A 54,024-nucleotide genomic window follows, 5' to 3' on the forward strand; every position below is an offset into this window, starting at 1 on the left:
GACAGCGCCCGGTCCTGGAGGCGTTGAGCGACCAGATCGACGCGCTGGCCCGGCTGAGCTACTACCACCGCGGGCTGACCGCCGCCTTCACCGCGGCGGTACTCGAGTACACGATCCGCACCGAACATACCCCGGACGCGGCCGACGACCTGGACCCCCGGAACGTCGTGCCGATGATCGCCCCGCTGTTGCGCCTGGTCAGCTACGGCCAGGAGTCCGGGCAGCTGCGCGAGGACCCGTCGGCGTTGGAGATCAGCAGTGCCGTGGTCAACCTGCTGCTCGTCCGCAGCCTCAACCACAAGGACGAGCCGGCGGAGGCGACGGCCGAGCTGCTGCGGACGCTGCTGTTCCGGACGATGGCGCCCCCTGCCTAATGGTGGTCCCGCTCACGCACCGACCGGCTCTCGAGGGCAGGCCCGCTCCCGCCCGTGCGCTGATCGGACACGATCCCGCGTGATGCGCACACAACCTCGTCGTCCGGCGAGCTTCACTCGAAGAGGAACACCCACGCCTTTCGTCTCCGGAGTCGCTCGTGCCCCCGTACCCCCGCTGCCCTGAGCCCGCCGAGCACGCCGCACACCTGATCGTCACCGCACGTCAGCTCTGGCCCGGCGTTCCGCTGCTGCAGGCCCAGGGGGATCTGATGCCGACGACGGCCGCCACTCTGCTCGGTCGGCTCGAATCCGAGTTCGCCGAGGATCCCTGGGCGCTCGATCTGTTCGAGCTGGATTCCGATCTCGATGGTGTCGTCTCCGGCGTTCCCCTCGACGGCCTGCTCGCCGGCGCCCCCCGCGGAGCGCTCTGATCCTCCGCCTCTCGACGGTCCGCTCCCCGCGACCCGACGCGCCAGGGGCAACGATGCCCCCGGCGCGTCGCAGCCGTCCTCGGCGGCCCGCGCGGTGGGGGTGAGGTCCACCCCTACGCGGCCAGCGACCGGATCCGGGAGTGCCGAAGGGTTTCCGAGGGCGGGATGCCGTAGTTCGCCCGGTAGGCGAGGGAGAACCGGCCGGGGTGGGCGAAGCCGCAGCGCAGCGCGACCTGCGAGACGGTGACCGCGGTCGGATCCGCGCGGACGAGCGCGTCGTGGGCGCAAGCCAGCCGCAGCTCCTGTAGATAGCTCATCGGGGTGGTGCCCAGATGCCGGCGGAACGCCTCCTGCAACGACCGGACGCTGACCAGGGCAATGCGGGCGAGCTCGGCGACGGTGAACGGGTGGTCGGGTGTCGCCTCCATCGCCTCGACGGCCCGCTTGACCGGACCGGGACCCCAGGAGCGGACCGGGGCGGCGAGGGCGTCGCGGTAGGGATGCTCCACCGAGAACAGCAGACCGCGCAGCAGCGCCTCCTGCATCGGCGCGGCCGTGACGTCGTGGCTCAACAGTCCGCCCGGGGAGGTGGTCTCCGCGGCGATGAGCCGGACCAGGCGGGCCCAGCTCCGGCCGGCACCGTCCCCGATCTCCAGGTTCGGGGCCAGCTCCAGCGGCCGCCGTACCGAGCGCCCGAGCTGGTGCTCCAAGGCGTCCTCCAGCGCCCCGCTCTCGATCCTGACCGCGAAGGACCGGTAGTCGTCGCTGGTCCGCATGGCAATGCCGCCGATCGGTCGGAACACCGCCGCTCGCGTCGGGCCCACCGCGAACGAGGCGCCCCGGTGCTCGACGTCCATGTGTCCCGCGGCGGGGAAGTTGACGTAGTAGCAGGTCCCGAGGTCCGACATGTCGATCTGCATGCCGGCGGTGTAGAAGCAGTCGCCCACGCTGAGCGATCGGCGCGCCATACCGGAGAAACGGAACTCGTACGGGCGTCCTCGTCCGACCAGGTCCAGCGAGGTGTCGAAGTAGTTCGACCTGATGGCGTCCCGCGCGCCGTCCAGGTCCGACTCGTGGAACGAGAAGATCTCCGTACCGGTCATATCGACGACCTCGTATCCGGGTGGAACCTCGGCATCCCGTCAGCGCTCAGCTCTCCTGTTCGCGCTGGCGGCGCAGCTGGGCAGCGGCTCGGTCGCCGTCGGGCTCCTGGCGCAGCGCGGCGAGCATCTGCTCGACCTTCTCCTTGGGCTGCAGCGGCGCCAGCAGCGGGGTGTCGCGGTCGACGATCGCTTCGACGAGGAAGGGTCGGTCCGCGGCCAGGGCCTGCTGCCAGGCTTCGCCGATCCGGCCGGGCTCGTCGATGCGGGCTGCTCCCAGGCCGAGCAGCTCGGCGTAGCGGGCGTAGGGGAAGGGCGGGACCTCCTGCGAGACGGGGTAGCGGGGGTCGCCCTCCATCTCGCGTTGCTCCCAGGAGACCTCGGCCAGGTCGCCGTTGTGCAGCACGAGGACCACGAAGCGGGGGTCGGGCCAGTCGCGCCAGCGGTGGGCGACCGTGATCAGCTCGTTGAGGCCGTTCATCTGCATCGCGCCGTCGCCCGCCAGGACGATCGCCGGGCGGTCGGGATGGCCGAGCTTGCCGGCGATCGCGAAGGGCATGGCGCAGCCCATGGAGGCCAGGGTGCCGGAGATGTGGCCGCGCACGCCGGGTGGGAGCTGCAGGAAGCGGGCGTACCAGTAGGTGCACGACCCGACGTCGACGCTGACCAGCGCGTCGGCCGGGAGCAGACCCGAGAGGGCGTGCACCACCTGCTGGGGGTTGAGCAGCCCCTCCTTCCCGTCCGGCTGCTCCGAGGCGCGCTGATCGCGGATGTCACGCCAACGCCGGACGGCCGTCTCGACCTGCCTCCGCCACTGCGGGTCCGCGCGCGGCACGTCGCGCGTGTCCAGCCGGTCGCGCAGCGCCGCGAGGGTGTCCTTGGCGTCCCCCGTCAGGCCGACCTCGACCTCGGTCTTCGTACCGATGTTGCGGGCGGCGATGTCGATCTGGACGGCGCGGGCCTGCCCCGGGGCGGGGTAGAACTCCGTCCAGGGGTCGTTGCTACCGACGATGAGCAGGGTGTCGCAGGTGTTCATGAGCTCGGCCGAGGCCGTGGTGCCCAGGTGGCCCATCACACCGCAGTGGAAGGGCAGCGTCTCGTCCAGCACCGACTTGCCGAGCAGGGAGGCCGTCACCCCGGCGCCGAGCCGCTCGACGACGTCGACGACCTCGGCCTCCGCGCCGTAGGCACCCTGCCCGACCAGGACGGCCGGACGGGAGCCGAGGGCCAGCAGCTCCACGGCCCGGTCGAGGTCGGCCGGCACGGGCAGCACCTGCGGGCGCGACAGCGCCGTGCTGGTCGGCGCGACCCCGTGGGTGTGCGGGATCGACTCGGGCAGGGGCAGCTTCTGCATGTCGTGCGGGACGATGATGCAGGTGGGGGTGGAGGTGTCGAGCGCGGTGCGGAAGGCGTTGTCGACCACGAGCGGGAACTGCTCGGGGGACACCACCGTCTGCAGGTACTGGCCGCAGACGTCCTTGAACAGCGTGTGCAGGTCGACCTCCTGCAGGTAGCCGCTGCCCAGCGCCGTGGTCACGACCTGCCCGACGATCGCGACGACGGGTTTGCGGTCGAGCTTGGCGTCGTAGAGCCCGGTGAGCAGGTGGATGGCGCCGGGGCCCTGGGTCGCCAGGCAGACCCCGACCTCGCCGGTGGTCTTGGCGTGGCCGCTGGCCATGAACGCGGCCATCTCCTCGTGCCGGGCGGTGACGAGCTCGGGGTCGCCGCCGGCCCGGCGGAACGCCGCCAGGAGCGGGTCGATGCCGTCGCCGGCGTAGCCGAAGACGCGGCGCACGCCCCAGTCCCGCAGCCGGCCGACGATGCCGTCACTGAGCAGGAGCGACGTGTCCGGCGCGTTCATGCGCCGGGTCCGGCCGTGCCGGGCGGGTGGTGCAGGTGGGTCATGTGGGCCTCCCGAAGGGGAGCGTCCGGACGGGCGACCGGCCGCGTCGGTGGTAGGCCGGCGGGTACCCCTGACCGCGCCCGTCAAGCACCGCTCCTCGACGGCTCCCGTCCTGGCGGAGGCACGGACCGATCCGGCCACCCGCCCCGGGGATGACCATGCGGGGCCCGGGTACCTGGACGGGACGATCGGTGAGGCCGAGGAGGACCCAGGTGAGCGCTAGGTCGGTGTACGACGCGAGGGAGCACGGCCTGGTGGGGGACGGCGTCACCAACGACCAGCCCGCCCTCGCCGCGCTGGTGGACCGGCTCGGCCACGCGTACGCCGAGGACGGCCGGCCACGGATGATCGTGGTGCCGCCGGGGGACTACTGCATCCAGGACGTCGCGACGGTGTGGCGCTCGGGGGTCTCGCTGGTCGGCGCCGGTATGCAGGCGACCCGCTTCCTGCTCGCCAACCCCGGTGCCCCCGGGATGCCGACCCCGCTGATGTGGTTCACCGCCCTCCAGCACGGCGCCGGGCGGGACAACCACCTGGCCGACTGCACCTTCGCCTCCTTCGAGGTCGACGGCTCGGGGATGCAGTTGGACGAGTACGACCCGCTGGCCAAGGGCCTGGGCCTGCAATATGTGCTGCGCGGACGCTTCCGCGACATCTACGTCCACGACACCCCGGCGACCGGGTTCGGCTGCGACTTCCTGCAGGACACCGTGGTCGACGCCGTCCTGGCCGAGCGGTGCGGACGGCTCGACACCGGTGAGGAGCCGGGCGGGGCGGGGATCGGCATCGGCATCGGCGGCTGGGGGGCCACCGAACGGCTGACCGTCACCGCGTGCACGGCCCGGGGCAACGGCACCAACGGGATCTTCGTCGAGCTGCAGCGGGAGGAGTGGGCGCCACCGAGGGGCATCCGGATCACCGCCTGCCACGTGGAGGACAACCGCTTCGGGATCTCCGACTGGGGCGCCGACGGGCTCGTCGTGACCGGCTGCACGATGATCGGCAACCACGAGGCCGGGTTCGACATCTCGGCCCAGGGCACCACCTCGATCGCAGGCCGGGGCGGCATGGTGGTCAACTGCGTCATCGACGGCAATCTCGGCGACGGCGTCGGCATCGGCAACACGCCGGGCCCGTACACGATCAGCGGCAGCCGGATCAGCTCCAACGGGCGGTACGGCTACTGGGAACACCACTACGGCGGGGGCTACTCCGGCCCGGTGACCGACCTGGTCCTGGACGGGAACTCCATCCACGACAACGGCCTGGACGGCATCCGGGTCGATGCCGGGATCGACCACTCGGCCTTCACCCGCAACCGGATCCGCAACAACGGCCGGAGGGCCGCGCCGGCGACGTCGGGGGGCGGGTCCGGTGTCTCCTACGGTGACCTCAGGCTGACCGACGAGACCGCCGAGTGGCGCCCGGACGGCCACCGCGGCAAGCACGTCACCGTGGGGGAGGAGGACGCGGTGGTCCTGTTCAACACGGAGACCCAGCTCGCGCTGGCGCCGCACCGGCCGGGGGCCGGCAGGGCCTGGCGGTTGGGCCGGCCGCCGGACGGCGCGCCCTACGAGCTGCCGGGCGTGCCGCGGCGGCGGGCGGGGATCACCCTCGACGCCCCGGTCGGCGTGCTGGACCTCGACGGCAACCGGATCTGGGACGACCAGGAGGAGCCTACCCAGACCCATGTGACATGGGCCACCGAGCGGGCCTTCGGCGGGGCCGCCCGGTGACAGGGCGAAGGAGAGCGCGAGGACGACCGAGGGCTTCCTCGAGCGGTCGCGCGGGCGTGCCGCGGTCGACCACACCGAGCCCGCACGGGTTCAGAGCGTTCGCGCCGCGCAGCGCGCGTAGGTGTGCCGCCACGGCCGCAACTGCTCGAGGGCCGCCGCCGCGGCGATCACGCCGGGGTCGTCGTAGCGCCTGCCGATGATCTGCAGTCCCACGGGCAGATCGCCCTCGGCCATGCCGGCCGGCACGGACACCGCGGGATGGCCGCTGTAGTTGATCGGATACGTCATGCACCACCCGATCAGCGGGTTCACCTCGACGCCGTTGATGTGGGTGGGGCCGGCGGTGTTGCCGTCGTCCGCGTTGGGCACCGGCAGGCAGGCGAGGGTGGGCGTCAGGAGGAGGTCGTAGTTCCCGAAGACACCCTGGATCGCGTCGTAGACGCCGGTACGCATCTGCTGGTCCCGCAGGACCTCGACCGCGCTCGCCCGGTAGTTCGCCTCGACGTAGGAGCGGTACTCCGCGGGCAGGTCGTCGGCGTGGTCGGTCAGGAGATCGATCCCCTGGGCCTTGAAGAGCTCGATGACCTCGACCCCGGCCATCATCCGGCACCAGAGCTCCGCCAACTCCTGCTGCCCGTAGGGCATCGTCATGGCGATCTCGTCCACGACGGCGCCGGCGTCGCGGAACGCGGCCGCGGCCTGCGCGGTGACCGCGGCGACCTTCGGGTCGACCGGGTACATGCCGAAGTCGGGGCTGTAGGCGATGCGCTTGCCGGCCAGCGACCTCTCCGGCGTCGCGCAGGCCCCGACGTAGTCCACGGTCTCGTCGAGGGCGAACGGATCGCGCGGGTCGTATCCGGTGAGCACCGAGGCGCCGAGGGCGACGTCGGCGACGCTGCGCCCGAGCACACCTTCGAACAGGAAGGGGCTGACCCCGGTGAAGGCGTTGGGCCGCGACACGAACGGCACGCGCCCGAACGACGCCTTGTAGCCGACGACGCCGCACCAGGAGGCGGGGATCCGGATCGACCCGCCGCCGTCGGTGCCCTCCGCCAGGGGCAGCAGGCCGTCCGCCACGGCGGCCGCGGAACCGCCGGAGGATCCTCCCGAGTTCCGGTCCGTGTCGAACGGGTTGCGCGTGGGTCCGAACAGCGGGTTGTCACACGTGCCGCGGAAACCCATGACCGGCGAGTTGGTCTTGCCGAGCACGATCGCTCCCGCGGCCTTCATCCGTTCGGCGTAGGTGCAGTGGTGCTCGGCGATGTTCCCGCGCAGGGCGGGGATGCCGCCGAACGTCGACGGCCAGCCGGGGTGGAAGTCGAAGAGGTCCTTCAGCGCGGTGGGGACACCGTGCAGCGGCCCCAGCGCCTCCCCGTCCGTCACCGCTTTCTCCGCGCGCGTGGCCGCCTCCCTGGCCTCGTCGGCCGCGAGGAAGACGAACGCGTTGAGGCTGGGGTTGCGCTGCTCGATGCGGTCCAGGAAGTGGTCGACGATCTCCACGGGGGACACCTCGCGGCCGCGGACCGCCGCCGCCAGGTTCGTCGCGGACTCGTACGCCATGTCGTCGTCGAGAGGCATGAGACTCCTTCGGTGGGATGGGAAGCGGGGGTGCGGATCAGAGCGCGCGCCACCCGCTCACGCGGCGCAGGTCCATCTCGAACTCGACCTCGACCACCGGGGGCCTGGTCAGCCAGCGCACGAATCCGTGACGGCCGACCGCCGGCAACCGGTCGAGCAGCATCTCCTCCAGGCCGGGGATCTCGTGAGCGGTGTAGACGTCCACGAGCGTGGGTGACTCCGCGTCCTTGCCCAGCCCGGCCAGCCGGGCCCGCATCTCGTCGACGACGTGATCGGCCTTCTTCGTCAGGCCGGCTTCGGAGACGTCGCCGCGGGCGACGATCGCGTCGGGATCGAGGCCGTCGATCTCTCCGCCTCCCGCGACCACGAAATCGACGCCCCCGGCGCCGGCCGACCTCCGGACGAGAAACGCGGACAGCAGCACGGGCTCCCCCGGCGCCGACCGGACGGGGACGACATTCGTCCGCGCGATCGGGTTCACCCCGTCCTCGAGCAGATCGCGCTCGGCGAGGAGCTGCTGGTACGTCTCGTTGAACTCGTCGAACGCCCCGAACGCGAACGGTGCCGGTGACCTCAGTTCGACACCGACCAGCGCGCTCGGCGGCAGACCTCGCTCGGCGCACTCCTCGTCGAGACGAGCGAAGCCGTCGACGACCGGGGGCGGAGAATCGAACCGCACTCCGATGATCTCGTGACCCGGTTCGGCGGCCACCCCGGACGAATACGGGGCGATGGCGGGCAGGTACCGGTAGGTCCCGGTGCTGTGCTGCGACGCGGCGTACGGCATGGGCAGGTACTCCAGGAGGATCAGGCCGGCGCGGCGGCGGAGAGGAGGATCAGGCCGGCGCGGCGGCGGAGCGGCTCAGTCGAAGTACTTGGCCTGGGCCTGCAGCTCCTCGAGCACGGTCGCGTCGTGGCCGTAGACCATCGTGGCGTCGTAGCGCTTCTGGATCTGCTGGGTCCAGCGGAAGCTCTCCCACCAGGCGTGCGAGTTGCGGCCGAGCCAGCCCTGGGGCAGGCCCTGCTCGAACAGGTCGCGCACGTGGAACAGGTCGCTGGTCAGCATGAAGTGCCCGGAGTTGCGGGTCTCGACCTGCATGGTCATCAGGCCGGGGGTGTGGCCGGGCATGTGCCGCAGGGTGATGCCCTCGAACAGCTCGGTCTCGTCGCGGTGGATGGGCTGCCAGTTCAGCTCCCAGTGGAGGTCGCCGGGCACGTAGGCGCCGATGTCCTCCTTGGTCGCGACCGCGTAGGAGTGCTCCTTGATCTCCTTCGCGTGGGCGTAGATCGGGATGTTCTTGCCCTTGAAATGCTCCAACCCGCCGGCGTGGTCGAGGTGCAGGTGCCCCATGACGACGGCCTGGATGTCGTCGATGCCGTACCCGGCGGCCTCGAGGGCCTTGTCGAGGTGGTGCTCCTCCTCGTAGACGTTGACGGGGAAGGCTTCCCAGGCGGGCGCGGGCCAGTCCTCCTCGGCGTTCTGCGCGCAGCCGGTCTCGAACAGGATCGGGCCTGCCTGGGGGTGCTCGATCACGGCGGCGATGACGGCGACCCGGCGACGCTCGTAGTGCGGGTGCGGCTCGGACTGCACCGCCGCGTTGCATCCGCGGATGAAGAAGCCGTCGTCGGTGTCGATCCGGCCGAGGTCGAGCAGGGACAACTTCGTTCCAGCCATGGGGTGCCTCTTCCGTCCGACGCGGTGGTGATCCCACGGCCTCGACGTTCGCACCCACCGGAGGAGTTCCGTACACGAGATCCGAGGGCCCACATCGTCGACCGTGACGACACAAGAGTGTCTAAACTATAATTTCTAACCCGTCAATGGCGTCCACAGAGGAGACATCTGTCGGATCCGGTTGAGGAAAGGTGTATCCCGGGTGAGAACGGACGACGTGCGGCCGGTGTCGGCAGGGCTCGGCCGGGATCTGGTCGGGCTGATCCGCTCCCTCATCCTGACCGGCGCCATCGCCCCGGGCGAGAAGATCCTGCCCAAGGAGATCCAGGAACGGTTCGGCGTCTCCCACATCCCGGTCCGGGAGGCACTGCGCGCGCTGGAGGCCGAGGGACTGGTCGTCACGGTCCCGCGTCGGGGCACCACCGCCGCGGAGGTCTCGCTCGGCGAGCTCCGCGAGGTCTACGCCATGCGACGGCTGCTCGAACCACCGCTCATGGCCGGGGCGGCGCGGCTGCGCAGCGCGGAAGCGGTGGCCGCGGCACAGACGGCGCGGCGGCGTCTCGCCGGCGAGTCCGCCGCCGACCTCGACGCGTTCCTGGCCCGGCACCGGGAGTTCCACTGGTTGCTCGTCCGACCGGCGGTCCAGGCGGTCGGGCGTCGGGTCCTCGAACAGCTGTGGGTGATCTCCGAGCGCTACGTGCGGATGAGCGTGGCCGCCCACCAGGCCGACGTGAAGGCGGCCCACGACCACGACACCCTGCTCCAGGCGTTCGTCTCCGGAGACGCCGATCTCGCGGCGCGCGAGACCGTGCGCCACCTCGACCTCGTCGAATCCACGATCGTCGAGGCGCTGACGCCCGACCTCACGTGACCGCCTCGTCGCCCGCGTGGTCGACGACGGTGGACGGCAGGCGTCGTGGCGGGGGAGCGAGCAGACCGCCGCTAGAACGCGGTGTTGTCGAGGTCGATCCCCGCCGCCTGCAGCTTCCGGTAGAGCGTGGAGCGGGAGATGCCCAGGAGGACGGCGGCGTCCCTCTTGTTTCCGCCGGTCTCGGCCAGCGCCTCGAGAATGGCGTGCACCTCGGCGCGCTCGAAGCGGGTCAGGTTGCTACGGTGCGCCGCGCGGCGGATCTCCGGCGGCAGGTCGGCCAGCCCGGCGGCGGTCCCGGTCGCGGTGTCGAGCATGCGGGTGACGGCCGAACGGAGCTCGCCGACGTTGCCCGGCCAGGCCAGGCGCATGAGGAGCTGGATCACCTCGGGGGCCACCCGCCGCGGGGCGGCGAAGGCCGCGACGAGGGCGGGCACGTCGCGGAGCCGGTTGCGCAGTGGCGGCAGCCGAACCTGGTCGGTGTCGATCCCGGGCAGCACCGCGTCCTCGCAGGATGCGGAGCTGGTGAACGTCGCGGTGCACCGCCAGCCACGGATGGTGGCGGCGTCGAGGAGCGCGGCGAGCCGGCGCCGGGCGGAGGGATCGAGCAGGTCGAGGTGCTGGAGGAGGAGCCCGGCCGGTGGACCGTCCAGGGCGGCCCGAAGGTCGTCGAACCATGCGTGCAGGCCCTGCACCTCGACGGTGGCGGCGTCGCGGACGATCGTCTCCTCCCCGCGCTCGCGCAGCAGCGCCCGGGCCACGGCCGCTTTCCCGACGCCGGGCTCGCCGCAGAGCACGAGACTCCGCTCGGCGAGCGCGGTCCGGGCCGCGCGGCAGGCCCAGAGGAACGCCCGGTCCGCGCCGGACAGCCCCGCCGGGGCGGTCACGGGCGCGGCGGCACGGGAGGCGCCGGGCTGTTCCGTCGCCGGCCGGACCTCGACGAGCGCGCCGATCACCTGGTCGCCGTCGTGCAGCCGCATCGTGCGGGTCCGGGCGGTCCGCCCGTCGGGCAGTGGCAGCTCGTTCTCCACGATCCCGTCGCCGCAGCAACCTTCGAGAACCCGGGCCACGTGGTCCCACAACAACGGTTGCTCGACGCCGTCGAGGAGTCGCGCGGCCTGCGGGTTGGTCATCTGGATGCGGTCGTTGAGCACCAGGATCCCGGCGTGCGAGCGCCTGTCCCCGGAGACGAAGTGGCTGAGCAACGCGCGCTCCTGCACGGAGTGCTGCTCGAACAACCGCTGCTCGATGCACCGTGCCGTCTGCTCGGCCAGCACGGTGACCAGGGCATTGTCCCGGTCGGCCGCGCAGGTGATGTCGAGGATGCCCATCGGCCGCCGGATCACCGGGTCCATGATCGGTACGCCGACGCACGTGAACTGGACGAGCTGTTCGGCGTAGTGCTCGTGGCCGTCGATCCGGACGGTGCGCCCGAGCTCGACCGCGGTGCCCACGCCGTTCGTCCCCACCGCGTCCTCGGCGAAGACGAATCCCGGGGTGATGTTGTGGATGTCCAGCGCGTGCAGCAGCCGTTGTTCGTGCACCCGGCGGTCGAGGATCCGGGCGTCGGTGTCGGTGACGAGGAAGCTGACGCCCAGCTCGCCGAGCCGGGCGTTGAGGGTGTCGAGGACCGGGCCGGCGGCACGCAGCAGCCGTGACTCGGGATTGACGTCCGGCCGGTAGGGCGGGGCGAGCGTCTCGGTGGCGACCGCCCAACTCGAGCATCGCTTCCAGGACGAGGAGATCTCGTCGCGGACGCGCGCCGGGGCCGACCCGGAGGACAGGAAGCGTTCGCGTTCGCGGGCCAGCACGTCGTCGACCATGTTCCTCCTCCCGGGACAGCGTCGGCCCGATCAGGCACTGCGATGGTGCGGATCCACGGTAATCCGCTGCTCGAGGACGCCGTGTCCCAGATCGGGACACGGCCGGGGTCGACCGCCCCCCCCGCGAGGGCTCCGCCCGGCGGTCGGAACCGTGCTTCAGATTGAGACACGTGTCACAGCCGGGTTGAAGGTCGAATCACGGGACCAACGTCGTCCTGAGGAGCGAACCGGTGAAATTCCAGCTTTTCACGTTGCCGACCATCCCGGCGACCTTGGAGGAACGCGCGGCGAAGCGCCCGATCGGCCGGGACAACGACGCCTTCCAGGCCATGATCGCCGAGGTGCGGGAGCTGGCGATCATGGCCGACGAGGTCGGCTTCGACGTCTTCTCCACCACCGAACACCACTTCCACTCGGAGGGGTTCGAGGCGTCGGTCCAGCCGATGATGCTCTACGCCGACCTGGCCGCGCGGACCAAGAACATCAGCTTCGCACCGTTGTCACTGGTGCTGCCCGCGAACGATCCGCTGCGCGTCGCCGAGCAGGTGGCCTACCTCGACCACCTCACGGGCGGGCGGGTCTACGGCGGTTACGCGCGCGGCTACCAGGACCGCTGGGTCAACGTGCTGGGTCAGCACATCCCGGTGAAGGGGACGCCGATGGACGGAGGGGAGGACGACAAGCACAACCGGGCGGTGCACGAGGAGTACCTGGAGCTGATCTACAAGGCGTGGACCGACGACCTGCTGACTTTCGAGGGGCAGTTCTACCAGGTGCCGCCGAAGGGCGGGATCACACGCTGGCCGGCGGCGGACTGGACGAGGCGGTACGGGCACCCGGACGAGCTGGACGAGAACGGCCACATCCGCGGCATCTCGGTGATCCCCAAGCCGCTGCAGCAGCCGTACCCGAAGGCGTTCCAGCCGTTCTCGGTGTCGGAGTCGACGATGGTGCACACGGCCAAGAACGGGGTGATGCCGATCATCCTGACGGCCGAGCCGGGGCAGTTCACCCATCTCGCCGAGCTCTACCGGGACTCGGCGGCGGAGGCGGGTCGAGACCTCAAGCTGGGCGAGAGCATCGGCGCCTTCCGAGCCGTGGCCTTCGGTGAGAACCGTCAGCAGGCGTTGGAGCTGATGGAACGCACGAACTACTACGGGTTCCAGATCTACTTCTCCGGTTTCGGCTTCTGGGAAGCGTTGCGGCTACCCGGCGACGAGCAGCAGTGGCCGAAGGGCACGTTGCTGCCGCCGGAGGAGTGGACGATGGACCGCTTCACGAAGACCAAGTACGGGCTCGCCGGAACGGTCGACGACATCAAACGCGACATCGAGGACCTGGCCACGATCCACGGCAACGGCGGGGAGCTGGAGTGGTTCTCGTGGTTCTTCGACCAGGGACTCATGCCGATCGACGAGGCCAAGCGGCAGCTGGAGATCTTCGCCGAGCACATCATCCCCGAGTTCCGCTGACACCGGACGGCCCGACGGCACGGTGCCGGCCGGCCGTCCCGCACACCTTGACGGAGGAGTCGATGAGCGTCACCCTGCGCGGCCTCAATCTCGGATACATGGGCCTGGACAAGTCCCTGCTGGCCAACCGGCCGGAGAACGTGGGCACGGTCTACGAATGCCCGGCGCTCGCCTACATCATCGAGACCCCGGACGGGCGGATCCTCTGGGAGACCGGCCTGTCGGCACGCTGCTCGGACGAGTGGATGGCGGAGTGGCAGGAGGTCGTCGACCTCGACGCCGTGACGCCGGAGGCGTGTCTGGAGGCGAGGCTGAAGGAGATGGGCCTGGGCCCGGACGACTTCCGCTACGTGGTGCAGGGGCATCTGCACACCGACCACGCGGGCGGGCTGAGGCTGTTCGAGGACGCCGGCGTCGAGATCGTCGTGCACGAGGACGAGTACGCCCACGTGATGTCCATGGAGTCCGACGGCGACTTCTTCGCCCACGTCGACTGGGCGTTCCTCGGCGACAAGAAGCCGACGGTGGTCTCGGACGGCGGGACCGAGCTCGCCCGGGACGTACAGCTGATCCACCTGCCGGGACATACGCCCGGGCAGATGGCGATGCAGCTGAAGTTGGAGAACACGGGCACCGTGCTGCTGACCTCCGATGCGCTCTACCACCACGAGAACTACGTCGAACCGGGCGGGGAGCCGCAGATCTACTGGGACATCGAGAAGTGGCGGAGCTCGCTCGGCACGCTCGGGAAGGTGGCGCGGGACAACGACGCGTGGCTGTTCCCCGGGCACGACGAGACGGGCATCCAGCACTTCGACGGTCGCAAGGAGCTGAAGGCCATCCGGTTCGAGCAGGGCCACGCCTACGCATGAGAACCCGTTCGCAGCGGGCGCTCGGTGGCGACGTCGAGGACGACGCGGGGGCGAGATGAGCACCGGTCGCATCGACTGCGACGTGCACCCTGCCGTCCCCGAGATCTCGGCGCTGTTCCCGTTCCTCTCGCAGCGGTGGGTGGACTACTGCGTCGAGAGCGGGGTCGAGGGGTTCGAGCCGGCGTCCTACCCGCCAGGGATGCCGCTCTCGGCCCGGCCGGACACCCGACGCGCGGGGGTGCCGCCGGGGTCGGACCCTGCTGTGGTGCGCGCGCAGGTTCTCGACCACGGTGGCGCCGGCCGTGCGATCCTCAACTGCCTCTACGCGGTGCAGGCGCTGCACAACCCGGACTGGGCCGCAGCCATGGCCCGCGCGGTCAACGACTGGCAGGCGGCGCGCTGGCTGAGCGCCGACCCGCGGTTCGTGGCCTCCATCGTGGTGTCGCCGCACGACTCCCGCGGTGCCGCCGACGAGATCGCCAGGGTCGCGGTGGACCGGCGCTTCGTCCAGGTCATGCTTCTCGCGTCGTCGCAGACGCCGCTGGGGCAGCGGGCGCACTGGCCGATCTTCGCCGCGGCGGAGGCCGCAGGCCTGCCGGTGGCGATCCACCCGGGGGTCTCCGGGGCCAACCCGCTCTCGGCCGTCGGCTGGCCCTCCCACTACATCGAGGACTACGCGGGCACGGCTCTGGCGTTGCAGTCCCAACTGATCAGCCTGGTGTCCGAGGGCGTGTTCCGGGTCCACCCCGGACTGCGGGTCGTGCTGCTGGAGAGCGGGGTCACCTGGCTGCCGTCGCTGATGTGGCGCTTCGACAAGAACTGGAAGGGGCTGCGCCGGGAGGTCCCCTGGGTGGATCGGCCGCCGTCGCGCATCATCCGGGACCACGTGCTGCTCAGCGTGGCACCGTTCGACGGTCCTCCCGACCCGCCGCCGGGCTGGGTCGACCGTTTCCTCACGCAGCTGGGGTCGACGGACATGCTGGTGTTCGCCAGCGACTACCCGCACTGGCACCACGGCGACGTCGAGCGTGCCCTGCTCCGCCATCTGTCTCCCGCCGAGCGGGAGCAGGTGCTGCACGGCAACGCCGCCCGCCTCTACCGTCTGGAGAGCGACGAGAGGGAGGCCGCGCGATGACCCGCACCGTCCAACGCCTGATCGACTGCGACGTGCACAACGCGGTCCCCTCGGACACGGCCCTGTCGCCGTACCTGTCCGCCCGCTGGCGGCGCCACCTGGAACTGGTGGGCTCGCGGACCTACTCGCCGTTCACCAAGGGCTACGCGTACCCCAAGGCGGCGAAGTTCGCCAGCAGGCACGATGCCTGGCCGCTGTCGGGGGCGCTGCCCGGCTCCGACCTCGAGTTCATGCGCGAGCAGCTGCTCGACGCGTACCCGATCGACTACGCGGTGCTCAACTGCCTGTACCGGGCCGCCGAGCAACGCAACGACCTCTACGGCGCGGCCCTGGCGCGGGCGGTCAACGAGTGGCAGGTCGAGCACTGGCTGGAGCGGGATCCCCGGCTGCGGGCCTCGATCACGGTGCCGTTCGAGTCCCCGGCGCTGGCCGCGGCGGAGATCGATCGCGCCGCCGCCCATCCCGGCTTCGTCCAGGTCCTGCTGTTCCCCCGGACCCGGCAGCCGTTGGGCCGTCGTCACTACTGGCCGATCTACGAGGCGGCGGGCCGGGCCGGGCTGCCGGTGGGGATCCACGCGGCCTCGACGACGCCGGGGCCGATCACGCCGGCGGGTTGGCCCTCCTACTACATCGAGGACCACACGGCCCTGTCCGTCGCGTTCCAGGCCCAGGTGATCAGCTTGATCATGGAAGGCGTGTTCGACCGCTTCCCGGAGCTGCGGGTCGTGCTGCTGGAGGGCGGGTTCGCCTGGATCCCGTCGATGAGGTGGCGCCTCGACGCCCTGTACGCGCGCCTGCACGAGGAGGTGCCCGACCTCGAGCACCCGCCCTCGTACTACCTGCGGCACCGGATCCGCAGCACCACCCAGCCGATGGAGGAGCCCGAGCACCCGGCCGACCTGGTGCCGCTGCTCCAGGAGATCGGCGAGGACGTGTTGATGTTCTCCACCGACTATCCGCACTGGGATTTCGACAACCCGCACCGGGCGTTCCAGACCGCGGTCCCGCCGGATCTGCGGACGCGGATCATGAACGACAACGCGCGCGAGTACTACCGGTTCACGCCATGACCTGTGGGAGGGCGTGGGACACCGTGAGCGGGTGGGCGGGACCGGCGCACGAGCCGGCCGCGGAGCCGCCGCCCCCGAGCCCGGGATCGCACCTGACGGATCGCCCGCCGGTCAGCGGACGAAGCCGGGGCCCTCGATCACCGGGTGCGCGGCGAGGAAGTCCTCGTCCACCTCGACCCCGAGACCCGGCCCCTCCGGCGGGAGCACCGTCCCGTCGGGACGCACGGTGATCGACGACGACACCAACTCGTCGCGGAACAGGTTGTCGTGGCTGACGTCGGCCTCGAAGTACCCGGCGTTCTCGGTCGCGGCGAGGAGGTGCACCGTGGCGGCCATGTTCAGCCCGGTCGAGGCGGTGTGCGGGTTCAGCGGCAGTTTCCAGGCCGAGGCCAGCGCGGCGATCCGCTGCACCTCCGTCAGCCCGCCGGACTTGGAGAGGTCGGGCTGGAGCACCGAGACGGCGCCGTCCTCGATCAGCCGGTGGAACTCGAAGCGCGTGTAGTGGTTCTCTCCCGCCGCGAGCGGCACTCCGGCGAACCGGGCCGCCGCCGCGTAGCTGCGGTGGTCGTGCGGCGGGAACGGCTCCTCCAACCAGCCGACCTGCTGATCGCGGAGCCCCGGCGCGATCCGCCGCACGTCCTCGAGGTCGTAGGCGGTGTTGGCGTCGGCGAGGATCTGCAGTGCCGGGAACGCCGAGCGGACCGCGGAGATCCGCGCGAGGTCGTCCACGGGGTTGTCGCCGATCCGGAGCTTGACCGCCCGATAGCCGCGCTCGACCAGCGGCCACACCTCGTCGACCAGGAAGCCCGGCTCGCTCCAGCCCAGCGCGACCCCGCCGGCATAGGCCTCGACCGGCCGCGACGCCCCGCCGAGCAGCCGGTACACCGGCCACCCCACCGCCTTCCCGCGGATGTCCCACAACGCCATGTCGATGCCGCTCATCGCGATCGCCGCGGCGGCACCGAGCCCGTGGCTCGCGAGCTGCGCGGTGTAGATCGTCGTCCAGACGCCGACCGTGTCGGCGGCGTCGAGCCCGACCACCAGGTCCCTCAGCGTGCGGTTGACGAGGTGCCCCACGGTCCCGGGAGAGCGGGCATGGTGCGACTCTCCCCAGCCGACGAGGCCGTCCGTCGTCCGCACCCGGACCACGACGGCGTCACGCTTGACCACCTTGCCGATCCCCAGCCGCTCACCGGCCCGCGCCGACACCGGGAACGAGGTGGGAAAGGCGGTGACGTCCGCGATCTGCATGTTCTGGGTCCTTCCGGGAAGGGGCCGGCCGGTCGGGCGCCGGAACCGTCGCCGCCGTGAATAGCGGGAATCTCCCCGGTTCGCCACCGGACGGAGCACGTGTCCCGCGATCGGACACTCGTCGACGTCACAGCTGGTTACCGTCGGGGCATTCCCTATTCCGCTTGCCGGAGGTCTCCGTGAAGATTTCATGCGCGTTCGCCACGTCGTTGGACAGTCACGAGCACGCCCGAATCGCCGAGACACTGGGTTATGAGCGCGCCTTCTTCTACGACTCGCCCGCTCTCTACCCCGACGTCTGGGTTCAGCTCTGCCGCGCCGCAGAGCGCACCGAGCGGATCGTCCTGGGCCCCGGCGTGCTGATCCCGAGCCTGCGCCACCCGATGGTCACCGCCTCGGCCATCGGGACGTTGGCCTCGATCGCGGGCGCCGAACGCACGATGGTCGGCGTCGGCTCCGGCTTCACCGGGCGACTTTCCATGGGCAAGCGGCCCGTCCCGTGGGCCAAGGTCAAGGAGTACGTGCTCGTCGTGGCGGCCCTGCTCCGGGGCGAGGAGGTCGAGTGGGACGGCGGGATCATGCAGATGCTGGCCCCGAACGACCGGTACGCCCCGGCCCGGCCGATCGACGTCCCGTGGGTGGTCGCGGCCAACGGGCCGAAGGGCTACGGGGTGACCCGTGAGCTCGGCGCCGAGGTGCTGACCATCCTGGTGCCGAACCCGGACTTCGCCTCGAGCGTCATCCTGGACTTCGGGACCGTGCTCGAGGACGGCGAGGACCCCGGCTCGGACCGTGTGGTCGACGCGGCCGGGCACGGGCTGAGCGTCGTCCTGCACTGGGCCGTCGAGCACAATGTCATCGACGAGCTGCTGCCGGAGCGGGGACACGAGTGGGCCGCCGCCTACGACGACGTGCCGAAGGAGAAGCGGCACCTGGCCCTGCACGACCGGCACCTGGTGGCCGTGAACGAGCGCGACCGTCCCTTCGTCACCGGCGAGCTGATGGTCAAGGGCGGGCTGGCGCTCACGGCGTCGGAGTGGCGGGACAAGCTCGCCAAGCTGGAAGCGGCCGGGAGCACCGAGATCGCCTATCAGCCCGCAGGCCCGGACATCCCGCGCGAGCTCGAGGCCTTCGCGGCCGCCGCCCGGGCATAGGCGAACGGGAGCGACGACGTGACTGCGACGCAGTCCGACCAGGTGGCAGGCGGCGACGCCGTGCGGGAGATGGACATCCTCGTCGTGGGCGCGGGGTTCGCGGGCCTGTACCAACTCGACCGGCTGCGCAAGCTCGGGTTCTCGGTCCAGATCTGGGAGGCGGGCTCCGATCTCGGGGGCATCTGGTACTGGAACTGCTATCCCGGGGCCCGGGTGGACACCGCCGCCCCGATCTACCAGTACTCCCGGGAGGATCTGTGGCGGGACTGGAACTTCAGCGAGCTCTACCCGAGGTGGGACGAGGTCCGCCGGTACTTCCACTACGTCGACGAGAAGCTCGACCTGAGCCGCGACATCCGCTTCGAGACCCGGGTCACCGGCGCGGAGTTCGACGAGGATGCGCACCGCTGGCTGGTCCGGGCCGACGACGGTTCGACGGCGCGGCCCCGCTACCTCGTGATGTGTACCGGGTTCGGTGCCAAACCCTACGTGCCGGATCTCGAGGGGCTCGAGAGCTTCGGCGGCACCTGGCACCACACCGCCCTGTGGCCGCAGGAGGGCCTCGACCTCGCAGGCAAGCGCGTCGGGGTCGTCGGAACGGGGGCCAGCGGCGTGCAGGTGATCCAGGAGGCCGCCGCCGACGCTGCTCACGTGACGGTCTTCCAGCGCACCCCCAACCTGGCCCTGCCCATGCGGCAGGAGTCCCTCGACGAGGACACCCAGGGTCGGATGAAGGAGGAGTACCCGGATCGGTTCGCGATGCGGGCCAGGTCGTTCGCCGGTTTCGACATGGACTTCATCCCCCGGGCGGCGGCGGACCTCTCGCCCGAGGAACGGCGGGCAGGTTATGAGCGCCTGTGGCAGGAGGGAGGTTTCCACTTCTGGCTCGCGACGTTCCAGGACATCCTCTTCGACAAGGAGTCGAACGACACCGCCTACGAGTTCTGGCGGGAGAAGGTCCGGGCCCGGATCGATGATCCGGCGCTGGCCGAGAAGCTCGCGCCGACCGATCCGATCCACCCCTTCGGGGTGAAGCGCCCTTCGCTGGAACAGAACTACTACGAGGTCTACAACCAGGACAACGTCGCACTCGTCGACCTGCGCGAGAACCCGATCCGGCGGGTCACCGGGGAGGGCGTCGAGACGGCCGACGGCGTGCACGAGCTCGACGTGCTGGTGCTGGCCACCGGATTCGACTCCGTCACCGGCGGGCTGACCCAGATCGACATCCGCGGCACGGGTGGAACGACGCTGAAGGACAAATGGGCCGGCGGTGTCGGGGCCCACCTCGGCGTGGCCACCGCGGAGTTCCCGAACCTGTTGTTCATCTACGGCCCGCAGAGCCCGTCGGGGTTCTGCAACGGCCCGTCCTGTGCCGAGCTCCAGGGCGACGAGATCGTCGACCTCCTGGTGCACCTGCGCGACCAGGGCCTGACCCGGATCGAGACCGAGCCGGACGCCGACCAGGCGTGGCGCCGGCACGTCGCCGACGTGGTCGCCACGAGCCTGTTCGTCAAGGCCGATTCCTGGTACATGGGCGCCAACATCCCCGGCAAGACGCGAGAGATCCTCAACTACCCGGCCGGGCTGCCGGCCTACCTGGACAAGTGGAGGGAGAGCAAAGACGCGGGCTATTCCGGATTCGTCATGAAATAGAAGACCGGGTCGGCGATCCGCGCAATTCGTCAGCTCGGCCCTGGCTCCGGCCTGGGTCAGGTTCACCACAACGGTGACCCGTGCCCTCCACCGGGGCCAGGGAGGACGGCGTCATGTCGAGTGCCCGAGACGGCCGTCGGACCGGAGCCCGGATCCGCAGGGGACTCGCGGCGGGCGCGACGGTCGGGGTGCTCGCCCTCGCGGCCTGCAGCGCGCCCACCATCTCCTCGGCCGCGCCGGCGCCGGCGGCCTCCTACGCCGCGGCGCCCTGCCCGAACCCGATCTACCCGGGCGTCGCGCAGCTCGACCTCGGCGCGGGCGTGGAGTGCGGGTACCCGACCGTGCCCGAGAACCGCTCCGCGCCGAACGGGCGCACACTCCGGCTCGCCGTGGCGCGGGCCGAGGCCACCGCACCGAACCCGAAGCCCGATCCGCTCGTCTACCTTTCCGGCGGGCCCGGCGGCAGCGGGCTGCCCAGTGCGGCGCAGCGGATCGCGGCGGCTGGAACGGCGACCGCGACGTCCTCTTCCTGGACCAACGCGGCACCTGGAAGTCCGATCCCCTGCTGTCCTGCCCGGAGATCGACGCCTTCCTCTCCGACTGGGTCGGCCTGAACAGCCTCGACCCGGCGACGGCGGCCCGGAGCGCGACGGCGACCGGGGCGTGCCACGACCGGCTGGCCGCCACCGGTGCGGACCTGGCGGCCTACGACACCACCGAGAACGCGGCCGACGTCGCCGACCTCCGGACAGCATTGGGCATCGACGAATGGAACCTCTACGGCGTCTCCTACGGCACCGATCTCTGCGCCGAGTCCGCCGACGGGACGAGCAGCGACGCCATGCTCGCGGAGGGGAGGAAGGTGCTCCCCGAACTGCCCGACGCCGTTCTCGCCCTGGCCCCGCAGGCCCCGTACATCTTCGGCGACTGCGCCCGGTGGAACGTGCCGGCCGCGCCCCCGTCCGTACACGCCCCCACCGCGAGTGACGGGCCGGTCCTGATCCTCGACGGGGGCCTGGACGCGGTCACCGCCCCCGCCAACGGCGAGCTCGTCGCGCGACTGCGGCCCGCGGCCACCCGGGTGGTCTTCCCGGACTCGGCCCACGACGTCCTGCTCTCGTCCACGCCCTGCGCGCTCACGGTGATGCGCAGCTTCCTGGACCAGCCGACGGCCCCGGACGTCCGGTGCGCCGTCGGGCTCACCCCCGCGCCGTTCGCGACGGGGTGAGGCGGACCTCCGGTCGCCGTGGAGTTCCCGACCCGGGTGCTCCCGCTGCGCGACGTTCGAATTCTCCCTGCCGGTCGGACGTGCGGCTATAGTCCGTACTCCGGTGGCGCGAGTGGCCGGACTCGGAGGCGGACATGAGGTTCGGCGGGGTACTCGTCGTCGTCTGGCTGATCATCGGCGCCGTGGCGTCCTACCAGCGCGGGTATTTCTCGGGGGACACCAATGTCAATTGCGCCGAGTTCGGCACCGTGCTGCTCACCGTCGTCGCCGGCCCGTTGAACTATCTGGGCGTGAATCCTCAGATCGACTGCACGCTTCCCCAGCCCTCACAATGAGACGTGAGAACGGTCGCGGCCGCGAGAGCGGCTCGAACGCGGTGCCGGCGATCTGCTGACCCGAGCCCTCTCGCTGGGTAGCGTCGGCGCGTCCGCATCCGCCGGACGCCGCGACCCACCTCCGAGCCCGGGAGATCCTGTGTCCGCATCCCCGCACAGCGCGCCGCCGCGCCGCTCGATCGTCAAGATCGTCGCCGCGAGCATGCTCGGCACGACCGTGGAGTGGTACGACTTCTTCCTCTACGGCGTCGCCGCGGCGATCGTCCTGCCCGCGGTCTTCTTCCCGGCGGCCGATCCGGTCGCGGGGACCCTGCTGTCGTTCGGCACCTTCGCGATCGGGTTCGTGGCCCGTCCGGTGGGCGGGCTCGTGTTCGGCCACTACGGCGACAAGATCGGCCGTAAGAAACTCCTCGTCCTGAGCCTGCTCATGATGGGCATCGCTACGTTCGCCATCGGACTGCTGCCGGGATACAACACCATCGGCGTCGCGGCCCCGGTGCTCCTCGTGGTGCTCCGGCTCGTCCAGGGCTTCGCCCTCGGCGGCGAATGGGGCGGCGCGGTGCTGATCGTCTCCGAGCACGGTGAGGCGTCGCGGCGCGGGTTCTGGGCGAGCTGGCCCCAGGCCGGGGCCCCGGCCGGGCAGCTGCTGGCGAACGGTTTGCTGGCGTTGCTGGCCGTCTTCCAGAGCGAGGAGACCTTCCAGGCGTGGGGCTGGCGGATCCCCTTCCTGCTCTCCGCCGTTCTGGTCCTCATCGGTCTCTACGTCCGGCTCTCCGTCGAGGAGTCCCCGGTGTTCCGGGCCGCCCAGGCCCGCGCCGCCGAGCGCGAGGCCGCGGACACCGCCGCCGGGATCAAGACCACGATGCCGATCGTCGACGTGTTCCGCCGCTACCCGCGGGAGGTGTTCACCGCGATGGGCGCCCGCTTCGCCGAGAACGTCTCCTACTACATCTTCACCATCGTCATCTCCACCTACATGAAGGAACGGTTCGGGCTGCCGTCCTCGTTCGTGCTCGGCGCGGTGCTGATCGGCGCCGCGTTCCACGTCGTCACCATCCCGATGTGGGGCGCGGTGTCGGACCGGATCGGGCGCAAGCCCGTCTACCTCTTCGGCGCGGTCGGTGTCGGCGCGTGGGCCTTCGTGTTCTTCGCCCTGCTGGACACCCGCAACTTCGCGCTCGCCGCCGTCGCCGTCGTCGTCGGGCTGTTCTTCCACGGGGCGATGTACGGGCCGCAGGCGGCGTTCCTGTCCGAGCTGTTCGGCACCCGCGTCCGCTACTCCGGGGTGTCCATCGGTTATCAGCTCGCGTCGGTCGCGGCGGGCGGACTCGCGCCGATCATCTCGGTCGCACTCCTGGCCGCCTTCGGGACCGGCTACGCGATCGCCTGCTACGTCGCGGCGAGCTCGCTGCTGACGATCCTGGCGGTGGCGACGTACCGCGAGACCCGCGGTCGCGACCTGGCCGCCGACGACGGGGAGACGGCCGATCCGTCGTCGGCCGCGTCGACCGAGGCCTGACGACCGCAACGCCCCGGCGGGCGCTCAGTCGGGCAGCATCGCCTCCGCCGCCTCGGAGATGATCTCCGTCATCGCGCGGTGCGCCGCTGCGGCATCCCCGGACTGGACCGCCTGCGCGACGTCGGCGTGCAACCGGATCGCAGCCTGTTCCGGTCGGGCCGGCATCAGTCCGTGCAGGGTGCGGCCGGTCAGGACCTCGGCGACGACGTCGGCGTGCGCGGCGAGCATCTCGTTCCCCGAGGCCTCCAGCAGCGTCCGGTGGAACAGGATGTCCGCGTCCAGATAGGCCTGTAGGTCGCCGGCGCGGCCGTGCACGGCCATGTCCATGACGGCCCCGGTGAGCCTCCCGCACTGTTCGGGCGTCGCCCGGCCGGCGGCGTACCGCGCCGCCACCGGCTCGATTCCCGTCCGCAGCTCCGACAACGAACGCAGCTGCGCCTCGCGGTCGACGCCGGCGAGCCGCCACCGGATGATCATCGGGTCGTAGACGTTCCAGCGGGATCTCGGCTCGACGGTCACCCCGACGCGACGGCGGCTGGTCACCATGCCCATCGACTCGAGCACGCGCACCGCCTCCCTGGCCACGGTCCGGGACACGGCGAAGTGCGACTCCAGCTCCTCGAGCCGCAGCACCTGCCCCTCGACGAGGTCGCCGTCGGCGATCCGGCGCCCCAGCTTCTCGAGGAGGTCGGCGTGCAGCCCTGTAGCAGTGCCGGTACGCGTCACCGTCGAATCATCGCACCTTTGGCAGCACTGCCTCCTGCTGTCAGCGTAAAGTAGTATCTAAAACGATTCAGTCTTGCATTGATACTACTTAAGACTCATAGTCCTCTCATCGCTCCATCGCAGGGGCAGCCGAGAGGATCGCAACGATGCCCATCCACCCCTCGCACGACCACCCGCCGATCGTGACGGTCATGGGCGTGTCCGGCTCGGGCAAGACCACGGTCGGGGCGGCCCTCGCACAGCGACTACGGGTGCCCTTCGCCGACGCCGACGACTTCCACCCGCCGGAGAACGTCGCCAAGATGTCGGCCGGCACCCCGCTCGACGACCTCGACCGCCTGCCGTGGCTGCACACCATCGGTTCCTGGCAGGCCGAGCACGCCGCCGTCGGCGCGGTCGTCAGCTGCTCCGCCCTCAAACGGTGGTACCGCGACGTCCTGCGGGAGGCGGCGCCCCGGCAGACCTTCGTCCACCTCGACGGGCACCCGGACGTCGTCGCCCGCCGCGTGGCCGGCAGGCCCGGCCACTTCATGCCCGCCAGCCTCGTCGAGTCCCAGTTCGCCACGCTCGAACCGCTCGGCGACGGCGAGCACGGGCTCACGCTCGACCTCGACCTGCCCGTCGACGAGCTCGTCTCGCGCTACGTCGCCGCCATCACCCCGCACATCGGCCAGGGAGCCTGACCATGACCACCCTCGTCCTCGCCCAAGCCGCGGCGACCACCGGCTCCGGGACCCGGCTGATCCTGGCGGCGCTGATCGGCATCGCCGTGATCGTCGTCCTCATCACCCGCTTCAAGGTCCACCCGTTCCTGGGCCTGACCCTCGGCTCCCTCGTCGTCGCCGGCATCGCCGGACTCCCCGCCTCCGCAGCGGTGGAGAGCTTCGTGAAGGGCTTCGGCAGCACCGCGGGCAGCGTCGGCACGCTGATCGCGCTGGGTGCCATGTTCGGCAAGCTGCTCGCCGACTCCGGCGGCGCGGACCAGATCGTCGACACGATCATCGGCCGGTCCAGCGCCCGCACCCTGCCCTGGGCCATGGCCGGGGTCGGCGCGCTCATCGGACTGCCGATGTTCTTCGAGATCGGCCTCGTCCTGCTGATGCCGGTGATCTTCCTCGTCGCCCGTCGGTCCGGACTCTCGCTCGTCAAGGTCGGCATCCCGGCGCTGGCCGGCCTCTCGGCGATGCACGGCCTCGTCCCGCCCCACCCCGGCCCGCTCGTCGCCATCGACGCCCTCAAGGCCAACCTCGGCATCACGCTGGCCCTCGGCGTCCTGGTCGCCGTCCCGACCGTCGCCATCGCCGGGCCGCTGTTCGCCCGCTACGCCGCCCGCTGGGTGAACGTCCCGGCCCCGGACCTGTTCACCGGAACCGACGGCGACGGCCCCGGTGACGGCACCACCCGCTCCGACGGTCCTTCGGACGGTCCGGGCGCCGCCACTGCGCTGGACCGCCGCACGGTCTCCCGGCCCACCTTCGCCATCACCCTCGCCACGGTGCTGCTGCCCGTGGTCCTGATGATGGGCAAGGCGCTCGTGGACATCTTCGCCGCCAAGGGCACCCTGCTCCGGGACGGCCTCGACTTCGTCGGCACCCCGCTGATCGCCCTGCTCATCGCCGTCGTCGTGGCCGTCTTCACCCTCGGCCGCGGCGCCGGGATGGACGCCCGGGCCATCGCCCGCTCCCTCGAGCAGGCGTTGCCCCCGGTCGCCGGGATCCTGCTCATCGTCGCCGCCGGCGGCGGGTTCAAGCAGACCCTGATCGACACCAAGCTCGGCGACCTCATCGCCACCTGGGTCCAGGGCAGCGGCGTGTCGATCCTCCTGCTCGCCTGGGTCATCGCCGTCCTCATCCGGCTCGCGACCGGCTCGGCCACCGTCGCCACGGTCACCGCGTCGGGCATCCTCGCCCCACTCGTGGTCACCCTCGACCCAGCCCACACCTCACTGCTGGTCCTCGCCGTCGGCGCCGGTTCGGTCTTCTTCTCCCATGTCAACGACGCCGGCTTCTGGCTCGTCAAGGAGTACTTCGGCCTGTCGGTGGGCCAGACCGTCAAGACCTGGTCGCTGATGGAGACGGCGATCTCCGTGGTGGGGCTGGTGCTCGTCCTGCTCCTCGGTCTGGTCGTCTGACACCTCGACCGACACCACGGGCCCACACGACGCGGCGGCAGGCCATCGGCCTGCCGCCGCGATCGGTCTGCGCCGGGAGACCCCGCGCATCCTCCCGCCGAAGCGTGCTCTGCCCCGGGAGACGAGGTCGTCACCGCGGTTGCCCAGCGGCGAGGGTGAGCGAGCGCCGCCAGACCAGGGCGGTGACGGCCATGACGAGGATCAGCGTCATCAGGATGAGCAGTTCGATGCCCTGGGCGTTCCACCGGAACGACTGCTCGGCCTCGGCGGTCAGGACGAGTACTCGCCGGATACCTGCGACCAGGCCGATGACGAGGAAGGGCTCGGGATCCAGGGCACCCCGGTGGCGGAGTGCGATGGCGACCGTGTGCAGGAGTTCGGCGACGATGAACAGCAGGAGGGTCTCCTCGAGAACCGCGAGCACGATCACCGGCAGGTCGTAGGGACCGGCCAGGACGATCGCGACGTGACGCACGGTGTCGACGATCAGCGCGAGTCCCAGTACCGCGAGCAGTACCGCGACGACCACGTGGATGACGTCCTCGGTGACCTCGATGGCGCGAACCGTGCGCCCCGTGAGCCCGTCGGTCCCCACCACCGACGCGATTGTTCAGCACCGCCGTTCCCCGAGCCTGGTCCCGGGGGCATGAGATGGGGCCGCACGAGCCGACCTGTCAGGACCACCGGCCCGGCGGACCGGAAGCCCGCCCGCAGCGCGGGCGCTGTCCTGGGAGGTCGGCTCGACCTGCCAGACCTCGCGCCACTGGGCCAATGCACCCCGGCCGTCGTCGTCACAGACTTCGAACGGCCCGGTACGCCGAGAGAGGGAGAGGTCGGTGGACCAGCTCGATCTCGCGAGGTGGCAGTTCGGGATCACTACCGTCTACCACTTCTTCTTCGTCCCGCTCACCATCGGCATGGCCTGGGTGGTGGCCGGGTTCGAGACGGCGTGGGTGCGCACCGGCAACCCCGTGCACCGCCGCCTGACGATGTTCTTCGGGCGGCTCTTCATGATCGTCTTCGTCCTCGGGACGGTCACCGGGATCGTGCAGGAGTTCCAGTTCGGGATGAACTGGAGCGCGTACTCGCGCTTCGTCGGGGACGTGTTCGGTCCCCCGTTGGCGTTCGAGGGACTCCTGGCATTCTTCCTGGAGGCGACGTTCATCGGGCTGTGGATCTTCGGGTGGGACCGGCTCGGCCCCCGGCTGCACCTGGCCACGATCTACCTGGTGGCGGTCGGTTCGCTGGTCTCCGCGTTCTTCATCCTGGCGGCGAACTCATGGATGCAGCACCCGGTGGGGTTCGTGGTCGACCGGGAGGAAGGGCGCGCGGAGCTCACCGACCTGGGCGCCGTCCTCACCAACTCCACGACACTGGTCGCGGTCTACCACACGCTCTCGGCGGCGTTCCTCACCGCGGGCGCCTTCGTGCTCGGCGTCAGCGCCTGGCAGCTGTGGCGGCGCGGCGACAGCCCGGACGCGCCCTCGTTCCGCCGCGCGGCGCGCGCGGGCATGTGGATGTCGCTGGCCGCCGGTGTCGCCGTCCTCTCGTCCGGCCACGTCCAGGGCGTGATCATGACGCAGCAGCAGCCGATGAAGATCGCGGCGGCCGAGGCGCTCTACCACACCGAGCAGCCCGCCGCGTTCTCGCTGATCACGATCGGCACGCTGGACGGCTCGCGGGAGATCTGGAGCGTCAAGGTCCCGGGCCTGCTGTCGTTCCTCGCGACCGGCTCGTTCGACGGCAGGGTCGAGGGCATCTACGACCTCCAGGACCGGTACGTCCAGCAGTTCGGCCCGGGCGACTACCGCCCGGTCGTCCCCCTGACGTACTGGACCTACCGGTTGATGATCGGCTGCGGAGCGCTGGCCGTGGCGATCGCGGCGACCGGCCTGTGGCTCACGCGCCGGGGCCGGCAGCCGGCGAGCCCGTGGTTCCACCGCGCAGCGGTCACCGCCATCGGGCTGCCGCTGCTGGCGAACTCGTTCGGCTGGATCTTCACCGAGATGGGCAGGCAGCCCTGGGTCGTGTGGGGGCAGATGAGGACCGCCGCCGGGGTCTCGCCGACCGTCGGCGCCGGCACCGTCCTCACGTCGATGATCGTCTTCACCCTCCTCTACGGGGCGCTCGCGGTCGTGGGGGTCCTCCTCCTGCGCCGGCACGCCGCGGCCGGCCTCCCGGCGGAGGAACCGGACCCGGAGGACCGCGAACAGCGGGCCACGGTCGCCTACTGATCAGGAGCGGACTCGCCATGGGCCTTGCCGACGTCTGGTTCGTCGCCATCGCGGTGCTGTGGACCGGCTACTTCTTCCTGGAGGGTTTCGACTTCGGGGTCGGGGTGCTGCTGCCGGTGCTCGGCCGCACCGAGGAGGAGCGAGGCGCGCTGATCGACACGATCGGCGGCGTGTGGGACGGCAACGAGGTGTGGCTGATCGTCGCCGCCGGGGCGACCTTCGCCGCGTTCCCGCTGTGGTACGCGACGTTGTTCTCCAGCCTCTACGTCCCGCTCCTCGTCATCCTCGTCGCGCTGATCGTGCGGGGTGTGGCGTTCGAGTTCCGCGGCCGGGGCCAGACCGCCCGCTGGCGTGCGACCTGGGACGCGCTGCTCGTCGTCGGCAGCCTCGTCCCGGCGGTGCTCTGGGGCGTCGTGTTCGGCAACGTCGCCCGCGGCCTTCCCCTCGACGCCGAGCACCTCGACCGGGGCGGCCTCGGCGAGCTGCTCAACAGGCCCGCCCTGGTCGGCGGCCTCACCACTCTCACCCTGTTCCTGCTGCACGGCGCGCTGTTCCTGCGCCTGCGGACGGAGGGGGAGCTGAGGGTCCGGGCGCGGCGGGCGGCCACCTGGATCGCGCCCCTGGCGCTTCTCCCGACCGTCGTGTTCGTGGTCCGGGCGCAGGCGCAGCAGGGGAACACCGCGACGACGGCGACCGGCCTGGTCGCCGTCCTCTGCCTGCTCGGGGCCTGGGCGCTGAACCGGACCCGCACCGCGGCGGCCGGATTCGCGTTCAGCGGCACGGCGGTCGTCGCGGCGACGGCCACGCTGTTCCTGGCGCTGTACCCCGCCGTGCTGCCGTCGACCCTCGACCCGGCCTTCGACCTCACCGTGCACAACGCCAGCTCCACCGGCTACACCTTGACGATCATGACGTGGGCGGCGGGCATCTTCCTGCCGATCGTGGTGGCCTACCAAATCTGGACCTACCGGGTCTTCGCGCGCCGGATCGGCGCGACGGGTCCGTCCCGGGAACACGGGGCCGTCCACTCACCGGCCGGGTCCGGGCCGGCCTAGGCCCGCGGATGCCCACAGTTGACGGAACGAGCCTGCGCCCGCTGGATCCGCGGCTGCTCGCGCACGCCCGCGCCGCGCGCCCCTACCTGCTGTGGTGCGTCGCCTCGGGAATGGGCACCGCCGGGCTGCTCGTCGCGCAGGCCACGTTGATCGCCGGTGCCGTCACGAGCGCATTCCTCGACGGCGCCGACCTCGCCGCACTGGCGACGCCGATGGCCCTGCTGGCCGCGGTCGCGCTCGGCCGCGCGCTGCTCGACGGTGCCCAGGAGGTCGCGGGGCACCGGGCGGGGGCGGCGGTCACGACGGAGCTACGCGCCCGGCTGCTCGACCAGGCGATGCGGCTCGGCCCGGGGTGGCTGTCCGCCGAGCGTTGCGGCGAGCTGACCGCGCTGGCCACCCGGGGCATCGACGCCCTCGACGGCTACTTCTCCCGCTACCTCCCGCAGCTCGTGCTCGCGGTCGTGGTGCCGGTCGTCGTGCTGCTCACGGTGTTCGGCGTCGACCCCCCGGCGGCCGTCACGATCGCGGCGACCCTGCCGCTGGTGCCCGTGTTCATGGTCCTGGTCGGGTTGGCGACCCGGCAGCACGCGGACCGGCAGTGGCGCGCGCTGGCCGTGCTCGCGGGGCACTTCCTCGACGTCGTCGCCGGACTGCCCACGCTGAAGGTCTTCGGCAGAGCCCGCGCCCAGGCCGCCACGATCCGCGCCGTCACCGACGACCATGCCCGCGCGGCCCTGCGCACGCTCCGGATGGCGTTCCTGTCCGCACTGGTGCTGGAGCTGCTCTCGACGCTGTCCGTGGCGCTGGTCGCCGTCGGCGTCGGGCTGCGTCTGGTCGCCGGGTCGGTCGACCTGCGCACCGCCCTCGTCGTGCTGATCCTCGCGCCGGAGGTGTACCGGCCCCTGCGGCAGGTGGGCGTGCACCACCACGCGTGCGTCGAGGGCCTCGCGGCGGCACGGCGGGTGTTCGAGGTGCTGGAGACGGCCCCGGCGCCCGTGCGCGGCCCGGCCGCGGTTCCCGACCTGCGTATGCATCCGATGCGGGTGGAGGCGGTCACGGTGACCTATCCGGGCGCGGCCCGGGCCGCGCTCGCCGACGTGTCGCTGGAGCTGGACCCCGGGGAGACCGTCGCGCTCGTGGGGCCGTCCGGCTGCGGGAAGTCGACCCTGGCCGCGCTGCTCGTCGGCGTCGTCCGGCCCACCGGCGGCCGGATCACCGTGGGCGGCGTCGACGCCGCCGCGTTCGAGCCCGACACCTGGCGGGCTCACGTCGCCCACCTGCCCCAGCGACCGCGGCTGTTCGCCGGCACCATCGCCGACAACGTCCGGCTGGCTCGGCCGGAGGCCCCGGCCTGGGCGGTGCGGGCTGCGCTGCACACCGCCGGGGCGGGCTTCGTCGACCGGCTCCCGGGAGGCGTCGACACCCGGCTCGGGGAGGGCGGAGCCGGGCTCTCGGCGGGCGAGCGGCAACGGGTGGCCCTGGCCAGGGCCCTGCTACCGGACGCCCGGCTGCTCGTCCTGGACGAGCCGACGAGCGGGCTGGACGCCGCGGCCGAGCAGGCTGTCGTCGACGGCCTGCGGGTGGCCCGTGCCGGCCGGACGATCCTGCTCGTCACCCATCGGCCGGCGCTGCTCGCCCTGGCCGACCGCGTCGTCCGGCTGGGCCCGGTGCCCGGGGCACCCGCATCGCCGGAGACCGGGGTCGAGGAGCCGGTGCCGGAACCCGGCCGGCACCAAGGCCGGGCCGCCGCGGGCGAGAAGCCGACACCGACGGCCGGGCGCGCCCGCGACGGGCGGGAGCCGCGTCCGACGGAGCGCCCTGGCGGGAGGGGGCCCGCCGCCGGCTTCCCGCGCCGGCGCTCCGCCGTACGGCGGGTGGCGGAGTTCGGCCGGCCCGCCCTGAGGCGCCTGGCGCTCGCGGCGCTGTGCGGTGCGGTGGCGACGGCCGCGGGCGTCGGGCTGATGGCCACGTCCGCCTGGCTGATCTCCCGGGCCGCCCAGCACCCGCCGATCCTGTACCTGCTGGTGGCGGTCGGGGCGGTCCGGGCCTTCAGCCTCGCTCGGGCCGGTTTCCGCTACGCCGAGCGGCTGGCCTCGCACGACGCCGCGTTCCAGGTGCTGCGGGAGCTGCGCGTCGCGATGTGGAGGCGCCTGGAACGGGTCGCCCCGGCGGGGCTGCCGGAGTACCGGTCGGGAGACCTGCTCGCCCGGCTCGTCGCCGACGTCGACGCGCAGCAGGACCTGTTCCTCCGCGTCGCCGTCCCGTACGCGGCGGCCGCGGTGGCCGGGGCCGGTGCCGTCGCGCTGCTGTGGTGGCTGTTGCCGGGAGCCGGTCTCGTGCTGCTCGTGGCGCTGCTCCTCACCGCCGTCGCGGTGCCGTGGCTCGCGGCACGGGCCGGACGGCAGGCCGAGCACCGGGTCGCGCCGCTGCGCGGGCAGCTGTCCGACGGGATCGTCGAGCTGCTCGGCGGGGCCCGCGATCTCCTGGCCTGCCGCGCCGCCGGCCGCCGGCTGGAGCGGGTTTCGGACATCGACCGGACGCTGCAGCGTGCCCGGGCCGCCGCCGCGACGTCCACCGGGCTCGCCGCCGGCCTGACCACCCTCGCCGCCGGGGCCGCGATGTGGGTGGCACTCGCCCTGGGCGTGGCCGCCGTCCGCTCCGGCGCGCTCGACGGGGTGGTCCTCGCCGTGCTCGTGCTCGTACCGCTGGCGGCGGTCGAGGTGGTGGCGGTGCTGGCCCGGGCGCCCCAGGACCTCCGGCGGGTCCGCCGCTCGGCGGAACGGGTGGTCGACGTACTCGAGCGGCCGCCGCCGGTGCGCGAGCCGCCGACCCCGGTGGCCCTGCCCGGCCCGCCGCACACGCTGCGCGTCGAGGGCCTGCGGGTGTACTGGCCCGGCGCCGCGACCCCGGCGGTCGACGGGCTCGACCTCGACCTGACACCCGGCCGCCGAGTCGCGGTCGTCGGGCCGAGCGGTTCGGGCAAGAGCACGCTGGTCGCGGTGCTGCTGCGGTTCCTGGACCCGGCCGCGGGCCGGGTCACCCTCGACGGCGTCGACGTCACCACGCTGGCCGGAGACGACGTGCGGCGGGTGCTCACACTCTGCGCACAGGACGCACACGTCTTCGACACGAGCATCGGCGAGAACGTGCTGCTCGCCCGGCGCTCGGCCGGCCCGCGCGAGGTGCGGGCCGCCCTGGCGGCCGCGCGTCTCCTCGACTGGGTCGACGGCCTGCCCGACGGCAGCGCGACGGCCGTCGGCGAGCACGGGTCCCGCGTCTCCGGCGGCCAGCGCCAGCGCATCGCGCTGGCCAGGGCATTGCTGGCCGACCGGCCGGTGCTGCTGCTCGACGAACCCACCGAGCACCTCGACCTCGCCACGGCCGACGCGCTGGCCGCCGAGCTGCTGGCCGCGACGGCCGGGCGCACGACGTTGCTGCTCACCCACCGGCTCGCGGCCCTCGGGGAAGTGGACGAGATCGTCGTGCTCGACGGGGGCCGCGTCGTCGAGCGCGGGACGCACGCCCGACTCCTCGCGGCCCGCGGGCCGTACCGGCGCATGTGGGACCTCGAGCGGGACGCACGGCGGTTCTGTGATCCGGCGCCGCCGACCGGGGGCGGGGGTGAGGTGGGCGCCCTCGCTCCGGCCCGGTTCGGGCCCGCGGCACCGTGACCGTCACGCGCCGAACGCCCCTGACGTCACCTGCGTCCGCGGCGCGGAGGGCGTCCCCGCGGTCAGCGGTCGGCGGTGGTCCGTCTGGTGCTGCCCCGTCCGCGGCCTCGCCGCGGGCCGTAGCTGACACGCGACAGTTGCTGGACGCGCCCCTCGTCCACGGCCTGTCGCAGCGCGCGGCGGAACCGGCCGGGGCCCCAGAGACGCCCACCCACGTAGCCCGCCAACGCTCCGGTCTGGGTGGCTCCCAACCCGTCGAGGGCGCTCTCGATCGCGGCGACCTCCCGGTCCAGGGCTTCGTCCGACGCCGCCGACCAACGGCTCGTCGTGCCTGCCGTGCCGATCTGGCCGGGGGAGTAGAACGCCGAGCCGGGACCGGGCCGCAGGATGCGCAGCCCGTGCCGCTCGTGGGCGTCCCGCTCCGCGGCGCGCCTCAGGATCCGCATGTTCCGTTCGCGCGCCGTCCGGTGCTGCTCCTCGGTGGCGCGGCTGGGCTCCCGCGCGGCCTGGATGGCGCCTTGTCGCCGAGGATCCGCCTCGGCCTCCTCCGCGGTGAGCGGGGTGGCGATGTTCTCCAGCGACTTGCCCTCGGCCCGCACCCCGAGTGCCAGCTCCGCCACTCCACCGAGCGCCATCGCCGCCGCGCCGATGAAGAAGCCCAGCGCGATGAGCCCGCGGCTGCCGCTGTGGATGAAGTTGCCGAACAGCAGCGGGCCCGCGATGCCGCCCACCGCGGTGCCGACGGCGTAGAACAGCGCGATCGCCAGACCGCGGATCTCCAGCGGGAACACCTCGCTGACGGTGAGGTACGCGGAGCTGGCGCCCGCGGACGCGAGGAAGAACGACGCGAGCAGCAGCGCCATGAACGAGGTCGTGGTGAGCGACCCGTTGCCCAGCAGGATCCCGAGGACGGTGACCAGCGCCGCCGAACCCAGGTACGTCCCCGCGATCATCGGGATCCGGCCGACCGTGTCGAACAGGCGCCCCAGCAGCAGCGGACCCAGGAAGTTGCTCGCCGCGAACAGGACCATGTAGCCGGGCACCGTCGACGAACTCACGCCGAACTCCCTGCTGAGCAGGGTCCCGAGGTCGAACACGACCGCGTTGTAGAGGAACGCCTGCCCGATGAACAGCGCGAGACCCAGCACCGCGCGGTTGGGGTAGCGCCGGAAGGCGATCAAGACGAGCTCCCGGTAGCGGATGTTCTGCCGCCGCCGGACGGTGATCTCGTAGGCCGGGGGCGGCAACTCGGCGCCCGTCTCCGCCCGTACCTGCCGCTCGATGTCCGAGACGATTCGCTCGGCCTCGTCCTCCCGGCCGCGGAGCAGCAGCCAGCGTGGACTCTCGGGCACGTGTCTACGGACCAGGAGGATGCCCAGGCCGATCACGAAGCCGAGGCCGAAGGCGATCCGCCAGCCGAGGCTCGGCGCGAACAGCGACGCGTCGAGCAGCAGCAGCGACACCAGGGCGCCGAGCCCGGACCCCACCCAGAAGCTCCCGTTGATGGCGAGGTCCACCTGCCCGCGGTTGCGGGCCGGGATGAGCTCGTCGATCGCCGAGTTGATGGCCGAGTACTCCCCGCCGATGCCGACCCCGGTGAAGAACCGGCAGAGGAAGAAGTACCAGGGGGCGAAGGCGAACGCGGTCAGCACGGTCGCCACCAGGTAGATGGCGAGCGTGACCATGAAGAGCTTCTTGCGCCCGAGGCGGTCGGTGAGCTGACCGAAGAACAGCGCTCCGAGGCACGCCCCCGCGACGTACAGCGCGGCGCCCGTCCCGATGTCGGCTGCCGTCAGCGTGATCCCGCTGCCCGGCTCGATCATCCGGGAGGCCACCGCGCCGACGATCGTGACCTCGAGGCCGTCGAGGATCCACACCGCTCCGAGGCCGAGCACGACCCGCCAGTGGAACCGCGACCACGGCAGGCGGTCGAGGCGAGCCGGGATCGAGGTTCGGAGGGTCGCTCCCGAGCCGGACACGTCCACCATGTGTGCCACCTCCTCCGGCACCGGGGTTTCGCAGCCTTCCGGCACCGGGTCTTCGAGCCGAATTCTGCGAACCGCGGTGCCCTGGGGCACCGGCCCGGCGGCACCACTCTCGATGCGTCTTTCGCCCCGCCAGCGCAACGGCGTCACCGCTCCGCGTCGGTGGCCCCGGGCGGTCTCAGGGGCCGCGGGAACCTGTCGACTGGCCCGGCGGGGCCACGGCGGGGACGCCGCGCTGGTGCTGCGGGGCCGAAGATGCCGAGGGTCCGCGCCCGGGAGCATCGGGTGGACGCCACAGGTGCCTCCGCGCGGTCGGCAGTGCTCGCCACCCGCACGAAGCGCCCTGGAGGAAAGGACGAGTCGTCATGACGTCGACCCCGGACGATGCCGCAACGGACGAGACCGCCGCGGGCCCGGACCCGGACACCGCCGCCCTTCTGCGTGACCTCGCGACGAGCATCGCGCTCCTGCCGCAGGTTCCGACGTCCGAGGGCGAGGAGCGACCCGAGGGTGCGATCGCACTGCCCGTCATCGAGCAGGACGGCCAGCGCTATATTCCCGTCTTCACCACCGAGGCCGCGCTGCGCTCGGCGGGGGCGGATGTCGACAGCGCGCTCCGCATCCCGCTCGCCCAGCTCGCCGCGAACTGGCCGTCGGACGACATGTGGCTCGCGGTGAACCCCGCCAGCGAGGACGGCCTCGGGCTTCCGCCCGACGTGGTGCGGGCTCTGCCCGTGTTCGCGGGCAGCCCGGACGGGGCAGGCGAGTCTCCACCGGGCTGACCAGCGCTCCGCCGCCGCGGGCACAGGGCGGGAGGCGGCGCCGGTCGAACCAGGCCTGCGGGGGATCCCGGATGAGCGGCCGCCGATGCTCGGTCTCCCCGACCAGGCCGGCGAGCACGTCCTCGGCATCCGGGACGGCGTCGATCTCCGCCCGGATCCGGGGGAGGGGGGCGCCGTGGCGAATCCGGGTTCGCCGAGCAAGCGCCAGTGGCCGCGGTGACGGCTTCCGTTTCGGCTTCGTCGGCGACCACGACCTCGTGGCCGCCGCGCTGCGCCGCCAGCACCAGCGTCGGTTGGAGGTGCCCTTCGCCGGGGAAGGCCGTGATCAGGATTCGCATTGCCGGCCCTTCCACAGGAACGGCGCCGCCCGCCGGCCTACTTTCCGGCGCGCCCGTCCCTCCGCGCGCTCGCGCCGACCAGCCGCTCCGGCTCGGCGCTCTGCGCACGCCACGGGGTGGTCGTCCGCGCGTGCTGGTCGGGGACCTCCGCCGCCGGGGGCTCCGGGGCCGAGCGAGGTGCGGGGGAGCGAAGGGGCTCGCCGCGTTTGCGTGCGAGGTAGAAGCGGCGCCCGGTCTCGTACCAGCGGTGCACGGTCCGCACCGGCGCGAGCTGTTCGGCGTTGTGCACCTGGTGCCGCCACGGCGGCAGGGGACCCTGCCGAGCGGCCATCGCGGCGGCGAAGGCCACCCCGTCCCGGTCGGTGTAGCGGTCGGCGTGCTCGTACCAGGCCATGCTGCTCCGCGCGGCCGCCTGCGAGCGGTTCATCGGCCGTCGGCGCTGCTTCTCGTACTCGCGCAGCGCGAGGGGCACGCTCTCCGGGTGCTCGTACAGGGCCTGCGCGAGATCGATCGCGTCGATGATCGCCAGCCGGGTCCCGGACCCGATCGTGAAGTGGGTCGTGTGGGCGGCGTCGCCGAGAAGCACCACGTTGTCCTGGTACCAGTGCGCATTGCGCACCTCGGCGAAGTGCAACCACCGCGCGGGCCGGCCGCGGGACTCGCTGATCAGCGAACCCCCGCCCAGGACGTCGGCGAAGATCTTCTCCAACGTCCGGACGCCGTCCTCGCTGCTCATCGTGCCGAATCCGAGCCCGTCCCAGGTCCGTTGCTGGCACTCCACGATGAAGGTGCTGATCCCCGAGCTCGACGGGTAGGCGTGACACCAGACCAACCCGGCCGGCGTCTCCTGGAAGGCGAATACGAAGCTGTCGAACACCTTGTCGGTACCCAGCCAGATGTAGGGGTTGGCCCCCGAGGTGGTCGTCGTGCCGAAGCCGCCGTGGAGCTGCCGGACCCGGCTGCTGGCGCCGTCGGCCCCGACGACGACGTCGGCGTCGGCGAAGGCCGACAGGTCGTCGACCTCGTGCCGGTACCGGATGTCGACCCCGAGGTCGCTGGCGCGGCGGGCGAGGATGTCGAGCATGGCCGCGCGGCCCACGCTGTAGCCGTACCCGGGGTAGTAGGCGGTCCGCTCGCGGCGCAGCCGGACCTCCTGCTGCTGCCACAGGACGGACGCGGCCCGCAGCTTGCGCGCGCTCTCGGAGTCGTTGACGTACAGGGTGTCGAGCAGGTCGTCCCAGTACACGACGCCCCAGCCGTAGGTGGCTCCGGGCTGGTCGCGCTCGAGGATGGTGATCTCGTGACCCGCGTCGCGCAGCTTCGCCGAGATGGCGAAGTACAGCGCGCCGGGGCCTCCGCCTACGACGGCGATCTTCATGGCACGACTCCATTCGGACGTCCGGTTGCCGACGACGCCGCGAGGGGCGGATGGCCTTCGTGCGGCCGCCCGTCCGCGCGGTGGTGCAGCTGGTACAGGTGGGCGTAGCGCTCGTTGTTGCCGAGTAGCTCGGAGTGGGTTCCGCTCTCCGTGACGCGGCCCTGGTCGATATAGAGGATCTGGTCCGCGTCGGTGACCGTGAGCAGGTTGTGCGAGATCACGAGGGTGGTGCGGCCCGTCATGAGCCGCCTCAGCGGGGCGAGGATCCGTTCGCCGGTCCCGGCGTCCAGGCCCGCGGTGGGCTCGTCGAGGAGCAGGATCGGGGCGTTGCGGATCATCGCGCGGGCGATGGCGATCCGCTGGCGCTGCCCACCGGACAGCAACCGCCCGCGCTGCCCGACCCGTGTGTCGTAGCCCTCGGGGAGCGCTTCGATGAACTCGGCCGCGTCGGCGGCGCGGGCTGCGTCGGCGAGTTCGTGGCGGCTCGCCTCGGGGCGGCCGGCGAGGATGTTGTCGGCGATCGTGCCGTCGAGCAGCAGGGTCTCCTGCAGCACGATCGCGATGTTGTCGCGCAGCTGTCCGGGGTCGAGCTCACGCAGGTCGTGACCGTCCAGCGTGATCCGGCCGCCGGTGGGGTCGTAGAAGCGCAGCAGGAGTTTCATCAGCGTGGTTTTGCCCGCGCCGCTGTCCCCCACGATGGCGGTCGTCTCGCCAGGCCGTGCGGTGAAGCCGACCTCCTGCAGGACGTCCACGGCCGTCCCGGGATAGCGGAAGCAGACCTCCTCGAGACCCAGGACGCCGGACACGCGGGCCCCGGACGGAGGCAGCGAGCGGTCCCGCCGGGGCAGCTGAACGGGGTGCGCCGGCGCTACCACATCCGGCTTCTCGTCGAGCAGTTCGATGATCCGCTCGGCGCCCGCCGCGGCGGCGAAGACCGTGTTGGAGAGCTGGCCGAGACTCCGCACCGGACCGTAGAGCTGGGAGAGGTACACGAGGAACACGAGCAGGCCGCCCAGGGTGATCCGGTCGAGGGTCAGCTGCCAGACGCCCACCCCGATGATCGACATGACGCCGAAGACCTGGAACAGGTCGGTCAGCGGCGGGAACAGGCCGGCGATCCGGGTCGCGGCGAGCGCCGCGCGCACACTGCCGAGGCCCTGGTCGGAGAACCTCTCGATCTCGGCCTTCTCGCGACCGTAGGCCTGCACCAGAACCGCGTTGCCCAGGCTCTCCTCCGCCACCGAATTGATCGAGCCGCTGCGCCGGCGGACCTCACGGGACGCGTTCTTGATCTGCCGGCCGAAGACCCGTGCCAGCAGCCAGAAGAACGGCACGGCGACCAACGCCATCACGGCGAGCAGCCAGTTGAGATAGAACAGCAGCCCGGTGAACAAACCGATCTTGAGCAGTGCGGAGGCCATCTGGGCCACGCCCGCGAGGACCAGGCTCTCGATGGCGGCGACGTCGCCGGTGAGGCGGCTGAGAATGTCTCCGAGGCGGTGCCGGTCGAAGAAGCTCACCGAGAGCGTGTGCAGATGGGCGAAGACCCGGGTGCGCATCCGCTGCAGGAAGTTCTCCCCGATCCACGCGGCCAGGTAATGGTCGGCGAACCCGACGGTGCCACCCAGGATCGTCAGCCCGATGTAGGCCCCGGCCACCCACCAGAACGCGCGGAAGTTCTGCGGCGTGAGCACGTCGTCGACCAGGAGCTTGTACATCCAGATCTCCGCGGCCTCCAGCAGCGGGGACACCACGACGAAGACCAGGCTGACGTACAACCACTTCCGGAACGGCCGGACGTCGGGCCAGAACCGGCGGAAGATCTTCCGGACACTCACGGCCGGGGCGGCCTCGACCAGACCGTCGGCCACGGCCTCCGGGAAGAACAGCGCTCTGAACCGCCTCCACACCCGCGGCCACCACCTTTCTCTCCGGGCGGAGGCAGTGGCCCCCTTCCGCATACGGAAGCGGGGCCACTGCTCCTGTCATCGGGCCGGCCCGGTCAGGGCCGGCGACCGGTCGTGCTACCAGCCGCCCTTGCCGTGGCGGTCGTGGTCCTTGCCGCCCCAGCCGCCCCAGCCCCAGCCCCACTTGTGGTCGTCGTGGCCCCAGCCCCAGCCGCCCCAACCACCCCATTTGCGGTCCCGGTCCTTGTGGTCGCCCCAGCCACCCCAGTCGCTCATTGCTGATCCCCTCACCCTGTGTTGCATCAACAGGAACGCGGTCGCAGTCCTGTGCGGCAGGCTCGGTCGAGCTTCCGGGCCGTCGCCCCGGCCTTGCCGGCGCACGCGCCTCGAGATCACGGTCCGGCGGCCCTCTCGGGACGTCGGATCCGCGCTGCCACCGGTAGACAGCCACCGGGCGGCCGACAACGTTTCACCGCGCACGCGGCACTACCCGGTTGCGCGCTCCGACCCCCGAAAGGTGCACGGACGCTGCATGGAGGATTCCCGCGATCGCGAGGGGCCCCACGCCAGACGAGCGACCTCATGGTGCCGACAGAAGGTAAACGCTTTCGATGTCGGCTGCCGGGCTCCCTCGGCGTAGACGAGACGGGTCCGGACACACGAGCGGGCCGGACCCCCGTGAGGGTCCGGCCCGCGGGTGGGACGGCTACTTCTCGAAGACGTTCTTGGCCGCGTCCTTGACCTTCTCGCCGGCCTGCTTGACGTTGCCGGAGGCCTGGTCGGCCTTGCCCTCGGCCTCGAGGCCCTCGTCGTCGGTGGCCTTGCCCACGCCTTCCTTGGTCTTGCCCTTCAGCTCCTCGGTCTTGTTGTCGATCTTGTCGTCGAGTCCCATGCGGTCACTCCCTGAAGACGTAATGGCCACCTGGGACGCGCAAGACGCGTCCTCGGCCGCCGGGGTCATGGAGGTTCCCGTGGGAGGCCATCGACAAACGCGCCGCGATGGCCGGCACTCGTCGGCTCGGTCCGGAGCTTCCGCCTGCACCCGTGCAGCCCGCCGACAACCCGTGCGGTCCCGCCCCGGGTGCCGTTGCGCGCCTATGCCGCCAGCCACCGGATCGTGCGCCCCGCGGAGCGATCCGGTGGCTGTACTCGGCGGGCCGGACTTCACGAGGGAGGACGGTGCGCCGCAACGTATGCGGGGGCTGACCTGGGACGTCACCGATCGCTGGCAGAGCCCGCCTGCCGGTCAGTACGCCGCGACGCGGTGGGCGGCGCGGAACCCGATTCCGATGTAACCCGATCGGGTAGTTCCGGTCAAGGTCGACCGATCGCAGTTGCGGGTCTGATTGGCGAGTAGCGCCGCATATGAGGCGGCCGGTGGTGGCTACCTGCGCTTTCTCGCCCGCCAGGCCCGTCGCCGCCTCTCGAGTACGACATTCCTCTCCGACACGCCGACGTATCTGTCGAACGATCACGCCGTTGAGCAGGGCACACAGTCTTTCGGCAGGGCCCGCTCCCCCCTTCGCGGTCCGCCGGCAGGTCGGAGAGGACAACGATGCCCGCTCATCGCGCGCCCACCACGCAGCGGAGCCCGGACGAGAAGGCCGGTCTGGGACGCCACGTCGCCAGCCGGCGGCGCTTCCTCGGCTACCTCATCGCCGCACCCACGCTCGTCGTGGCCGCCGAGCTCACGAGGGAGTCGCTCTGGGGCCCGTCGGAGGCGTCCGCCGCCTCGATCCCGTCGGGTCCTCAGACGCCGGAGCTCTACGACCTCCTCGACGCGCTCCGCGACGCGGCGCGGCCGACGGCGAACCTGATCCGGATCGAGGTGAACCGCGACGGCACCGTGTCCTTCGCGCTGCCCCGGTCGGACAACGGGCAGGGGATCATCACCTCGACCCAGATGATCATCGCTGAGGAGATGGGCCTCGAGGTCGACCAGGTGAAGGTCACCCTGGCCGACGCGCGTCCCGAGCTGCTGTTCAACCAGCTCACAGGCGGCTCGAGCACCACGTTCACCACCTACACGCCGATCCGGGTCGCGGCCGCGCTCGCCCACGGGCAGCTGCTGAAGGCGGCGGCCGCGGAGCTTGGGCAGGACGTGGCCGTGCTGACCAGCCGCAGTGGCGTGATCACGGGGGCGAGCGGCCGGTCGCTGCCGTTCAGCGCGCTGACGGAGAAGGCCGCCAACCAGGTGACCGAGCAGGTCGAGGTCACGCTGAAGCCGAAGGAAGACTTCCGGATCATCGGGAAGTCGCAGAACAAGACCGACGCCCGCGCCATCGTCACGGGCAAGAAGACCTTCGCCACGGACCTGCAGATCCCGGACGCGCTCCCGACGGTGATCTGCCGGGCGCCCGACCTCAACGGGTACCCCGAGGACGTCGACAACATCGACGAGGTCCGCTCCATGCCGGGCGTCACCGACGTCGAGATGGTCGGCACCGGCGTGGCGGTGCGGGCGAAGACGTTCGGGCAGGCCATCGACGGCGTCAACGCCCTGCGGGTGCAGTGGGCGGCGGGCACCGTGGCGGGCGAGAACGACGAGTCGGTGCTCGCGCAGGTCAAGAAGGCCGAGCTCCCGCTGGCCGTGCCGGCCGCGGGCGGCGCGACGGTCGAGGGCGCCTTCACGTTCTACTTCCGGAGCAACAGCTCGCTGGAGACGAACTGCGCCATCGCCGACGTCCGCTCGGACCGGGCCGAGGTCTGGGGCCCGATGAAGAACCCGATCGCGGCCCAGGCCGAGATCGCGAAGAAGGTCGGGCTGCCCTCGAGCGCGGTGACCGTGCACGTCACCGAGGGCGGCGGTTCGTTCGGGCGCAAGCTGTTCTTCGACGCCGCGCTGGAGTCGGCCGAGGTGTCGAAGAAGATGGGCAAGCCCGTCAAGCTGATGTGGACCCGCGCCGACGACTCCCGCCAGGGTCGTGTCCACCCGCTGGCCACCACGCGGATCCGCGCGTCGGTCGCCGCCGACTCGGTCCTCAGCTTCGAGCTGCGCCACACCAGCGTCGCGACCGAGGTCAACCCGGGCCTCGGCGAGCCGATCTCGGCCGCGGCGTTCAAGACGCCCGTGATCGGCAACCTCAGCCTCTCGGAGAGCATCTTCGAGCTGACGCAGGTGACGCCCTACAACTTCGGTGTGTCGACGCGGTTGCTCAACGAGGTCGACATGGGGTTCAACACCTCCAGCATGCGCAACATCTACTCGCCCGACGTGGCGACCGCGCGGGAGCTGATGGTCGACCAGATCGCGGCGAAGATGGGCAAGGACCCGTACGAGTTCCGCATGGAGTTCTTCAAGAACGACCGCATGCGGGCCGTGCTGGAGAAGGTGGCCGAGGAGGGCGACTGGGGCCGCTCGATGAAGAAGGGCACCGCCCAGGGGCTCGGCTTCCACACCGAGTACAAGGGCGTCGCCGCCTGCCTGGTCGAGATCGACTGCCGGCCGGAGACGGTGAACCGGAGGATCCGCCAGGGCGTCACCGGTCCGCGCGTGACCAAGGTGACCTACGCCGTCGACGTCGGCCTGGTGATCAACCCGCGCGGGATCGAGGCCCAGATGATGGGCGGGATCAACGACGCGCTGGCGATGACCCTGACCTCCAGCCTGCACCTGGACGACGGGCACTTCGTCGAGGCCAGCTGGGACAACTACTTCTACACCCGGCAGTGGAACACCCCGCCGGAGATGAACATCATCGTCATGGACTCGACGGCAGACGAGCCGGGCGGCGTCGGCGAGTTCGGCGTGGCGGCCACCTGCGGCGCGATCGCCTGTGCCTACGCGCGGGCTACCGGGAAGCTCCCGGAGTACTTCCCGATCAACCACAAGGACCCGCTCCCGTTCGAGCCGTACCCGACCGTGCCGCCGATCCCGCCGTCGCCCACCAACGGCCTCGAGACCACGTACTGAGGAGCGCGACATGCCCACGCAGACCTTCAAGCTCAACGGCAAGTCCGTCACCGTCGACACCGACGACGACGTCCGTCTCCTCTGGGTGATCCGGGACCTGCTCGGCGTCACCGGTCCGAAGTACGGCTGCGGGATCAACGTCTGCAAGGCCTGCACCAGCCACATCAACGGCAAGGCGTTCAACCCGTGCTCCGTGCGGGTCTGCGACGTCAAGCCCGACGACGAGGTCACGACGATCGAGGGGCTCGCCGACGGCGACGAGCTGCACCCGATGCAGCAGGCCTGGATCGACCGGGACGTGGCGCAGTGCGGGTACTGCCAGCCCGGCCAGATCATGGCCGCCGTGGCCAAGGTCAAGCAGTGCCAGGCCGAGGGCCGCGACCTGGACGAGGACGCGATCGAGGAGATCCGCAACATCTGCCGGTGCGGGACCTACAACCGCATCCGTGAGGCGATCAAAGCCGGCGCCGAGAACATGTGACGCGGGGTCCGGTCGGATCCCGGACCCGACACTGTCGAACGACTCGAAGGATGTACTGATGAACGCACGCACGCGTCGCTCGCTGATCGCGGTCGCCGTCGGGGTCGCGGTCCTGCCGCTCGTCGGCGTCGGAGCCGCCTACGCGGCCCAGGACACCCAGAGCCCGTTGCAGGGGGTGGACGCCGGGCAGGCCACGGCCGAGACGGCGGTCCGGTCCTTCGTCGACGGCGTCAACGGGGACAACCGTCCCGACGGCGCCAACGGCCTGGAGAGCGAGTTCATGCAGCTCGACCCCCGCTTCGTCGAAGGCCCGGCCGGTGGTCTGGTCAAGAACGGACCCCTCGAGTAGCCGACCGGATCGGCTGTTCTCCGGCGGCCTGCTGTCGGCGAGTGGTTGCAGCGGCGCCCCTCCTCTGACACCGTGTGTACGGCAGGGTCGGGAAGGGCGCCGCGCTGGCGCGCCGCCGCGACCGATCCGCTCTCCCGCGCCGACTGGGGCGAGATCGAGTGGGCCCGCCCCGCCGCGGGCCACGCCGTCGCGCCGTCGTGGTGGGGCCAGGACGTCCCGCCGATCGGCAGCATGTGGGAGATGGCCTTCGGCGTCCGGCATCCCCGGCGGGCGCGCGGGTGTAGCCGACGGCGCCGGCTCCACCGGAGGCTCAGTGGCCGGCGGTCCGGTTGGGTGCGACGACCTGCGCGCCGTAGCTGCGCAGGGCGTCGAGTGCGGCCTCGCCACCGTCCGGCGGGATGTGCACGAACACCGAGGTCACCCCGGCCTTCGCATACCGGTCGAGCTCGTCGAGGTGCGCGCCGGGATCGGGCATCCCGCCCGCCTCGGCCGGCGCGGGCCCCTCGAGCTGCACCTCGAGCCCCGCGGGGTCGCGGCCGGCCTCGGCGAACCGTGCACGAAGCTCCGCGACGACGTTCTGGACGAGATCGCCGTCCGGGTGCGCCGGGATCCCCGGCGCGTGCTGCCACTCGTCCTGTTGCCGGTCCTGGGTATCGGCGGCGGCGGGTTCGGCGACGATCGCGGAGCGGTGATCCGCGGTCTGCTCGACGTCGCGGACGACGTGGTGCCAACGCGGGCCAAAGCTCCTGGCGGACGAAGTCGCGCCGGGCCAGCACGATGCTCTCCGGGTGGCTGACGTCCCCGGCCGAGGCCGCCGGGGCGCGGCAGCGGCTGTGGACGGGCGAGCTCGACTGGGTCCGGATACCGGGTACGTGCCTGGCCGAGCGCGCCCCGGTTCCTCGACGTCTTCCTCGACGCCCTCGCCGGTGCGAGCACCGATGCCTCCTGGGTCCTTGACGGCCGGTTCGAGGCGCTGTTGGTGGACGGGGAGGTCGCGACGGCGCGGGACGCCCGCGCGCTCTGGCCCGGGATGCCGGCCCGGGAGCCGTGGCGGGCACTCCGCGCCGAACTGGCCCGCCACGGGGCACCGACAGCTAGGGAGTGTCTGAGGGACGCGGGACGGCGTGCGTTGCTACGGTCGGCCTCGTGCGACCTGGACGCGTCATCCTCTGTTCGGTGTCCGGCCTGACCGCCGTGGGTGGCTTCCTCGCGGACTGGAACCGCACCCATCTGTTCAATCCCGCGTGGCCGCCGCACGCGAAGTTCCACGACGCCCAGACGATCGCGCTCGGGTCCCTGCTCGGTGGGGGAGGCCTGTACCTCCTGCGGCGCGGGGGAACCGGCTCGGATCGGGATCTCGCGCTGGGAGCCGCCCTGCCGGCGCTGTTCTGGGCCGCGCAGGGCGCCGCGTTCGCCTTCCCCGGCGCCGAGGGCATGGAGGCGGAGTTCCCCGGGCTCGTCCCCCGCGTCCGGGGGGTCTGGATCAACGAGAGGTTCGCCGGCGGCACGATGCTCGCCCTCTCGGCGGTCGGCTACGTCCTCGAACGCCGGCGGCGGACCCGGCGTGACCGCGGAGCGTCGGGTTAGCCTCGGTGCCATGAGCGTCGCGGTCGGGTCGTTGTTCACGTTCGACAACTCCTATGCCCGTGAACTGGGGGCCCTGTGCGAGCCCTGGCAGGCGGCGCCGGCTCCCGCGCCCCGGCTGCTCGCGCTCAACGGGGAGCTCGCCGCGGAGCTGGGTGTCGACGCCGAGGCGCTGAGAGCACCGGAGGGCGTGGCCGTCCTCGTCGGCAACGCCACGCCCGAGGGGGCGTCGCCGGTGGCCCAGGCCTACGCCGGCCATCAGTTCGGCGGGTACGTGCCCCGCCTCGGCGACGGCCGAGCACTCCTGCTCGGCGAGGTGCTCGACGTCCACGGACACCGGCGCGACCTGCACTTCAAGGGGTCGGGCCGCACACCGTTCGCGCGCGGAGGGGACGGGAAGGCGCCGGTCGGGCCGATGCTGCGGGAGTACCTGATCGGTGAGGCGATGCACGCGCTCGGCATCCCCACCACCCGCGCGCTCGCGGTGGTGGCGACAGGCGAGCAGGTGGTGCGGGAGACGATGCTGCCCGGCGCGGTGCTGACCCGGGTCGCGTCGAGCCATGTCCGCGTCGGCACGTTCCAGTACGCGGCGGCGCGCCGGGACCCCGAGCTCGTGCGGCGCCTCGCCGACCACGTGATCGCCCGCCACCACCCGGACGCAGCCGAGGCGGAGAACCCGTACCTCGCGTTCTACGAGAGCGTCGTCGACGCACAGGCGTCGCTGATCGCCCGCTGGATGCTCGTCGGGTTCGTCCACGGCGTCATGAACACCGACAACATGACGATCTCCGGCGAGACGATCGACTACGGCCCCTGCGCGTTCATCGACGCGTTCGACCCCGCCACCGTGTTCAGCTCGATCGATCACGGCGGCCGCTACGCCTACGGCAACCAGCCGGGCATCGCGCAGTGGAACCTGGCGCGGTTGGCCGAGACGCTGCTGCCCCTGATCCACGAGGACACGGACACCGCTGTCGAGGCGGCCACCGACGTGCTGTCGTCGTTCGCGGACCGCTACGGCCGGTACTGGGGCAACGGGATGCGCGCCAAGTTGGGCATCGCGGACGCCGAGGAGGAGGACGACCCGCTGATCGAGGACCTGCTGGCGCTGCTGAAGGCGCAGAGGGTCGACTTCACCTCGTTCTTCCGGGCGCTGTCGTCGTCGCTGCTCGGAGACGCGGCGTCCGCGCGAGCGCTCTTCGCCGGGCCCGACGCCTTCGACGCATGGTCGGGCCGGTGGCGGGCACGGCTGGCATCCCGTTCGGTCGACCCGCGGGAGACCGCGGAGGCTATGGACCGGGTCAACCCCGTCTACGTCCCGCGGAACCACCTGGTGGACGACGCGCTCGGCGCGGCGACCGCCGGCGACCTGGAACCCTTCCATCGGCTGGTCGACGTACTCGCCCGTCCGTTCGAGGCACGGCCCGGTCTGGAGCCGTACGCCCTACCGGCGCCGCCGAGCTCCGGCACCCATCGCACGTTCTGCGGTACCTGAGAGGCGCTGGTCCGCTGCGGCCTCAGGGCTTCGAGGCGGCTCACCCGGAGGAGCGGGTTCGCTCGGACAGGAGCGGTCGCAGCGCCGCGGCGAACTCGTCGGGCCTGCCGACGAACCCGCTGTGGTCTCCGGGGAGCGGGACGAGAGGTGTGCCGAGGGCCGTGGCCAGCGCCTCGGCAGCCCGCCAGGGAGTTCGACCGCTCGATTCCGTTCCACCGGCCACCACGATCCGCGTCGACGCGGCGCGCAGGGCCTCGACGTCCGGCCGGTAGTGGACGACGGGACCGACCACGTGGGCGAAGAACATGTCGAGGTTGCTCATCATGCGGCCCAGCGCCGCCTGCTCGCGGGGGTCGTGCGGCGAGGGTGGCGCCGGCATGCCATCGCCCATCCCGGTGTCCGCCAGGAAGCGGGTCAGCGCGGCGAGGGGGCCGTGGTCGCGGTGGATCTCCCGCAGTTCGTCGTTCCTTCTCCGGTGGTGGGCACCGTCGGGGAGCAGTTCGGTCACGGGAGGCTCGTGGGCGACGAGCGTGTGGACCTGCTCGGGATGCCGGGTGACGAGCTCGAGTGCGGTGACCGCGCCGGCGCTGTTGCCGAACACCGCGGCCGGTCCGGACCCGAACGCGGCCAGCAGCCGGTGCGCGTCGTCGGCCTGCGTCGCCACCGTGATGTCGGCCGGCGGGCCGTGGAGCGGGCTGCGTGAGGTGCCGCGCGGGTCGTAGGCGACGACGGTGTAAGAGCCGACGAGCAGCGGTGCGATGCCGGCGAACGCGCCGGCGTCCCCGGCCCCGCCCGGGATGAGCAGGAGTACCGGGCCGAACCCCTGGACCTCGACGTGGAGGCGGGCGCCCGGCACCTGCAGGACGGACGTCACGAGTGCCACGACCGGCTCAGCCGGCCGGGACGGCGTCGATCACGGCACGGCCCGGTCCGGCGGGGACGATGCTCTCGAGGCGGAATCCGGTCTCCTCCAGCAGTGCTGTCCACTCGGCCTCGGTGCGTTCCCGGCCGCCCGCGGACACGAGCATCATCATGTCGAGGAACTTGGTGAGCGGGTCCTCGTTCGGAGGGCCGACGACGGCGTCGATGATCAGTACCCGGGCGGACGGGTCCATCGCCTCCCGCACCCGGCGCAGGATCCTGGCCGCGTCCTCGTCCACCCAGTCGTGCAGCACCCGCAGCAGCACGTAGGCGTCGGCGCCCTTCGGGACCTCGGCGAAGAAGTCGCACTCCACGAGGGTCACCCGGTCGGCCACCCCGGCGGCGTCGAGGACCACCGGCGCGCCGGCGAGGACCTCGGGCTGCTCCGCGAGGATCCCGCGGACGGCGGGATGGGCGTCGAGCACCGCCGCGAGCATCGTGCCCGTGCCCCCGCCGATGTCGGCGACGAGGTCGTACGTCCCGAAGTCGTGGGCGGCGAGGACGCCGTCGGCGTAGGAGTCGGCCATCGTCCTCATCGCCGCGTCGAAGACGACGCCGTCCTGCGGGTTCCTGCGGCGGTGCTCCCACACGTCCGTACCGAGCGTATGGACGGCCGCGTTCCCGCCGGTCCGGACGCTGTGGCTCAGCTCGCCCCAGGCTCGCCACTGGTAGTCCGCGCAGAACATCCGCACGGCGGGATCGACCGACTGCGGATGGTCGCGGCGGAGGAGCTCGCCCATGTCCGTCAAGGAGAAGCGGCGCTCGTCGTCCTCGTGGAAGACGCCGATCGAGGCCAGCGCGCGCAGGAGGCGGTAGAGCGACGGCTCGTCGGTGCCCGTCGTCGTGGCCAGGTCGCCGACCGTCCGTCTCCCGCCGCCCAGGAGGTCCGCTATCCCGAGCTCCGCGGCGACGGCCAGGGCTTGTGATCGCTGATAGCCCCGGGCGATCCCCATGAGCGTGGCGTAGTGCCGATCTCCTGAGCCCGCCACTACTGCCCCCGAACGGTCGGTGTGCACGGCTGTCCGGAAGGACTCGTCCTGCCCGTGATGAATGTGAGGGGGGCGCAGTGCTCGACGGCCGCGTTCGTGCCCGAGATATCGGGCCGTCCCGATTCCGGAGTCCGGCCCGAGGAGCCCCCATTGACGGAACGGGGCGCCCGGCAGAAGCTTGGGTGCACGTTCCAGGACGGTGACGCGGACCACAGCGAGTGTCGTGGGGAATCGCGCGGCCGGACGGAAGACCACCTCACCGGGGAAGCGGCCGGGGCCTGCACCCCTCGAACCCGACACGACGCCCGCATCACCACCTCACCAAGGAGTGACATGCTCAACGCCGAGTCCATGCTCCTCGTCAACGGCCGGATCTTCGACGGCACCGACGAGGAAGTGATCCCCGACGGTGCCATCTGGGTCGAGGGCGACGAGATCCGCCGCGTCGGTTCGATGGACCAGTTCGACGACGTGGACGAGAATGTCCCCCGCATCGACCTGGGCGGGCGCTTCGTGATGCCGGGTATGACGGAGGCGCACAGCCACCTGTCGTACTTCAACGCGTCCAGCCTGCAGGACCTGGACATGAACTGCACCGCCGAGGCCACCACGATCTACGCGGTGGAGAACGCGCGGACGATGCTGCGCTGCGGCTACACCTCGGCGAACAGCTTCGGGTCGCTGCACGCGGTCGACGTGGCCGTCCGCAACGCGATCAACTCCGGGATCGCCCCCGGGCCGCGGTACGTGGCCTGCGGCCGCGACGTCCTCGGCACCGGCGGGATGATCGACTGGAACCCGGACCACCTGCAGCTCGGGATGGACGGGCTCGCACTGCTGGCGGACAACCCGTGGGAGGTCCGCAAGGTGATCCGCTCGGTCCGCAAGTCCGGCGCCGACACCGTCAAGGTCTACCTCGACGGCGAGGGCATGATCGAGTCCGACCTGCCCGGCGAGCTCTCCTACACCCAGGAGGAGGCCGACGCCGCGGCCGACGAGGGGCACCGCCGCAACCTGCGGATGCTCTGCCACGCCCGCTCGGCGGACGCCGTGATCATGGCCATGAAGGCCGGGTTCGACGTGATCGGGCACGCCAACTACCTCAACGACGAGGCGCTCGACCGCATGCGCGAGGAGCGGCACCGCATCTTCGTCAGCCCCGCCATCCACTGGCAGGTCGGGCTCTACGAGAACGGCGCCCAGTTCGGCTTCAGCCACGATGTGCTCGACTCCATGGGCTACAAGGAGGAGATGGTCGAGACCATCGCCAGCGTGGCCAAGATGAAGGCGGCGGGCATCCGGGTGCTGCCCGGCGGCGACTTCGGCCTGGCCTGGACCCCGCACGGCACCTACGCCCGGGACCTGCAGAACTTCGTCGAGATGTTCGGCTACACCCCGCGCGAGACCCTCGTGGCCGCCACCCGCGACGCCGGTGCCCTGGTCGACTTCGGGGGCAAGGTCGGCACGCTCGAGGCGGGCAAGTTCGCCGACATCGTGGTGGTCGACGGCGACCCGCTCACCGACATCACGGTGATGCAGGACCTCGACAAGATCACCACGGTCATCAAGGGCGGCAAGTTCTTCCACAACACTCTGCCCTCCGGCCCGCGGTTCGACCTCGGGGCGAAGCCCGGGATGAGCGTCGCCGAGAAGGAGAACGTGCTGGCGTCGGCACAGTGACCGGGCTCGACGTCGCCGCACTGCGCAGGGCGGCGGCGGCGAAGCAGGACACGATCGGCCCCTGCAACCGGCGGTGCAGGGAACGTGGTGAGTGCGCATTCGGCCGGTCCGACCCGCCGGGGAGCTACTGCCGGGAGCGGCGGCCGCCGCGGCGCGGCGAGAGGGAGGCCGGGGCGGCGGAAGCCGCGGGGTAGCTCTCGTCGACCCCGGGAGTCGGACAGATCCGCCCCCCGGCCCGTGTCACGCGCGCGGGCCGGGGCTGTGGTCAGGCACCGCCGGTCAGGTCGGGTGCTCCGTTCGGTTCCCCCCGAGCAGCAGCGCGATGCCCAGGATCGGGAGCAGGACGAGGACGGCGACCGCGGTGCCGATGCCGAGCGGCGCGGCGAGGCCGCCGACGACCGCGGCGCCGATCCCGGCCCCGGTGAGGAACGCGAGGGTGGCGACGCCGAGCGCTCCGCCGCGTCGCTCGGCGGGTACCGCCCCGCTCACCGCGGCGGTCATCGCGGGCTGGCCGATCCCGAAGGCGACGGTGTTGAGCACCACGGCGACGAGGAGCAGCGGGGTCACGTCGTACCAGGCCCCGACCGCGGCCAGGATCAGCCCGACCGCGGTCGTCGGGCAGGCGACGAGCAGCGTGCGGCGGGGGCCGAGGCGGTCGAGGAGCGTGGTGGCGAGGCGCGGCGAGAAGAGCCCGACCGCGGCGGCCGGGACCATGAGCAGCCCGATCGTCAACGGGGTCCAGTCGCGGGCCGCGAGGGCGATCGGGATGCCCAGCAGGAGTGCGAACCAGCTCGCGGGCACCGCGGCCGCGGCGAGTGCCGAGCGGACGACCACCGGGTTGGTGACCACGGACCGGGGCAGGAAGCCCTCCGGCCGGGAGCGGACGCGCAGCACCACCGCCGGCGCCCCGACGACGATCAGCGCAACACCCGCGAACGCCGCGCCGAGCCCGGCGGAGGGGGACTGGATGGCCAGGACCAGGCCGGTCGCCGCGACGGCGACGGCGAGCGCGCCGAGCAGGTCGATCCGCGCCCCGTCGCCCGGTATCCGCGCAACGCGCCAGAGATGGGGCACGGCGAGCAGTCCCACGGCCGGCAGGGCGATCGCCCACCGCCATCCGCCGAGGCCCTCGACCGCGCCGCCGACGAGCGGGCCGAGTGCGGAGAGGACGGCGCCGGTGCCGGCGAGCCGGCCGAGTGCCGCGGCGCGGGCGTGGCCCTCGTAGCGGGCGCTGATCAGGGTCGTCGCGAGGACCGGGATCGCGGCCGCCCCGATGCCTTGCACGACGCGGGCGGTGAGGAGGACCGCGATGTTCGGGGCGAGCGCGGAGCCGATCGCGCCGGCGGCGAGCAGCGCGATCCCGGTGCACAGGGGCCCCCGGACCCCGACGGCGTCGGCGATCCGGCCCTGCAACGGCGTGGACACGGCGAGCGCGACGGCGTAGATACTGATCACCCACGCGGCGTTCGCCGTGGAGATGCCGAGCTCGCCCGCGAGCTGGGGCAGCGCGACCGTGAGACCCGAGGTGCTGGTGCCGGCGAGGCCGAAGAGCAACCCGAGGACGACGGCGAGGACCCCGGGCGACGGTCCCGTGGCGGCGTCGGGTCGCGCGGAGGCGGTGCGGGGGAGTGGCGGCACCGTCGAATCATCGCCCGCCGAGGCCTCCTGTGTTCCCGATCCGGCGGCCGTTTCACTCATGCAGCAGGCCATGATCACGAGGGCCGGGTGACTCTGAATCGGTTGACCGGCCCACTGCCGGACGCCGACGCCCCCGATCTGGTAGGTGTCGAGGGATGAAGTTCGGGATCGCCACGTTCATCACCGACGAGGGAATCGGCCCGGAGGCGCTGGGGCGCGCACTCGAGGAACGCGACTTCACCTCGTTGTTCATCGCCGAGCACTCCCACATCCCCGTGAGCAGGGAGACTCCGTATCCGGGCGGAGGTGATCTTCCGCGGATGTACTACCGCACGCTCGATCCGTTCGTCGCCCTGTCCGTGGTCGGCACCGTGACCTCGCGGCTCGTGCTGGGCACCGGCATCGCGCTGCTTCCGCAGCGGGACGTCATCCACACCGCCAAGCAGGTCGCGAGCCTCGACCTCGTTTCCGGCGGCCGGGTCGCCTTCGGGGTCGGGGTGGGGTGGAACCGCGAGGAGATGCGCAACCACGGCACCGAACCCACCACCCGCGGTGCGCAGATGGACGAGCAGCTCGCGGCGCTGATCGAGATCTGGACGAAGGACGAGGCGGAGTTCCACGGGAAGTACGTCGACTTCGGCCCGATCTACGCCTGGCCGAAGCCCGTGCAGAAGCCCCATCCGCCCATCTACCTCGGCGGCGAGAGCGAGGCGGCGCTGCGCCGGCTGGCGCGCTTCGGCGACGCGTGGCTGCCCCGCGCGCACACCCCTCCCGACGAGATCCGCCGCGTCCGGGAGTGGCTGGCCGAGCAGGGCCGCCAGAACGTGCCGTTCACGGTGTACGCCGCGAATCCCGATCCGGAGATGGTGGACGGCTACGCCGAGGCCGGGGTCGACGAGGTCACGCTGAACCTCGAGACCCTCCCCGAGGCCGAAGCCCTCCGCGAGCTCGACCGGCTCGCCGAGTTCGCCGCCACCCGCCGCTGAGGCAGGCTCAGCTGCCGGGTCCCTGCGGGTACTTCAGCAGCGAACCGGCGTCGACGCGGATCTGCTGCCCGGTCACGTAGCGGGCCTCGTCGGAGGCCAGGAACAGGACGAGGTTGGAGATGTCGACCGGCTCGACGTAGGGGATCGGCATGGCCTGGAAGGTTGTGAACGCCGGCTCGACGTCCTCCCGGGTCGGGTTCTCGAGGTCGGGCCGGAACATGCCGTAGAGGCCGTCGTTGTGCAGCAGGTGCGTGTTGACATTGGCCGGGTGGACGGCGTCGACACGGATGAACCTCGGCGCGAGGTGCAGGGCCATCTGCTCGACGGAGCTCATCAGGATCCGCTTCGCCCAGCCGCAGCCGGCGCTGCCGGGGGCCCATCGCGGGGTTGTCGGTCGTGTCGGGCAGCATCGCCGCGGTCGACCCGGTCACGACGACCGACCCGAAGTTCGGCAGGTGCGGCACGGCCACCGCGACCGCGTTCATCACGCCGATGAGGTCGACGTCGGTGGCGTCGACGAAGTCCATCGGGTCCGGGTCGCCCATGGCCATCGGCAGGATGCCGGCGTTGGCCACGACGACGTCGAGCCTGCCCAGCTCCG

The 54,024-nt window shown here is 71.8% G+C and carries 45 protein-coding genes and 2 pseudogenes; 27 read left to right on the forward strand and 20 right to left on the reverse strand.

Annotated elements, in window-relative coordinates:
- On the forward strand, positions 1 to 374 hold a 374-nt coding region (locus tag JWP64_RS17990), incomplete at its 5' end, for a hypothetical protein (protein ID WP_297498480.1).
- Positions 375 to 532: 158 nt separating this feature from the next.
- On the forward strand, positions 533 to 805 hold the full coding sequence (locus tag JWP64_RS17995) for a hypothetical protein (protein WP_297498481.1): 273 nt from the start codon (positions 533 to 535) through the stop codon (positions 803 to 805).
- 113 nt (positions 806 to 918) lie between these two features.
- On the opposite strand, the gene JWP64_RS18000 is transcribed toward JWP64_RS17995, so the two are convergent.
- A complete protein-coding gene (locus JWP64_RS18000; RefSeq protein WP_297498483.1) occupies positions 919 to 1,908 on the reverse strand; it encodes a helix-turn-helix domain-containing protein in 990 nt (329 codons plus the stop codon).
- Positions 1,909 to 1,954: 46 nt separating this feature from the next.
- Positions 1,955 to 3,766, reverse strand: coding sequence for a thiamine pyrophosphate-requiring protein (locus JWP64_RS18005; protein WP_297498485.1), 1,812 nt, complete (start codon positions 3,764 to 3,766; stop codon positions 1,955 to 1,957).
- A 254-nt stretch (positions 3,767 to 4,020) separates the two neighbouring features.
- Between JWP64_RS18005 and JWP64_RS18010 the strand changes: the two genes are divergently transcribed.
- Positions 4,021 to 5,544, forward strand: coding sequence for a right-handed parallel beta-helix repeat-containing protein (locus JWP64_RS18010; RefSeq protein WP_297498486.1), 1,524 nt, complete (start codon positions 4,021 to 4,023; stop codon positions 5,542 to 5,544).
- A 90-nt stretch (positions 5,545 to 5,634) separates the two neighbouring features.
- Here JWP64_RS18010 and JWP64_RS18015 read toward each other — a convergent pair whose 3' ends face one another.
- The 3 genes from JWP64_RS18015 to JWP64_RS18025 form a co-directional block, all read right to left on the reverse strand.
- Entirely contained in the window at positions 5,635 to 7,122 is a 1,488-nt protein-coding gene (locus JWP64_RS18015) for an amidase (RefSeq protein WP_297498488.1), read from the reverse strand.
- A 37-nt stretch (positions 7,123 to 7,159) separates the two neighbouring features.
- A complete protein-coding gene (locus tag JWP64_RS18020) occupies positions 7,160 to 7,909 on the reverse strand; it encodes a hypothetical protein (protein WP_297498489.1) in 750 nt (249 codons plus the stop codon).
- Between the two features lie 75 nt (positions 7,910 to 7,984).
- The gene (locus JWP64_RS18025) at positions 7,985 to 8,797 is read right to left on the reverse strand and encodes an N-acyl homoserine lactonase family protein (RefSeq protein ID WP_297498491.1); all 813 of its coding nucleotides are present in this window, start codon (positions 8,795 to 8,797) and stop codon (positions 7,985 to 7,987) included.
- 202 nt (positions 8,798 to 8,999) lie between these two features.
- On the opposite strand from JWP64_RS18025, the gene JWP64_RS18030 reads away from it, so the two are divergent.
- Positions 9,000 to 9,668, forward strand: a complete 669-nt coding sequence (locus JWP64_RS18030; RefSeq protein WP_297498494.1) for a GntR family transcriptional regulator — start codon at positions 9,000 to 9,002, stop codon at positions 9,666 to 9,668.
- 71 nt (positions 9,669 to 9,739) lie between these two features.
- On the opposite strand, the gene JWP64_RS18035 is transcribed toward JWP64_RS18030, so the two are convergent.
- Positions 9,740 to 11,488: a helix-turn-helix domain-containing protein gene (locus JWP64_RS18035; RefSeq protein WP_297498496.1), complete on the reverse strand. Its 1,749-nt coding sequence runs from the start codon at positions 11,486 to 11,488 to the stop codon at positions 9,740 to 9,742.
- Positions 11,489 to 11,718: 230 nt separating this feature from the next.
- Here JWP64_RS18035 and JWP64_RS18040 point away from each other — a divergent pair, with 230 nt between their 5' ends.
- The 4 genes from JWP64_RS18040 to JWP64_RS18055 all read left to right on the forward strand — a co-directional run bounded on the left by JWP64_RS18040 (position 11,719) and on the right by JWP64_RS18055 (position 16,037).
- On the forward strand, positions 11,719 to 12,960 hold the full coding sequence (locus tag JWP64_RS18040; RefSeq protein WP_297498499.1) for an LLM class flavin-dependent oxidoreductase: 1,242 nt from the start codon (positions 11,719 to 11,721) through the stop codon (positions 12,958 to 12,960).
- Between the two features lie 62 nt (positions 12,961 to 13,022).
- Entirely contained in the window at positions 13,023 to 13,832 is an 810-nt protein-coding gene (locus JWP64_RS18045; RefSeq protein ID WP_297498503.1) for an N-acyl homoserine lactonase family protein, read from the forward strand.
- Positions 13,833 to 13,887: 55 nt separating this feature from the next.
- Entirely contained in the window at positions 13,888 to 14,967 is a 1,080-nt protein-coding gene (locus JWP64_RS18050) for an amidohydrolase family protein (protein WP_297498506.1), read from the forward strand.
- A complete protein-coding gene (locus tag JWP64_RS18055; RefSeq protein ID WP_297498508.1) occupies positions 14,964 to 16,037 on the forward strand; it encodes an amidohydrolase family protein in 1,074 nt (357 codons plus the stop codon). Before JWP64_RS18050 ends, JWP64_RS18055 begins: the two co-directional genes overlap by 4 nt.
- Before the next feature lie 111 nt (positions 16,038 to 16,148).
- On the opposite strand, the gene JWP64_RS18060 is transcribed toward JWP64_RS18055, so the two are convergent.
- On the reverse strand, positions 16,149 to 17,288 hold the full coding sequence (locus JWP64_RS18060) for a mandelate racemase/muconate lactonizing enzyme family protein (protein ID WP_297498511.1): 1,140 nt from the start codon (positions 17,286 to 17,288) through the stop codon (positions 16,149 to 16,151).
- A 164-nt stretch (positions 17,289 to 17,452) separates the two neighbouring features.
- Between JWP64_RS18060 and JWP64_RS18065 the strand changes: the two genes are divergently transcribed.
- The 5 genes from JWP64_RS18065 to JWP64_RS18085 all read left to right on the forward strand — a co-directional run bounded on the left by JWP64_RS18065 (position 17,453) and on the right by JWP64_RS18085 (position 23,180).
- Complete coding sequence (locus JWP64_RS18065) at positions 17,453 to 18,442, forward strand: LLM class flavin-dependent oxidoreductase (protein WP_297498514.1); 990 nt, start codon at positions 17,453 to 17,455, stop codon at positions 18,440 to 18,442.
- Positions 18,443 to 18,460: 18 nt separating this feature from the next.
- A complete protein-coding gene (locus JWP64_RS18070; RefSeq protein WP_297498516.1) occupies positions 18,461 to 20,098 on the forward strand; it encodes an NAD(P)/FAD-dependent oxidoreductase in 1,638 nt (545 codons plus the stop codon).
- 325 nt (positions 20,099 to 20,423) lie between these two features.
- Complete coding sequence (locus JWP64_RS18075; RefSeq protein ID WP_297498518.1) at positions 20,424 to 21,326, forward strand: alpha/beta hydrolase; 903 nt, start codon at positions 20,424 to 20,426, stop codon at positions 21,324 to 21,326.
- A gap of 134 nt (positions 21,327 to 21,460) precedes the next feature.
- Positions 21,461 to 21,661, forward strand: coding sequence for a hypothetical protein (locus tag JWP64_RS18080; protein ID WP_297498521.1), 201 nt, complete (start codon positions 21,461 to 21,463; stop codon positions 21,659 to 21,661).
- 202 nt (positions 21,662 to 21,863) lie between these two features.
- A complete protein-coding gene (locus tag JWP64_RS18085; protein WP_297498601.1) occupies positions 21,864 to 23,180 on the forward strand; it encodes an MFS transporter in 1,317 nt (438 codons plus the stop codon).
- A gap of 24 nt (positions 23,181 to 23,204) precedes the next feature.
- On the opposite strand, the gene JWP64_RS18090 is transcribed toward JWP64_RS18085, so the two are convergent.
- A complete protein-coding gene (locus JWP64_RS18090) occupies positions 23,205 to 23,906 on the reverse strand; it encodes a FadR/GntR family transcriptional regulator (RefSeq protein WP_297498524.1) in 702 nt (233 codons plus the stop codon).
- A gap of 146 nt (positions 23,907 to 24,052) precedes the next feature.
- On the opposite strand from JWP64_RS18090, the gene JWP64_RS18095 reads away from it, so the two are divergent.
- Together JWP64_RS18095 and JWP64_RS18100 are read left to right on the forward strand one after the other, a co-directional pair.
- Complete coding sequence (locus JWP64_RS18095; RefSeq protein WP_297498527.1) at positions 24,053 to 24,589, forward strand: gluconokinase; 537 nt, start codon at positions 24,053 to 24,055, stop codon at positions 24,587 to 24,589.
- A gap of 2 nt (positions 24,590 to 24,591) precedes the next feature.
- Complete coding sequence (locus JWP64_RS18100; RefSeq protein WP_297498530.1) at positions 24,592 to 26,037, forward strand: gluconate:H+ symporter; 1,446 nt, start codon at positions 24,592 to 24,594, stop codon at positions 26,035 to 26,037.
- A gap of 130 nt (positions 26,038 to 26,167) precedes the next feature.
- Here the strand turns inward: JWP64_RS18100 and JWP64_RS18105 are convergent, their stop codons facing one another.
- Positions 26,168 to 26,635 carry a phosphate-starvation-inducible PsiE family protein gene (locus JWP64_RS18105; protein WP_297498533.1) on the reverse strand — a complete coding sequence of 156 codons (468 nt, stop codon included), beginning with the start codon at positions 26,633 to 26,635 and terminating at the stop codon, positions 26,168 to 26,170.
- Positions 26,636 to 26,873: 238 nt separating this feature from the next.
- On the opposite strand from JWP64_RS18105, the gene JWP64_RS18110 reads away from it, so the two are divergent.
- Genes JWP64_RS18110 through cydD form a run of 3 tightly spaced genes read left to right on the forward strand, consistent with a single transcriptional unit; the run spans position 26,874 to position 32,997 of the window.
- On the forward strand, positions 26,874 to 28,271 hold the full coding sequence (locus JWP64_RS18110) for a cytochrome ubiquinol oxidase subunit I (protein WP_297498535.1): 1,398 nt from the start codon (positions 26,874 to 26,876) through the stop codon (positions 28,269 to 28,271).
- Positions 28,272 to 28,288: 17 nt separating this feature from the next.
- Positions 28,289 to 29,326 carry a cytochrome d ubiquinol oxidase subunit II gene (cydB, locus tag JWP64_RS18115; RefSeq protein ID WP_297498539.1) on the forward strand — a complete coding sequence of 346 codons (1,038 nt, stop codon included), beginning with the start codon at positions 28,289 to 28,291 and terminating at the stop codon, positions 29,324 to 29,326.
- Positions 29,327 to 29,334: 8 nt separating this feature from the next.
- Positions 29,335 to 32,997, forward strand: coding sequence for a thiol reductant ABC exporter subunit CydD (cydD, locus tag JWP64_RS18120; protein ID WP_297498542.1), 3,663 nt, complete (start codon positions 29,335 to 29,337; stop codon positions 32,995 to 32,997).
- A 62-nt stretch (positions 32,998 to 33,059) separates the two neighbouring features.
- On the opposite strand, the gene JWP64_RS18125 is transcribed toward cydD, so the two are convergent.
- A complete protein-coding gene (locus JWP64_RS18125) occupies positions 33,060 to 34,985 on the reverse strand; it encodes an MFS transporter (protein WP_297498544.1) in 1,926 nt (641 codons plus the stop codon).
- A 362-nt stretch (positions 34,986 to 35,347) separates the two neighbouring features.
- On the opposite strand from JWP64_RS18125, the gene JWP64_RS18130 reads away from it, so the two are divergent.
- Complete coding sequence (locus tag JWP64_RS18130) at positions 35,348 to 35,764, forward strand: SseB family protein (RefSeq protein ID WP_297498547.1); 417 nt, start codon at positions 35,348 to 35,350, stop codon at positions 35,762 to 35,764.
- An 85-nt stretch (positions 35,765 to 35,849) separates the two neighbouring features.
- A complete protein-coding gene (locus JWP64_RS18135) occupies positions 35,850 to 35,984 on the forward strand; it encodes a hypothetical protein (RefSeq protein ID WP_297498550.1) in 135 nt (44 codons plus the stop codon).
- Positions 35,985 to 36,139: 155 nt separating this feature from the next.
- Here JWP64_RS18135 and JWP64_RS18140 read toward each other — a convergent pair whose 3' ends face one another.
- The 4 genes from JWP64_RS18140 to JWP64_RS18155 form a co-directional block, all read right to left on the reverse strand.
- A complete protein-coding gene (locus JWP64_RS18140; protein ID WP_297498553.1) occupies positions 36,140 to 37,480 on the reverse strand; it encodes an FAD-dependent monooxygenase in 1,341 nt (446 codons plus the stop codon).
- Positions 37,477 to 39,390: an ABC transporter ATP-binding protein gene (locus JWP64_RS18145; protein ID WP_297498556.1), complete on the reverse strand. Its 1,914-nt coding sequence runs from the start codon at positions 39,388 to 39,390 to the stop codon at positions 37,477 to 37,479. Before JWP64_RS18145 ends, JWP64_RS18140 begins: the two co-directional genes overlap by 4 nt.
- A gap of 114 nt (positions 39,391 to 39,504) precedes the next feature.
- On the reverse strand, positions 39,505 to 39,663 hold the full coding sequence (locus tag JWP64_RS18150) for a hypothetical protein (RefSeq protein ID WP_297498559.1): 159 nt from the start codon (positions 39,661 to 39,663) through the stop codon (positions 39,505 to 39,507).
- Between the two features lie 430 nt (positions 39,664 to 40,093).
- The gene (locus JWP64_RS18155) at positions 40,094 to 40,279 is read right to left on the reverse strand and encodes a CsbD family protein (protein WP_297498562.1); all 186 of its coding nucleotides are present in this window, start codon (positions 40,277 to 40,279) and stop codon (positions 40,094 to 40,096) included.
- 663 nt (positions 40,280 to 40,942) lie between these two features.
- On the opposite strand from JWP64_RS18155, the gene JWP64_RS18160 reads away from it, so the two are divergent.
- Genes JWP64_RS18160 through JWP64_RS18170 form a run of 3 tightly spaced genes read left to right on the forward strand, consistent with a single transcriptional unit; the run spans position 40,943 to position 44,130 of the window.
- Positions 40,943 to 43,300: a molybdopterin cofactor-binding domain-containing protein gene (locus JWP64_RS18160; protein ID WP_297498565.1), complete on the forward strand. Its 2,358-nt coding sequence runs from the start codon at positions 40,943 to 40,945 to the stop codon at positions 43,298 to 43,300.
- A 10-nt stretch (positions 43,301 to 43,310) separates the two neighbouring features.
- Positions 43,311 to 43,781, forward strand: coding sequence for a (2Fe-2S)-binding protein (locus JWP64_RS18165; RefSeq protein WP_297498568.1), 471 nt, complete (start codon positions 43,311 to 43,313; stop codon positions 43,779 to 43,781).
- Between the two features lie 58 nt (positions 43,782 to 43,839).
- On the forward strand, positions 43,840 to 44,130 hold the full coding sequence (locus JWP64_RS18170; RefSeq protein ID WP_297498570.1) for a hypothetical protein: 291 nt from the start codon (positions 43,840 to 43,842) through the stop codon (positions 44,128 to 44,130).
- Between the two features lie 310 nt (positions 44,131 to 44,440).
- On the opposite strand, the gene JWP64_RS18175 is transcribed toward JWP64_RS18170, so the two are convergent.
- Positions 44,441 to 44,644: a hypothetical protein gene (locus tag JWP64_RS18175; RefSeq protein WP_297498573.1), complete on the reverse strand. Its 204-nt coding sequence runs from the start codon at positions 44,642 to 44,644 to the stop codon at positions 44,441 to 44,443.
- A gap of 662 nt (positions 44,645 to 45,306) precedes the next feature.
- Between JWP64_RS18175 and JWP64_RS18180 the strand changes: the two genes are divergently transcribed.
- Both JWP64_RS18180 and JWP64_RS18185 read left to right on the forward strand, forming a co-directional pair.
- Positions 45,307 to 45,717, forward strand: a complete 411-nt coding sequence (locus JWP64_RS18180; RefSeq protein WP_297498576.1) for a DUF6640 family protein — start codon at positions 45,307 to 45,309, stop codon at positions 45,715 to 45,717.
- Positions 45,718 to 45,727: 10 nt separating this feature from the next.
- Positions 45,728 to 47,209, forward strand: a complete 1,482-nt coding sequence (locus tag JWP64_RS18185) for a protein adenylyltransferase SelO (RefSeq protein WP_297498579.1) — start codon at positions 45,728 to 45,730, stop codon at positions 47,207 to 47,209.
- A 40-nt stretch (positions 47,210 to 47,249) separates the two neighbouring features.
- Here the strand turns inward: JWP64_RS18185 and JWP64_RS18190 are convergent, their stop codons facing one another.
- Complete coding sequence (locus JWP64_RS18190) at positions 47,250 to 48,092, reverse strand: alpha/beta hydrolase (protein WP_297498582.1); 843 nt, start codon at positions 48,090 to 48,092, stop codon at positions 47,250 to 47,252.
- Between the two features lie 7 nt (positions 48,093 to 48,099).
- A complete protein-coding gene (locus tag JWP64_RS18195; RefSeq protein WP_297498585.1) occupies positions 48,100 to 49,083 on the reverse strand; it encodes a methyltransferase in 984 nt (327 codons plus the stop codon).
- A gap of 369 nt (positions 49,084 to 49,452) precedes the next feature.
- On the opposite strand from JWP64_RS18195, the gene JWP64_RS18200 reads away from it, so the two are divergent.
- On the forward strand, positions 49,453 to 50,799 hold the full coding sequence (locus tag JWP64_RS18200) for an amidohydrolase family protein (RefSeq protein WP_297498588.1): 1,347 nt from the start codon (positions 49,453 to 49,455) through the stop codon (positions 50,797 to 50,799).
- A gap of 279 nt (positions 50,800 to 51,078) precedes the next feature.
- On the opposite strand, the gene JWP64_RS18205 is transcribed toward JWP64_RS18200, so the two are convergent.
- On the reverse strand, positions 51,079 to 52,437 hold the full coding sequence (locus JWP64_RS18205; RefSeq protein ID WP_297498592.1) for an MFS transporter: 1,359 nt from the start codon (positions 52,435 to 52,437) through the stop codon (positions 51,079 to 51,081).
- A gap of 155 nt (positions 52,438 to 52,592) precedes the next feature.
- Here JWP64_RS18205 and JWP64_RS18210 point away from each other — a divergent pair, with 155 nt between their 5' ends.
- The gene (locus JWP64_RS18210; RefSeq protein ID WP_297498595.1) at positions 52,593 to 53,423 is read left to right on the forward strand and encodes an LLM class F420-dependent oxidoreductase; all 831 of its coding nucleotides are present in this window, start codon (positions 52,593 to 52,595) and stop codon (positions 53,421 to 53,423) included.
- Between the two features lie 7 nt (positions 53,424 to 53,430).
- On the opposite strand, the pseudogene JWP64_RS18215 reads toward JWP64_RS18210, so the two are convergent.
- A pseudogene (locus JWP64_RS18215) lies at positions 53,431 to 53,787 on the reverse strand (SDR family oxidoreductase); the annotation flags it as partial.
- 97 nt (positions 53,788 to 53,884) lie between these two features.
- Positions 53,885 to 53,974: pseudogene (locus JWP64_RS31580) on the reverse strand (hypothetical protein); the annotation flags it as partial.
- Positions 53,975 to 54,024 lie beyond the last annotated feature (50 nt).

The organism is Pseudonocardia sp. (assembly GCF_025465255.1).
In the GTDB taxonomy this organism is placed as follows: Bacteria; Actinomycetota; Actinomycetes; order Mycobacteriales; family Pseudonocardiaceae; genus Pseudonocardia.

What these genes read in the sequence shown, in the direction of transcription:
- JWP64_RS18080 (WP_297498521.1), top strand. Translation starts at nt 21,461, where the DNA reads ATGAGGTTCGGCGGGGTACTCGTCGTCGTCTGGCTGATCATCGGCGCC.
- JWP64_RS18050 (WP_297498506.1), top strand. Translation starts at nt 13,888, where the DNA reads ATGAGCACCGGTCGCATCGACTGCGACGTGCACCCTGCCGTCCCCGAG.
- JWP64_RS18165 (WP_297498568.1), top strand. Translation starts at nt 43,311, where the DNA reads ATGCCCACGCAGACCTTCAAGCTCAACGGCAAGTCCGTCACCGTCGAC.
- JWP64_RS18000 (WP_297498483.1), bottom strand. Translation starts at nt 1,908, where the DNA reads ATGACCGGTACGGAGATCTTCTCGTTCCACGAGTCGGACCTGGACGGC.
- JWP64_RS18130 (WP_297498547.1), top strand. Translation starts at nt 35,348, where the DNA reads ATGACGTCGACCCCGGACGATGCCGCAACGGACGAGACCGCCGCGGGC.
- JWP64_RS18135 (WP_297498550.1), top strand. Translation starts at nt 35,850, where the DNA reads ATGCTCGGTCTCCCCGACCAGGCCGGCGAGCACGTCCTCGGCATCCGG.
- cydD (WP_297498542.1), top strand. Translation starts at nt 29,335, where the DNA reads ATGCCCACAGTTGACGGAACGAGCCTGCGCCCGCTGGATCCGCGGCTG.
- JWP64_RS18015 (WP_297498488.1), bottom strand. Translation starts at nt 7,122, where the DNA reads ATGCCTCTCGACGACGACATGGCGTACGAGTCCGCGACGAACCTGGCG.
- JWP64_RS18100 (WP_297498530.1), top strand. Translation starts at nt 24,592, where the DNA reads ATGACCACCCTCGTCCTCGCCCAAGCCGCGGCGACCACCGGCTCCGGG.
- JWP64_RS18170 (WP_297498570.1), top strand. Translation starts at nt 43,840, where the DNA reads ATGAACGCACGCACGCGTCGCTCGCTGATCGCGGTCGCCGTCGGGGTC.
- JWP64_RS18025 (WP_297498491.1), bottom strand. Translation starts at nt 8,797, where the DNA reads ATGGCTGGAACGAAGTTGTCCCTGCTCGACCTCGGCCGGATCGACACC.
- JWP64_RS18095 (WP_297498527.1), top strand. Translation starts at nt 24,053, where the DNA reads ATGCCCATCCACCCCTCGCACGACCACCCGCCGATCGTGACGGTCATG.
- JWP64_RS18055 (WP_297498508.1), top strand. Translation starts at nt 14,964, where the DNA reads ATGACCCGCACCGTCCAACGCCTGATCGACTGCGACGTGCACAACGCG.
- JWP64_RS18195 (WP_297498585.1), bottom strand. Translation starts at nt 49,083, where the DNA reads ATGGGGATCGCCCGGGGCTATCAGCGATCACAAGCCCTGGCCGTCGCC.
- JWP64_RS18045 (WP_297498503.1), top strand. Translation starts at nt 13,023, where the DNA reads ATGAGCGTCACCCTGCGCGGCCTCAATCTCGGATACATGGGCCTGGAC.
- JWP64_RS18060 (WP_297498511.1), bottom strand. Translation starts at nt 17,288, where the DNA reads ATGCAGATCGCGGACGTCACCGCCTTTCCCACCTCGTTCCCGGTGTCG.
- JWP64_RS18085 (WP_297498601.1), top strand. Translation starts at nt 21,864, where the DNA reads ATGCTCGGCACGACCGTGGAGTGGTACGACTTCTTCCTCTACGGCGTC.
- JWP64_RS18160 (WP_297498565.1), top strand. Translation starts at nt 40,943, where the DNA reads ATGCCCGCTCATCGCGCGCCCACCACGCAGCGGAGCCCGGACGAGAAG.
- JWP64_RS18020 (WP_297498489.1), bottom strand. Translation starts at nt 7,909, where the DNA reads ATGCCGTACGCCGCGTCGCAGCACAGCACCGGGACCTACCGGTACCTG.
- cydB (WP_297498539.1), top strand. Translation starts at nt 28,289, where the DNA reads ATGGGCCTTGCCGACGTCTGGTTCGTCGCCATCGCGGTGCTGTGGACC.
- JWP64_RS18155 (WP_297498562.1), bottom strand. Translation starts at nt 40,279, where the DNA reads ATGGGACTCGACGACAAGATCGACAACAAGACCGAGGAGCTGAAGGGC.
- JWP64_RS18210 (WP_297498595.1), top strand. Translation starts at nt 52,593, where the DNA reads ATGAAGTTCGGGATCGCCACGTTCATCACCGACGAGGGAATCGGCCCG.
- JWP64_RS18140 (WP_297498553.1), bottom strand. Translation starts at nt 37,480, where the DNA reads ATGAAGATCGCCGTCGTAGGCGGAGGCCCCGGCGCGCTGTACTTCGCC.
- JWP64_RS18125 (WP_297498544.1), bottom strand. Translation starts at nt 34,985, where the DNA reads ATGGTGGACGTGTCCGGCTCGGGAGCGACCCTCCGAACCTCGATCCCG.
- JWP64_RS18150 (WP_297498559.1), bottom strand. Translation starts at nt 39,663, where the DNA reads ATGAGCGACTGGGGTGGCTGGGGCGACCACAAGGACCGGGACCGCAAA.
- JWP64_RS18185 (WP_297498579.1), top strand. Translation starts at nt 45,728, where the DNA reads ATGAGCGTCGCGGTCGGGTCGTTGTTCACGTTCGACAACTCCTATGCC.
- JWP64_RS18005 (WP_297498485.1), bottom strand. Translation starts at nt 3,766, where the DNA reads ATGAACGCGCCGGACACGTCGCTCCTGCTCAGTGACGGCATCGTCGGC.
- JWP64_RS18035 (WP_297498496.1), bottom strand. Translation starts at nt 11,488, where the DNA reads ATGGTCGACGACGTGCTGGCCCGCGAACGCGAACGCTTCCTGTCCTCC.
- JWP64_RS18200 (WP_297498588.1), top strand. Translation starts at nt 49,453, where the DNA reads ATGCTCAACGCCGAGTCCATGCTCCTCGTCAACGGCCGGATCTTCGAC.